General features: G+C 67.7%; 47 protein-coding genes (1 of these 47 cut by a window edge). 25 read left to right on the top strand and 22 right to left on the bottom strand.

Going from position 1 to position 57,671, the window contains the following annotated elements; translation table 11 throughout:
* The first annotated feature begins 1,123 nt into the window (after window positions 1–1,123).
* Window positions 1,124–2,515 (top strand): sigma-54 dependent transcriptional regulator, encoded by a 1,392-nt coding sequence (locus tag WT53_RS21375; protein WP_034204976.1) that lies wholly within the window; start codon window positions 1,124–1,126, stop codon window positions 2,513–2,515.
* Window positions 2,516–2,556: 41 nt separating this feature from the next.
* Here the strand turns inward: WT53_RS21375 and WT53_RS21370 are convergent, their stop codons facing one another.
* The 6 genes from WT53_RS21370 to WT53_RS21345 all read right to left on the bottom strand — a co-directional run bounded on the left by WT53_RS21370 (window position 2,557) and on the right by WT53_RS21345 (window position 9,470).
* Window positions 2,557–5,010 carry a glycoside hydrolase family 2 protein gene (locus tag WT53_RS21370; RefSeq protein WP_257127853.1) on the bottom strand — a complete coding sequence of 818 codons (2,454 nt, stop codon included), beginning with the start codon at window positions 5,008–5,010 and terminating at the stop codon, window positions 2,557–2,559.
* 29 nt (window positions 5,011–5,039) lie between these two features.
* Window positions 5,040–6,095: a DUF1839 family protein gene (locus WT53_RS21365; protein ID WP_059783702.1), complete on the bottom strand. Its 1,056-nt coding sequence runs from the start codon at window positions 6,093–6,095 to the stop codon at window positions 5,040–5,042.
* Entirely contained in the window at window positions 6,092–7,066 is a 975-nt protein-coding gene (locus WT53_RS21360) for an amino acid--[acyl-carrier-protein] ligase (RefSeq protein WP_034204974.1), read from the bottom strand. The genes WT53_RS21365 and WT53_RS21360 overlap by 4 nt, the downstream gene beginning before the upstream one ends.
* Entirely contained in the window at window positions 7,063–8,259 is a 1,197-nt protein-coding gene (locus WT53_RS21355; RefSeq protein WP_059783700.1) for an acyl-CoA dehydrogenase family protein, read from the bottom strand. The genes WT53_RS21360 and WT53_RS21355 overlap by 4 nt, the downstream gene beginning before the upstream one ends.
* A complete protein-coding gene (locus WT53_RS21350) occupies window positions 8,256–8,507 on the bottom strand; it encodes an acyl carrier protein (RefSeq protein ID WP_006490451.1) in 252 nt (83 codons plus the stop codon). The genes WT53_RS21355 and WT53_RS21350 overlap by 4 nt, the downstream gene beginning before the upstream one ends.
* 180 nt (window positions 8,508–8,687) lie before the next feature.
* Window positions 8,688–9,470, bottom strand: coding sequence for a Crp/Fnr family transcriptional regulator (locus WT53_RS21345; protein ID WP_034204972.1), 783 nt, complete (start codon window positions 9,468–9,470; stop codon window positions 8,688–8,690).
* A gap of 918 nt (window positions 9,471–10,388) precedes the next feature.
* On the opposite strand from WT53_RS21345, the gene WT53_RS21340 reads away from it, so the two are divergent.
* The 4 genes from WT53_RS21340 to polX all read left to right on the top strand — a co-directional run bounded on the left by WT53_RS21340 (window position 10,389) and on the right by polX (window position 15,288).
* On the top strand, window positions 10,389–11,171 hold the full coding sequence (locus WT53_RS21340) for a Crp/Fnr family transcriptional regulator (protein WP_034204971.1): 783 nt from the start codon (window positions 10,389–10,391) through the stop codon (window positions 11,169–11,171).
* Between the two features lie 32 nt (window positions 11,172–11,203).
* Complete coding sequence (locus WT53_RS21335) at window positions 11,204–12,589, top strand: undecaprenyl-phosphate glucose phosphotransferase (RefSeq protein WP_230624784.1); 1,386 nt, start codon at window positions 11,204–11,206, stop codon at window positions 12,587–12,589.
* Window positions 12,590–12,970: 381 nt separating this feature from the next.
* The gene (locus WT53_RS21330) at window positions 12,971–13,363 is read left to right on the top strand and encodes a TraR/DksA family transcriptional regulator (RefSeq protein WP_034204970.1); all 393 of its coding nucleotides are present in this window, start codon (window positions 12,971–12,973) and stop codon (window positions 13,361–13,363) included.
* 149 nt (window positions 13,364–13,512) lie between these two features.
* Complete coding sequence (gene polX, locus WT53_RS21325; RefSeq protein WP_034204969.1) at window positions 13,513–15,288, top strand: DNA polymerase/3'-5' exonuclease PolX; 1,776 nt, start codon at window positions 13,513–13,515, stop codon at window positions 15,286–15,288.
* A gap of 45 nt (window positions 15,289–15,333) precedes the next feature.
* Here polX and ald read toward each other — a convergent pair whose 3' ends face one another.
* Entirely contained in the window at window positions 15,334–16,449 is a 1,116-nt protein-coding gene (gene ald / locus WT53_RS21320) for an alanine dehydrogenase (RefSeq protein WP_034204968.1), read from the bottom strand.
* 334 nt (window positions 16,450–16,783) lie between these two features.
* Here ald and WT53_RS21315 point away from each other — a divergent pair, with 334 nt between their 5' ends.
* The 6 genes from WT53_RS21315 (at window position 16,784) to WT53_RS33605 (ending at window position 25,505) form a co-directional block, all read left to right on the top strand.
* Window positions 16,784–17,200: a DUF3995 domain-containing protein gene (locus WT53_RS21315; RefSeq protein WP_034206199.1), complete on the top strand. Its 417-nt coding sequence runs from the start codon at window positions 16,784–16,786 to the stop codon at window positions 17,198–17,200.
* 779 nt (window positions 17,201–17,979) lie between these two features.
* On the top strand, window positions 17,980–18,720 hold the full coding sequence (locus tag WT53_RS21305) for a gluconate 2-dehydrogenase subunit 3 family protein (RefSeq protein WP_034204967.1): 741 nt from the start codon (window positions 17,980–17,982) through the stop codon (window positions 18,718–18,720).
* Window positions 18,720–20,498: a GMC family oxidoreductase gene (locus WT53_RS21300; protein WP_034204966.1), complete on the top strand. Its 1,779-nt coding sequence runs from the start codon at window positions 18,720–18,722 to the stop codon at window positions 20,496–20,498. The genes WT53_RS21305 and WT53_RS21300 overlap by 1 nt, the downstream gene beginning before the upstream one ends.
* Entirely contained in the window at window positions 20,495–21,922 is a 1,428-nt protein-coding gene (locus WT53_RS21295; RefSeq protein ID WP_060261308.1) for a cytochrome c, read from the top strand. Before WT53_RS21300 ends, WT53_RS21295 begins: the two co-directional genes overlap by 4 nt.
* A 199-nt stretch (window positions 21,923–22,121) precedes the next feature.
* Entirely contained in the window at window positions 22,122–23,837 is a 1,716-nt protein-coding gene (locus WT53_RS21290; protein ID WP_034204964.1) for a cation:proton antiporter, read from the top strand.
* Between the two features lie 582 nt (window positions 23,838–24,419).
* Complete coding sequence (locus WT53_RS33605) at window positions 24,420–25,505, top strand: fimbrial protein (RefSeq protein ID WP_156447894.1); 1,086 nt, start codon at window positions 24,420–24,422, stop codon at window positions 25,503–25,505.
* 218 nt (window positions 25,506–25,723) lie between these two features.
* On the opposite strand, the gene WT53_RS21280 is transcribed toward WT53_RS33605, so the two are convergent.
* Both WT53_RS21280 and WT53_RS21275 read right to left on the bottom strand, forming a co-directional pair.
* Window positions 25,724–27,619 carry a penicillin-binding protein 2 gene (locus WT53_RS21280; protein ID WP_034204963.1) on the bottom strand — a complete coding sequence of 632 codons (1,896 nt, stop codon included), beginning with the start codon at window positions 27,617–27,619 and terminating at the stop codon, window positions 25,724–25,726.
* A gap of 419 nt (window positions 27,620–28,038) precedes the next feature.
* Window positions 28,039–28,386, bottom strand: coding sequence for a DUF3564 family protein (locus WT53_RS21275; RefSeq protein WP_034204962.1), 348 nt, complete (start codon window positions 28,384–28,386; stop codon window positions 28,039–28,041).
* Window positions 28,387–29,036: 650 nt separating this feature from the next.
* Here WT53_RS21275 and WT53_RS21270 point away from each other — a divergent pair.
* A complete protein-coding gene (locus WT53_RS21270) occupies window positions 29,037–30,248 on the top strand; it encodes an SDR family oxidoreductase (RefSeq protein ID WP_060261304.1) in 1,212 nt (403 codons plus the stop codon).
* A gap of 55 nt (window positions 30,249–30,303) precedes the next feature.
* Here WT53_RS21270 and hpaR read toward each other — a convergent pair whose 3' ends face one another.
* Window positions 30,304–30,744 carry a homoprotocatechuate degradation operon regulator HpaR gene (gene hpaR, locus WT53_RS21265; protein WP_059822541.1) on the bottom strand — a complete coding sequence of 147 codons (441 nt, stop codon included), beginning with the start codon at window positions 30,742–30,744 and terminating at the stop codon, window positions 30,304–30,306.
* A 152-nt stretch (window positions 30,745–30,896) separates the two neighbouring features.
* Between hpaR and WT53_RS21260 the strand changes: the two genes are divergently transcribed.
* The 7 genes from WT53_RS21260 (at window position 30,897) to hpaI (ending at window position 36,976) form a co-directional block, all read left to right on the top strand.
* Window positions 30,897–31,586, top strand: coding sequence for a fumarylacetoacetate hydrolase family protein (locus tag WT53_RS21260; protein ID WP_034204959.1), 690 nt, complete (start codon window positions 30,897–30,899; stop codon window positions 31,584–31,586).
* Entirely contained in the window at window positions 31,583–32,347 is a 765-nt protein-coding gene (locus WT53_RS21255; RefSeq protein WP_034204958.1) for a fumarylacetoacetate hydrolase family protein, read from the top strand. The genes WT53_RS21260 and WT53_RS21255 overlap by 4 nt, the downstream gene beginning before the upstream one ends.
* 22 nt (window positions 32,348–32,369) lie before the next feature.
* Window positions 32,370–33,833, top strand: a complete 1,464-nt coding sequence (hpaE, locus tag WT53_RS21250; protein ID WP_059783680.1) for a 5-carboxymethyl-2-hydroxymuconate semialdehyde dehydrogenase — start codon at window positions 32,370–32,372, stop codon at window positions 33,831–33,833.
* 214 nt (window positions 33,834–34,047) lie between these two features.
* Window positions 34,048–34,896, top strand: coding sequence for a 3,4-dihydroxyphenylacetate 2,3-dioxygenase (gene hpaD, locus WT53_RS21245; protein ID WP_034204956.1), 849 nt, complete (start codon window positions 34,048–34,050; stop codon window positions 34,894–34,896).
* Window positions 34,897–34,940: 44 nt separating this feature from the next.
* Window positions 34,941–35,333, top strand: coding sequence for a 5-carboxymethyl-2-hydroxymuconate Delta-isomerase (locus tag WT53_RS21240; protein ID WP_034204955.1), 393 nt, complete (start codon window positions 34,941–34,943; stop codon window positions 35,331–35,333).
* A 20-nt stretch (window positions 35,334–35,353) separates the two neighbouring features.
* Window positions 35,354–36,157 carry a 2-oxo-hept-4-ene-1,7-dioate hydratase gene (hpaH, locus tag WT53_RS21235; protein WP_034204954.1) on the top strand — a complete coding sequence of 268 codons (804 nt, stop codon included), beginning with the start codon at window positions 35,354–35,356 and terminating at the stop codon, window positions 36,155–36,157.
* A gap of 12 nt (window positions 36,158–36,169) precedes the next feature.
* The gene (gene hpaI / locus WT53_RS21230; RefSeq protein WP_059822537.1) at window positions 36,170–36,976 is read left to right on the top strand and encodes a 4-hydroxy-2-oxoheptanedioate aldolase; all 807 of its coding nucleotides are present in this window, start codon (window positions 36,170–36,172) and stop codon (window positions 36,974–36,976) included.
* A gap of 75 nt (window positions 36,977–37,051) precedes the next feature.
* Here the strand turns inward: hpaI and WT53_RS21225 are convergent, their stop codons facing one another.
* A complete protein-coding gene (locus WT53_RS21225) occupies window positions 37,052–37,843 on the bottom strand; it encodes a helix-turn-helix domain-containing protein (protein ID WP_060261300.1) in 792 nt (263 codons plus the stop codon).
* Window positions 37,844–37,938: 95 nt separating this feature from the next.
* Here WT53_RS21225 and WT53_RS21220 point away from each other — a divergent pair, with 95 nt between their 5' ends.
* From WT53_RS21220 to WT53_RS21210, 3 genes are all read left to right on the top strand, one after another.
* Window positions 37,939–38,190 carry a hypothetical protein gene (locus WT53_RS21220; protein ID WP_034204951.1) on the top strand — a complete coding sequence of 84 codons (252 nt, stop codon included), beginning with the start codon at window positions 37,939–37,941 and terminating at the stop codon, window positions 38,188–38,190.
* Between the two features lie 31 nt (window positions 38,191–38,221).
* Window positions 38,222–39,184, top strand: a complete 963-nt coding sequence (locus WT53_RS21215; protein ID WP_060261297.1) for a zinc-binding alcohol dehydrogenase family protein — start codon at window positions 38,222–38,224, stop codon at window positions 39,182–39,184.
* 379 nt (window positions 39,185–39,563) lie between these two features.
* A complete protein-coding gene (locus tag WT53_RS21210) occupies window positions 39,564–40,751 on the top strand; it encodes a DUF6402 family protein (protein WP_179949040.1) in 1,188 nt (395 codons plus the stop codon).
* 639 nt (window positions 40,752–41,390) lie between these two features.
* Here the strand turns inward: WT53_RS21210 and WT53_RS21200 are convergent.
* The 5 genes from WT53_RS21200 to WT53_RS21180 form a co-directional block, all read right to left on the bottom strand.
* Complete coding sequence (locus tag WT53_RS21200) at window positions 41,391–42,482, bottom strand: porin (protein ID WP_060261294.1); 1,092 nt, start codon at window positions 42,480–42,482, stop codon at window positions 41,391–41,393.
* Window positions 42,483–42,640: 158 nt separating this feature from the next.
* Complete coding sequence (locus WT53_RS21195; protein WP_034204948.1) at window positions 42,641–43,708, bottom strand: ABC transporter ATP-binding protein; 1,068 nt, start codon at window positions 43,706–43,708, stop codon at window positions 42,641–42,643.
* Window positions 43,701–45,473 (bottom strand): iron ABC transporter permease, encoded by a 1,773-nt coding sequence (locus WT53_RS21190; RefSeq protein ID WP_060261292.1) that lies wholly within the window; start codon window positions 45,471–45,473, stop codon window positions 43,701–43,703. The genes WT53_RS21195 and WT53_RS21190 overlap by 8 nt, the downstream gene beginning before the upstream one ends.
* 113 nt (window positions 45,474–45,586) lie before the next feature.
* Window positions 45,587–46,687 carry an ABC transporter substrate-binding protein gene (locus WT53_RS21185; protein ID WP_034204946.1) on the bottom strand — a complete coding sequence of 367 codons (1,101 nt, stop codon included), beginning with the start codon at window positions 46,685–46,687 and terminating at the stop codon, window positions 45,587–45,589.
* A 178-nt stretch (window positions 46,688–46,865) separates the two neighbouring features.
* Complete coding sequence (locus tag WT53_RS21180) at window positions 46,866–48,362, bottom strand: PLP-dependent aminotransferase family protein (protein WP_060261288.1); 1,497 nt, start codon at window positions 48,360–48,362, stop codon at window positions 46,866–46,868.
* A gap of 101 nt (window positions 48,363–48,463) precedes the next feature.
* On the opposite strand from WT53_RS21180, the gene WT53_RS21175 reads away from it, so the two are divergent.
* The 3 genes from WT53_RS21175 (at window position 48,464) to WT53_RS21165 (ending at window position 52,095) form a co-directional block, all read left to right on the top strand.
* Window positions 48,464–49,699 (top strand): multidrug effflux MFS transporter, encoded by a 1,236-nt coding sequence (locus WT53_RS21175; protein WP_060261285.1) that lies wholly within the window; start codon window positions 48,464–48,466, stop codon window positions 49,697–49,699.
* A 130-nt stretch (window positions 49,700–49,829) separates the two neighbouring features.
* Window positions 49,830–50,510: a response regulator gene (locus WT53_RS21170; protein ID WP_034204943.1), complete on the top strand. Its 681-nt coding sequence runs from the start codon at window positions 49,830–49,832 to the stop codon at window positions 50,508–50,510.
* Window positions 50,511–50,673: 163 nt separating this feature from the next.
* On the top strand, window positions 50,674–52,095 hold the full coding sequence (locus tag WT53_RS21165) for a sensor histidine kinase (protein WP_034204942.1): 1,422 nt from the start codon (window positions 50,674–50,676) through the stop codon (window positions 52,093–52,095).
* A gap of 81 nt (window positions 52,096–52,176) precedes the next feature.
* On the opposite strand, the gene WT53_RS21160 is transcribed toward WT53_RS21165, so the two are convergent.
* The 6 genes from WT53_RS21160 to WT53_RS21135 all read right to left on the bottom strand — a co-directional run.
* Window positions 52,177–53,043, bottom strand: a complete 867-nt coding sequence (locus tag WT53_RS21160) for an MOSC domain-containing protein (RefSeq protein WP_060261281.1) — start codon at window positions 53,041–53,043, stop codon at window positions 52,177–52,179.
* Between the two features lie 87 nt (window positions 53,044–53,130).
* Window positions 53,131–54,084, bottom strand: a complete 954-nt coding sequence (locus tag WT53_RS21155) for an ABC transporter substrate-binding protein (protein WP_034204940.1) — start codon at window positions 54,082–54,084, stop codon at window positions 53,131–53,133.
* A 33-nt stretch (window positions 54,085–54,117) separates the two neighbouring features.
* The gene (locus WT53_RS21150) at window positions 54,118–55,299 is read right to left on the bottom strand and encodes a c-type cytochrome (protein WP_060261277.1); all 1,182 of its coding nucleotides are present in this window, start codon (window positions 55,297–55,299) and stop codon (window positions 54,118–54,120) included.
* Between the two features lie 50 nt (window positions 55,300–55,349).
* Complete coding sequence (locus WT53_RS21145; protein ID WP_060261273.1) at window positions 55,350–56,165, bottom strand: ABC transporter ATP-binding protein; 816 nt, start codon at window positions 56,163–56,165, stop codon at window positions 55,350–55,352.
* The gene (locus WT53_RS21140) at window positions 56,159–57,262 is read right to left on the bottom strand and encodes an ABC transporter permease (protein ID WP_060261269.1); all 1,104 of its coding nucleotides are present in this window, start codon (window positions 57,260–57,262) and stop codon (window positions 56,159–56,161) included. Before WT53_RS21140 ends, WT53_RS21145 begins: the two co-directional genes overlap by 7 nt.
* Window positions 57,263–57,266: 4 nt before the next feature.
* Window positions 57,267–57,671, bottom strand: partial view of an ABC transporter substrate-binding protein gene (locus tag WT53_RS21135; RefSeq protein ID WP_060261265.1) — the end only. Its footprint extends 630 nt past the window's final position; 405 of the gene's 1,035 nt are visible here — the last part of the coding sequence; the start codon falls outside the window, past its right edge; it ends in the stop codon at window positions 57,267–57,269.

Here is a 57,671-nt window from a genome sequence, read left to right as displayed (position 1 = left end):
CGTCGCAATGTGCGGTAGCACACACCGTCGGGGCCGGTGCCTTTTCATAATTGGTTCATCGTGACGGCCTGCAATGAAGCGCGGCCGGCCGACATCGCACGCAAACCGCGCGCCGGGAGACGGGTCGAGACGGCGATCGTTGACGACGGACCGGGTGTGCGCGGGCGTGCCGGGCCCTGGCTCGCCGTCGATCGCATCGTGCGCGCCGGGCGAGGCGATCCTCCCGCATCCCGTCGCCATCCTGCACGCCCGCAAGCGGGCGTTGCCGCTCGGGCGCTTGCGCCGCCGGGGCGATCTGCCGGTGCGGGCCGCTTCGGGCCGAAACCTGCGGGTGGGCGGATCGCGCAAAGTCGGCCGTCATGCTGCACCGCACGACGCGCGGTCCGGCGCCCGGCATCCGGCCGGCCGGCGGGATTTCGCCGAAAAGCGCCTGCGCGACGCGATGCCGGTGATTACGACGTGTAACGGCCGGGTGGCCGGCGCGCCGGCGCGAGGCGATGCGGCTACCCGGGGGCGCGCGCGATTATGCGTTCCGCGGAGCACGGTACTTTGCTTTTTGGGAGATTTCGATGGAAATCGCGGGCAATCGACCGGATCAATCTTGCGGAAAAGTAGTATTTGCCACTGATTGACGGGAATGGTCATAGATAATCAAATCTCAGTGGTCAAAAGCGCGGAGCGCCGGGCCACTGGTAGCGTAACCGACTGATTCACGTTTATCTTTTGGTAACAAGGCCAACTGGCAACGGGGTGTAAATTCAGGTGCGGATGAAATGGGGCGGTCGAGCCGCGCGCGGTTTGGCAGCCCTCCGGCTCGGCATCGGGTGCGACCGTCGTGTACGACGCGACGCACATGCGGGTCGGCGTTTCCGTGTGCCGACGTGCCCCGCCTGACGGCGGGTCGCTTCAAAGCCGGAATGTCATGGCTCCTGCAGTCGCGCATTCCGTTCGAGTTCGATGACAACGAGGCCGGATGACAGCCGGCTCGATCTCCGGGGGTTCTCGCCGTGTGCAGTTTCGATCTTCGCCAAAGCTGCGGAAACGCAGCGCGGAAAGGCGGCCATGCGCCGCCGACCGCAGCGCACGCGAACGGTTCGCGGAGTGCGGAAAGTGATGGTTCGTTATGAATATGCCAATAACGCGCGATAAGAGCGCCGGCGTGGGGAGCGGTAACGGGCAGCGTCCGCTGATTTACTGGACGCAGTCGCCGTCCGTGATGCTGCGAAAGGAATTGTCGCGCCGCGACTGGAAAGTGTCGGTCGTCGCGCATGCGAACGAGCTGCGCGACACGTCCGGCGAAATTACCTGCGGCATTCTCGATTTGAGCGGCGGCCACGCCGATGCGATAGGCAGCATCGCGTCGACCTGCGCGTCGATGCGCGATGTCGTCTGGGTAGCGCTCGTGGACGCCGGCCAGACCGCCTCGCCGAACGTGCGCGCGCTGTTGCGCGACTACTGCTTCGACTACGTCACGCTGCCGGCGTCGCACCAGCGGATCGCCGATACGGTCGGCCACGCCTACGGCATGGAATGCCTGTTCGCGCGCGATCGCGAACAACTCGAATCGGAGGAAAAGGGCATCGTCGGCACCTGCAGCGCGATGCTGCGGCTGTTCGACACGGTGCGGCGTTTCGCGCGCACCGACGCACCGGTGTTCGTGTTCGGCGAAACGGGAACCGGCAAGGAACTCACGGCCGTCGCGATCCATCGTCATTCGGAGCGGCGCAACGGTCCGTTCGTCGCGGTCAACTGCGGCGCGATTCCGCCGCACCTGCTGCAATCGGAACTGTTCGGCTACGAGCGCGGCGCGTTTACCGGCGCGAACGCGCGCAAGATCGGCTACGTCGAGGCCGCGAACGGCGGCACGCTGCTGCTCGACGAAATCGGCGACCTGCCGCACGAAAGCCAGGCGAGCCTGCTGCGGTTTCTGCAGGAACGTGCGATTCATCGTCTTGGCGGCAGCGATCCGGTGCCGGTCGACGTCCGGATCGTGTCGGCGACGCACGTCGATCTGCGCGATGCGATGGAGGAAGGGCGCTTTCGCGCCGACCTGTTCCACCGTCTGTGCGTGATGCGCATCGATCAGCCGCCGCTGCGCGCGCGCGGCAAGGACATCGAACTACTCGCGCATCACATGCTCGAGCGCTTTCGCGGCGATGCGCGCCATCGCGTGCGCGGGTTCTCGACGGATGCGATCACCGCGCTCTACAAGCACGATTGGCCGGGCAACGTCCGCGAATTGATCAACCGCGTGCGCCGGGCGGTCGTGATGACGGAGGGGCGTCTGATCACCGCGCAGGATCTCGAGCTCGAATATTGTCTCGACGCGGCGTCGCCGTCGGTGGCCGACATCCGCAAGTCGATCGAGCGCGAAGCGATCGAAACCGCGTTGCTGCGCACGCGCGGGCGCGTCGCCGCTTCCGCGCGCGAACTCGGCGTGTCGCGCGCGACGCTGTATCGCTGGATGGAGGCGTACGGCATCGAGCGGCCGCGCAGCACGGGCTCGTCCGACTGACACGCGGCGGCCCGACGCTCGCGGCGGCCGCGAGCGTCGCGTCACCCGGCCTGGCTGGCCCGTACCGCGCGTGCGGCGTTCACGGCCCGGATTTCCACCGCGGGCGGCGCATGGTCGTCGGCCGCCGCGGGCTTCCCGTCGATTCGCAATGGAATGAGCGCGATGCGCGCCGGCGTGCCGGGCGCGAGATGGAACCAGTCGTCGCTCGGCATGAAACCCGGTGCGTCGATCTGCACGTGGCGCGCGACATGCCGCGTGTCGATGTCGACGTGCCAGGTCTCGCCGGTGCGCGATACGCACGCTTCGATCCCCGGCTCGCGACGCGCCAGCACGGCAGGATGCGTGCGGGACGGGAAATGGAACGCCTGCGACAGCAGCGTGCCGTCGTCGGCGCGCAGCGTCGCGACGACCGTATCGTGTTCGCAGGGGCCGAAGCGGTACGCGTAGGTCCAGTCGAAGAAGCGGCCGAGCAGCTCGGCCGAGCCGAGCCGCACCGTGTCGTGCGCGGCGATCCGCACCGGGCAGCCGGCCCGTGCGACCGGCGTACGGCCGTCGCGTAGCGCGACCAGATCGATCGCGGCCGACAGCGGCGCCGGGCGCTCGTTGACCACGTGCACGTCGAGCCCGTTCAGGCCTTCGTCCACGAGCAGCACCTGGATCGGCTGCAGCACCTGGCGCAGCGCATACCATGCCGATTTCGGGCGGTGCGCGGCGTCGATCACGCCCCATCCGGCGCCCGGCATCACGTCCTGGAACTGCCACACGAGCGCGCCGGCGCAACGCGAACCGGCGCGTCGCCATTCGGAGAACGTCTCGCGCATCACGTCCGCGATCACCGCACGCGACAGCTCGACGTAGCGCGCCGGATCCTCGCGTCGCAGCCGGTCGGGCGCGACGTCGTACAGCGTCTGCAGATAGTGGTCGCGGATGTCGTCGAAATCCCACGACGTGCCGGGGTCGCGCGGCACCGCCGCTTTCCAGCGCGGCTCGTGCACGCCGGGCCAGCCGAGTTCCGCGAGCGTCGCATCGCACGGCACGTTCGCGAACGCGAGGCATTCGCTCGCGAATCGCACGTCCGCGCGGCGCGCGTCGTCGAGCGGACGCAGGTACGCGCCGACGCCGTAGTAGTGCGACACACGTTCGCGCGGCGTGAACGGCAGCACGCCGCCGTCGGGCGAATCGGGCACGTACGGGACATCGGGGCGGTGCGCGGCCGCGTGGCCGGCCAGCCGGTCGGCCGTCAGCTCGACGAAGCGCTGCTTCGGCCCGAGTCCCGACATTGCCGCCTGTTGCGCGATCTCGCTGCCGCCGCACAGCACCGCGAGCGACGGCGACGCGCCGCGACGCGACAGGAACTGGCTCGCTTCGCGATCGACGTTGGCCGCGAACGCGGGATCGTCGAGCGCGTAATCGAAGTTGGCGAAACCGAAGTCCTGCCAGACCAGCAGCCCGAGCCGGTCGCACCATGCGTGGAACGCGTCGGCCTCGTAGGTCATCGTGCCGCCGACGCGGATCATGTTGAAGCCGGCGTCGCGTGCGAGCCCGAGCAGGCGGGCGTAGGTCGCGTCGTCCGCGTGCAGCGCGAGCGGTGCGGCGCTGCTCCAGCATGCGCCGCGCGCGAACACCGGCACGCCGTTGATGCGCAGCCCGAACCCCTTGCCGTCGGCGCCGGAATCGACCTCGATCGTACGGAAACCCGTCGAGCCGAGCGGCCGGCGCGCGGCGCCGATATGCAGCGCGATCTCGTAGAGCGCCGGTTCGCCGTGCGTATGCGGCCACCAGCGGCGCACGTTCGGTATCGCGACGCTTGCGCGCAGTTGGTCGATGTCGGCACGTTCGAGCGTCGCGTGATGGTCGCCGCACGACAGCCGCGCCGCGAACGCGGCGGGCAGCGGCGCGGCGAACGTCAGTTCCGCGTCGAGCCAGCCCGTGTCGCCTTCGATACGGGCATGCAGTTTGCAATCGGCCAGAACGGGGCCGCTGCTCGGATCGAGCACCTCGACGGGCCGCCACGGGCCGGTGGGCACATACGGCGGAAACCAGCCCGGCATGTGCCCGAACAGTGACGTGCGGATCGTGCGCAAGGCGGCCGGTTCGGCGAGCCGCGTGCGCCAGCGCGCACGGCGCGGCGCGCGCGCGTCGCGCAGATGCGGCGCGAGCGCGCGGAAACAGAGGGTCAGCCGGTGCGTGCCGTCGAGCGACACGGGCACGTCGTGCGAGACGAACATGCTGTCCGAGCGGTGGATCGGCGTGTCGTCGAGCCAGGCGTGGGCGAGCGTCGCGAGGCCGTGAAAGCGCAGGATGCGCGGCCCGCGCCCGCGTAGCTCGAGCCGGTACCAGTGGTCGCGCTCGTCGAGCGACGCGGCTTCGTCGAGCCGGCCGGCCAGCGCGAGCGCCTGCGCGACCGTGCCGGGCACCGGCGCCGCGATCCAGTCGCCGTGATCGGCCGGGAGGTCGCGCGGTTCGCGCACGGCGCCCGCGGCCGTCGCCAGCATCGACCATGCGGGCGGGGTGCGGGCGCGCGTCACCGCATGGCCGACACGGGTGCGGTGTCGGCGCGCACGGGCGTCACGTGCCGCAGCGGCGCGCCGATCTGCCGCGCGCACGCGACGAGGTCGGCATACGCGACCTCGATCGCTTCGAGCGTCGAATCGCCGTATTCTTCCTTGCCGCGTGCGCACGCGCGCGCGAGCCGGAATTCGAGCACCATCGCTTCCGACGCGATGCGATCGCATGCGGCGCGGATTTCGGCGAACGGCCCGGTGCAGCCGCTCGCTTGCAGCCAGCGCGCATAGTGGCCGAACAGTTCGAAATTCGCGCCGAGCTGCCGCACCGAATTGAACGAGTACGCATGGAAGCGCTCGAGCGGCGCGTCCGCGAGGATGCGCGCGTCGGTCTGCAACTGCCGGCGGAACGCCGCGATCGGATCGACGATCGGCACGCGCCGCAGGTGGCGCTGCAACGCGGCGAGCGAGGCTTCGCACAGCGCGCGTTCGTCGAGCGGTGCAAAGCGTCGCTTCGCGCATTCGACGTACGGCGGCAGCGTCATCGGCGAGCTGGCGCCGACGAGCCCGTTGTAGTCGAAATCCTCGGCGACGTAATAGCCGCTGTTGTGGAAGTAGCCGATCTGGTGCTGCGCACGGTCGATCGCGTCGATGCCGATCGTCGTCTTCGTATGCTGCGTGCGGTAGCTGCTGCCGCGCGTATCGGGCAGGAACCACGCGTCGACCTCGACGATCATCAGGTGGCCGCGCGCGACCTGCGTCTCGATGTGCTGATCGAGCGGTTCGTAGATCGAATGTTCCTGCACGACGATCCCGTAGAGCCGCTCCAGCTCGTCGTGCGGAAACTTGAAGAACGTGAACTGGTCGCCTTCGAAATCGAGCGCGATCGTAAACGGCAGCGCCGCGTACGGATTGAGCCCCCACCACCGGAGCACCTCGAGCCACATGTCGACATAGCAGTTGGTCTGCTTCCAGACCATCTCCTGACTGTGCAGCGGGTGCGGCCGGTAGTGGCGCGCGCGGTGGCGCACCCCCTCGAACGACGCGTCTTCGCCGTCGCGGGAAACGAACCTCATGGCGTGCCCCACAGCACGTCGCGAACCGCTTGCGGCCAGGCGTCGATGTCGAAGCCGTGGTGGCGGAACAGCGCGAGCGTGAGCCGTTCGAGGCCGAAGCCGACGCAGCCCGTGTGCGCGACGTCGCCCGTCGCGGTGCGGATGTCCCACAGCAGTCCGAAATGGTCCATGTGGTAGTTGAAGCTCAGGCACGCGGTCTGTCGGTCGTCGTGCTCGATCGGAATCAGCAGCTCGAACTTCAGGTTCTGCTCGCGCTGGCTGTTCGCGACGATCTTGCCGCCGCGCCCGAAGAACGGATCGTTCGCGAGATCGATCGCATTCGGCAGGCGCAGCGCTTCGATCATCCGCGTGCCGCGTTCCATCCACGTCTCGCGGAACGAGACGATCTGCTCGGGCGTGCCGATCCGCACGTATTCGCGCATCCGGAACAGTTGCATGCGGGTCGGGTCGAGCGACGGTTCGTGACGGAAGCAGTACGAGAACACGTCGACGATCCGGCCGTCGGCGGGCAGCGCCCCCGCGCGCGCGACGACGGGATACACGGGGTAGCACGCGGCCGGCGTCATCACGACGTAGGTCGGCTTCTGGTTTTCGGTCCAGTCGTCGCCGCGATCGAGGCATTGCAGCACGCGCTGGTGCTGGCGTTCGTCGCCGCAGAATGCGTGCACGCTGCCCGCCAGTTGCGGGAAGCTCTTCATGTATTCGCTGCGCTCGAACTCGGTGCGGCTCATCGCCGGCGGGAAGCGCAGCACTTCGGCCTGTTGGTCGGCGCCGAGGCGCGTGACGAACGCGTCGAGCGCTTCGACCACGCGCTCGAATCGCTCGCTGCGGCCGAACAGGCCCTGGATGCCGGTCGAAACCAGCAGGCCCGCGTCGATCAGCGCATCGCGCAGCGGATTGACGCCCGCACGGTCGAGCGGTGCGTCGGCGGGGACGGAGGCGGCGGAGGGCACGGCGAGGCGATCGTTCACGTATGTTTCTCCAGCGTCGCGGGACGCAGCGCGAGCAACAGGCTCGCGGTGTTGGCGGCAATGCGGTCGTTGCTGATCATCAGCGGCGCCGCGTGCAGGTCGCGAATGTGGCGGCCGATGCTGAACGGCGTGCCTTGCTTGTAGCCGGCCATCCCGCAGATCATCATCGCCTGGTGCGCGACTTCGAGCGCGGTCGCCGACACGTAGGTCTTCAGCGTATTGATTTCGGCGGCCCAGGCCATGCCGGCCGACCACGAGCGGGCCGACGCGCTCGCGTGGAGGCGCAGCACGTTGTCGACGCGAGCCTGCATCGCCTGCATCAGCGCGAGCGATTCGGCGATGCGTCGCGCGGCGGGCGACGGTGCGCCGTCGGTCTGGCGCGCCTGCGCGCGGAAGAACTGGTGCGCGCGATGGAATGCGTCGCCGGCCACGCCGATCCACACCGCGGCCCACAGGATGTGCGAGACCGGCACCATCGTCTCCTCGGCGATCTTCGCGAACGGCACCGGCAGGCATTGCACGGCGGCGCCTTGCGCGTCGAGCACGAAGCCGTTGCTGCACGTGCCGCGCATGCCGAGCGTGTCCCATTCGCCGCGGCGCGTGAGCGTATAGCCGTCGCGCAGCAGCGTGACGAGCACCTGCTCGGAAGCCGGCGCGTCCGCATCGCGTCGCGCGGTGGCGAGAATACCGTCCGCGTAGTCGCCGTACGAGATCGTCGGCGCGGATTTGTGCAACCGGAACCCGCTGGCGTCGATTTCGAGCGCGCACTGGCTCGCGCGCAGGTTGCCGCCGACGCCGTCCTCCGACGTGGCCGAGGCGAGCAGCCACTGGTGACGCACGAGCTGCTGCAGGAACAGCTTGTGCCAGCCCTGGTCGGCGGCGTGGTCGACGATGCAGGCGACCTGGATCTGGTGCATCGCGAACACCATCGCCGACGATGCGCACGCCTGGCCGAGGATCGAGCAGGCCGATGCGATGTCTTCCAGCGACGCGCCCGCGCCGCCGAGATGGGTCGGCACCATGGCGCCGAGCAGCCGGCGCGCGCGCATCGCCTCGATCGCCTCGACGGGGCAGCGCGCGTCGCGATCGACCGCATCGGCATGCTGGGCGGCGATCTGCGCGACGGCATGCGCGGCCTCGTCGAGCCGATGCGAATCGCTGTCGGACGCGAGTTCGGGAAGCAGCGCGCTCATGCGGAGTGCTCGGTGCGTTGCAGCGTGGCGATCGTGTCCGCGAGTGCGTCGATGCTGCGGAACAGGTTGCGGTTCAGCATCTCGTCGGGAATCTCGATGTTGAACTGCTTTTCGATCGCGAGCATCAGCTGGATCGTATCGAGCGAGGAGAGGCCCGCTTCGTAGAGGTCGTCCCCGTCGCCGATCGAATCGATCGCGGCTTCGAGGTGGGCGACGTGCTTCAGGATGGTTCTGATTTCGTTTTTCACGTGCTGCTCCGGCATGCGTGGTGTCGTCCGCCCGGGCAGACGCGCGACACGCGCTGACATCCCCCCGGCAGTCCGGCATCAGTAGACCATCGGCAGACACGGCGTTCTGTTCGCCACCCTACAAACAGCTGACCCGGCACGCCGGCGGCGCCGACGCGCCGTCCCGGCCCGGCGCGCCGGTCATGCGCGCGACGCGGCCGGCACGCCCGAGTCGGCCGACAGGATGCGCTTCATCTCGTCGCGCACGATCGCGCGGCAGCCGCACGACATTTTTTCGAGGCCGTCGAGGTCCGCGAGTTCGATCGAGCTGCGGTATTGCCGGATCAGGCCGAGCTTCTGGATTTCGCCGGCGGCGTCCGTGACGGTTTCGCGCCGCACGCCGAGCATTTGCGCGAGCATGCTGTGCGTCACCTGGATCTCGATGCTGCGCGTGCGGTCGAACGCGAGCAGGAACCATCTGCACAACTGATGTTTGAGCACGTGATGACGGCTGCAGAACGTGATCTGCGAGACCTGCGCCATCAGCAGCCGCACGCCGACGAACACGAGATGGCGGATCACCGGCGATGCATCGAACGCGGCCGCGAAGACGCGCCGGTCGAGCCGATAGACGAAACCGTCGCGGCACGCGACCGCGCGGCAGGGCATCCGGCCGCTGCCGCCGATCACGTCGTCGCAGACCACGCTTTCGCTGCCGATCTCCGCGACTTCCAGCGTCATGCCGCCGGACGACACGTACTGCAGCGAAATCGCGTTCGTGACCGGCAGGTAGACCGCGGCGAGCATTTCGCCGGGTTCGCATAGCACCTGCCCGGATTTCAGGTGAACGAGTTGCAGGTGGGGTGTCAGCGTGGCGAGCTCGTCGCGGTCGATGGCCGCGAGAAACCGGTTGGCGTCGAAGCTGTGGGAAAGCTCGATCACGCCGTTCGCATACGCGACGGCGTCGGCGGCCTGGTGAGTCACGGCGCATCCTCGCAGGTTGGCGGTCGCGCGTCGTCTCGGCGAACCCCGGAACGGGATTTCGCACGATCGTGCGGACTTTTGTTGATCAAAAACGGAATGACGATACTCGCGAAAAAGGCTAGCACGCAATTGAATTCGAACAATTCCGCATTCCGTCATTTCACAAAGTTTGACGATTGCAATTGAGCCAGAACGTTATGTCGATTTAATGATTCATTTTCCGGAATTAATCATCCGGAAATGGAATCGTGAGCTTGCTTGTCATTCTATGTCGACCGGGAATCAATCGGTCGACACGGCGAATCGTACAGCGAAAGTGGCCGGAAGGCATTGAACATTATTTGACAAATTAATGGGGTCCGCATGATTTGTCATTTGAATCAATGGCTTGTGGAGATCTGTGCGGTAGCGGACAGAGCCGTGAATTAGTGTATCGATTCAAATTTGAGACAGTTTGAAACGAGCGTGTGCGGTACGGCGATGACGCGAAATGCTGCGCTGCACATCACGAAAACAATTGAAAATCGGCTGTAAGTATTTGAACGATAAGCGTCGCGGCCGCTGCGCGGCCGTTCTGGCCGGAGCCGCGGGAATTGATCAGTCGAATGCTCGCTGTGTCCGTCGCGCGGGAGAGTGTCCGGAAATGAGACGTTTTTTGGGATTTGGGGGCGGTTATTCGGCGGCTCTAAATCGGATGTGATTCATATATTAAGGACGGGCGGCTATTGGCACGTAAATCGCTTATTCGGGCTGGCGTGTCGAAACGGGACAGTCGACTCAATTCGGCGATGACAAGCCGATGATCAGTCGGATTCAGGGTTGTGGGCCGCAACCGCTGTCAATGTCCGGGCGCGCATCGAGATAACGAGTTCCGTGCCTGCCGCTGCAAGCGGCGCGGACGATAAAAGGGAAACAGACATGCTTCATCTTCACTCGAGCTATTCGGCGAACGCCATCCTTGCTGCCCTCCCGGAGGACAGCATCCGCGCCATCGCACCGCATCTCGAACTGGTCAGGATCAAGGCCGGGATGCTCGACCGGGTCGGCGAGCCGATGCGCCACCTGCACTTTCCGACGACGGCGATGATGTCGGTGCAGCATCTGATGGAAGACGGTGCGATGGTCGAAGTGGCGGTGGTCGGCCGCGAGGGCGTGGTCGGGCTGGGGACGCTGGTCGGCGGTCTCGCCGCGTCGAGCCGGGTCGAGGTGCGTATCGGCGGCATGGCCTATCGCGTGCCGAGTTGCGTGATGCGCGCCGAATTCGAGCGATCGGCGCAGACTTACCGGCTGCTGCTCAACACTTGCCAGGCGACGATGGCGCAGATCTCGCGCAGTGCGCTGTGCAACCGGCACCACTCGGTCAGCGAGCAACTCAGCCGCTGGCTGCTGCTCGCGCACGACCGGATCGACGGCGACGAGCTGGCCGTCACGCAGCAGACGATCGCGAACATGCTCGGCGTGCGGCGCGAGGGGGTGACGGAAGCGGCCGGGAACCTGCAGGAAGCCGGGCTGATCCGGCAACGCCGCGGCCGCATCACGGTGCTCGACCGGCACGGCCTCGAACATCAGGCGTGCGAGTGCTACGACCTGATTCGTGCCGACTACCGCCGATTGCTCGGCACGCGCGCAAATGCGAGGCCGGCGGCGGTTCGCCCGCGCATGCCGGACGCGCATTTCGGATTCCCCGCGCACGGTGCGTGACGATGCAGTCGATGTCCGGTGGAACGAATGCAATGCGACGAACTGCGATCGCAGTGGCCGACGGCGCGCTCGTGCTGGCCGGGACGCTCGTCGCGCAGGCGGCGTCGGGTCTCGGATGGCATGAATTGTCCGATGCGCAACGCGGTTCGATCGCGCTGCTGTGCGTGCTGACGGTGGCGTTGCTGCCGCGCTACCTGCGCACGGTGCCCGGCGGCGTGGCGGTGCAGGGCGGCGCGCACGTGCTGACGCACACGCTGGTGGCGGTGGTGTGCGCGAGCGTGCTGACGGTGGCGGGCACGATGTGGATCATGAATCGCGGCGGCACGGTGACGACCCGCTGGATCGTGCGCACGGTGCTGGCCGGCGACGCGGCGGTGCTGCTCGGCCGAGCGGCGCTGCTGGCGCTCGCGCTGACGCGCGGCGACCCGCTTGCGCGGCAGCGCCGCGTCGCCGTCGTCGGCGCAACGGCATACGGGCGCGTGGCGATCGAGCGGATGCAGCTCGCGCCGAACGGCCCGTTCGTGGCCGCATGCGTATTCGACGACGATGCACAGGCCGGCGCGGGCGGCATCGGCGGCGTGCCGGTGATCGACGACTGGAACACGTTGCGCGACCTGATTCGCGGCGGCGACATCGACGAGGTCTGGCTCACGCTGCCGATGTCGCACGAGTGGCGGATCCACCGCATCGTGCGCGAGTTGCGCGACGAGTTCGTCGAGTTGCGGCTGTTGCCCGACGTGCGGCAGATGGCGATCGTCGATCGCTCCGCGACCGACGTGTTGGGCATGCCGGCGATCAATCTCGCGACCACGCCGCGCTCCGCGCCGGAGTTGTGGGCGAAGTTCGCGTTCGACCGGCTGTTCGCGTTCGGCGTGCTGATTCCGTTGCTGCCGCTGCTGGCGCTGCTGGCGATCGCGGTCAAGCTGTCGTCGCCGGGGCCCGTGCTGTTCAGGCAGCGCCGCAAGGGCGTCGACGGCCGCGAGTTCGACATCCTGAAGTTCCGGACGATGCGCGTGCATCGCGCCCAGCCCGGCGTCGTGAGGCAGGCGTCGCGCAACGATGCACGCATCACGCGCGTCGGTGCGTTCCTGCGGCGCACGTCGCTCGACGAGCTGCCGCAGTTCTTCAACGTGCTGTTCGGACAGATGTCGGTGGTCGGCCCGCGTCCGCACGCGATCGAGCACGACGACCTGTATCGGCAACTGATCGACTGCTACATGTACCGCTACCGCGTGCGGCCCGGTATCACCGGATGGGCGCAGGTGAACGGCTATCGCGGCGAGACGCGCAAGATCGAGGCGATGGAGGCGCGCGTGAAGTTCGATCTGTTCTACATGCAGAACTGGAGCTTCTGGTTCGACATCAAGATCATCCTGATGACGGTGGTGCGCGGCTTCGTCGGGCGCAACGCATTCTAAGGAGGCCGAATCATTGGCGCGGCGCCGCGTGCGCGATCGTATCGACTGCGTGATGCCGGTTCGCGAGCATGGAAGGACGCACCGTGGCCGCACGGGAAATTGCTGCGCTGCGGTTGCGCCGGCGGACTTCGCGGCGTGGGCCGCGAAGCCGGGATTGCGCGTCGGTCCCCAGTTTCCGCACCGCTGCCGCTGCATGACGGGTAGCCGATTTCGGTCAACACACGCGTGTTCAATGGGTTTATCCTGCGTCGAATGCGTCCGGCGTTTCGCACGTCCGGCCGCCCATCCGGATGCGGCGGCGCAGTCGTGCCTGCGTGCCGCGCACCGGCGCGATACCGCGCGCCGCTTTTTCGCGCGGAACCCGGAACAGGAGAGACGGCCATGTCGCTCGACCCACAACAAAGGCAGACGCTGAAGCAGCGGCTGAACGAGAGCGAGCAGGCGCTGCGTGCGGAGATCCGCACGAGCGAAGACCAGCGCGCGTCGGAATCCTATGCGGATCTGGCCGGCGCGGCGCCGGACGAGGGCGACGAGGCGAACGCGGACCTGTTCGTCGACGTCGATCATGCATTGATCGGCATGAAGCTGACCGAGCTGCGCGCGATCGGCCGCGCCCAGCAGCGGATGCGCGACGGCAGTTACGGCGAATGCATCGACTGCGATGGCTCGGTCGGTTACGAGCGCCTGCTGGCGCGTCCGACCGCCGAGCGCTGCGCGCATTGCCAAGCGCTGTACGAGCGACGCTACGCGACGACGCCGCGCGCGTCGCTCTGACGTCGCGGCTTGAACCGCGCTGCACGCGACGCGCGGCCGGCGTAGGATGACCAACAGGCGCCCGGCGGCGTCGACATGCGGCGCCGGGCGGGCACGCCGTCGCGCATGCGCGCGGCGCTACATCCACGTGGAAGGGAGCCACGCCGATCATGCCGATTCACAATGCCGAGTGCGCGGCCGTATTCGCCGAGATCGCCGACATGCTCGAGATCCAAGGCGCCAACCCGTTTCGCGTGCGTGCGTACCGCAACGCCGCGCGTACGGTCGCCGACTACGGCCGCGATATCCCGACGATGATCGCGAACGGCGACGATCTCGGGAAGATTCCGTCGATCGGGGCCGATCTCGCGGCGAAGCTGCGCGAGATCGCCGCGACCGGCACCTGCGAACTGCAGCAGACCTTGCGTCATGCGTTGCCGGGCGCGATCGTCGAGCTGCTCGATGTGCCCGGGCTCGGCGCGAAACGCGTGAAGGCGCTGCATGACGCGCTGCACGTCGATTCGCTGGAACAGTTGCGCGCCGAAGCGAAGAGCGGGCATGTGCGCGAGCTGCCGGGCTTCGGCGCGAAAACCGAAGCGCATCTGCTCGAAGCGATCGACGATCGTCTGCAGCGCGAGCCGCAACGCTTTCTGCTGCCCGACGCCGCGCAAGCGCTGAAGCCGTTGCTCGAACGCCTGCGTGCGGTGGCCGGCGTCGGCAAGGCCGTGCCGGCCGGCAGCTTCCGCCGCCGTCGCGAGACGGTCGGCGATCTCGACATCCTCGTCACCGCACGCGAGCCGGCCGCGGTCGCCGAAGCGTTCGTCGGCCACGGCGACGTGGCGCGCGTGCTCGCGCACGGCAAGACCCGGTCGAGCGTGACGCTTGCCAGCGGGTTGCAGGTCGACCTGCGCGTCGTCGATGCCGATGCGTTCGGCGCGGCGCTCGTCTACTTCACCGGATCGAAAGCGCACAACATCGCGCTGCGCAGGATCGCGCAGGCCGGCGGCCTGAAGATCAACGAATACGGCGTGTTTCGCGGCGACGAGCGGATTGCCGGCGCGACGGAGGCATCGGTCTATGCGGCGATCGGGCTGCACGAGGTGCCGCCCGAATTGCGCGAGGATCGCGGCGAGATCGATGCGTCGCGTGCCGGCACGCTGCCGGCGCTGGTCGAGCGCAAGCATCTCCATGGCGACCTGCACGCGCATACCGATGCATCGGCCGGCCGCGACAGCCTGCGCGCGATGGCCGACGCCGCGCGTGCACGCGGGCTCGCGTACCTGGCCGTCACCGACCGTGCTCCGCCCGATGGCGCCCGGGACGGCTTCGACTGGCTCGCGCGCCAGATCGACGAGATCGATCGCGTCAACGCGACGTTCGACGATTTCGTGTTGCTCAAGGGCGTGGAAGCCGGCATTCGCGAGGACGGCAGCCTCGACGTACCCGACGCGATGCTCGGCCGGCTCGATCTCGTGGTGGGCGCGGTGCGCGACGGTTTCGACCTGCCGCGCGGCGCGCAAACCGATCGCATGCTGCGCGCGATGGACCATCCGCATTTCACGATTCTCGCGCACCCGACCGGCCGCGTGCTCGGCGAACGCGACGCCTGCGCACTCGATGTGCCGCGCGTGCTCGCGGGGGCCGCCGCGCGCGGCTGCTTCGTCGAACTCGATGCGCAGCCGCGGCGATTCGATCTGCCGGACGTCTGGTGCCGCGAGGCCGCGAAGGCCGGCGTGCCGGTCGCGATCGGTTCGGATGCATGCAGCGCGGACGAACTCGACAACCTCGCGTTCGGCATCGATCAGGCGCGGCGCGGCTGGCTGACGCGGCGGGACGTGCTGAACACGTGCACGCTCGCGCAACTGCGGCCGCTGCTGGCGCGCACGATGGGCGGTGCGGGCAGCGCGGGCAGCGGCGCGAAGCGCGGCCGGTCGAAGGGCGCGTGAACGCAACGCGGCCGGCCGCGTTGCATGCAACTCATGCCGGCATGGTCAAGCGAGCACGCCGGTCGCCGGCACGTAGGGCAGGCCGAGCGCGAGTGCGACCGCTTCGTACGTGATGTGCCCGTCGCACACGTTCAGGCCCGCGCGCAGATGCGGATCGTCGAGCATCGCCTGCTTCCAGCCCTTGTCGGCGAGCGCGAGCGCATGGCCGAGCGTTGCATTGTTCAGCGCGAAGGTCGACGTGCGCGCGACCGCGCCGGGCATGTTCGCGACGCAGTAGTGGACCACGCCGTCGACGACGAAGGTCGGCGCCGCGTGCGTGGTCGCATGCGAGGTCTCGAAGCATCCGCCCTGATCGATCGCGACGTCGACGACGACCGCTCCCTTGCGCATCGTCGCGATCATGTCGCGCGTGACGAGCCGCGGCGCCGACGCGCCCGGCACCAGCACGGCGCCGATCACGACGTCGGCCTCGCGCACGGCTTCGTCGACCGTTTGCGCATTCGAGCAGACGGTCGCGATCCGGTTGGCGAACACGAGATCGAGCTGGCGCAACCGGTTCACGTTGTTGTCGAGCACGGTGACGCGCGCGCCCAGGCCCACCGCCATCTGCAGTGCGCCGGTGCCCACGACGCCCGCGCCGAGCACGACGACGTGCGCGGCCGGCACGCCGGGCACGCCGGCCATCAGCAGCCCGCGGCCGCCGCGCGGGCTTTCGAGGTGGGTCGCCGCGACCTGGATCGACATGCGGCCGGCGACTTCGCTCATCGGTGCGAGCAACGGCAGGCCGCCGCCCGGGCCGGTCACGGTTTCGTACGCGATGCAGACCGCGCCGGATTTCACGAGCGCGGCGGCCTGATCGGGATCGGGCGCGAGATGCAGGTACGTATAGAGGATCTGGCCGGGCCGCAGCATCGCGCATTCGGCCGGCTGAGGCTCCTTGACCTTGATGATCATGTCGGCGCGCGCGAAGATGTCGTCCGCGCCGTCGCTGAGCGATGCGCCCGCTGCCGTGTAGTCGTCGTCGAGCAGGCCGATCGCCGTGCCCGCGCCGCGTTGCACGAGCACGCGATGGCCGTGCCGCACGAGTTCGCGCGCGCCGGCCGGCGTGAGGCCGACGCGGTACTCGTGGTTCTTGATCTCTTTCGGCACACCGATCAGCATGAGTCGCCTCCATGGCCTTCGTTATCGTCGTCGTGCGGGCAGCCGCTTGCGGGGCGGCGTACCGACCGCAGTACTGGAATAACAGGGTAGTTGTGCACGGAGGGAAGTCAAGCGGCCGGCCCGCGCGACGACGCATGCGCACTGCAACGCAGCATGCGCGGCTACCGGCTGCGGCCGTTGCGACCGGACGTCGCAATGCGCGCGTGGCCGGGTTTCGGTATCGTCATGCGTGCCGCGTGCCGCGTGCCGCGTGCCGCGTGCCGCGTGCCGCGTGCCGCGTGCGGGAATGCTTTCGGCAAAACAACGAGACAACGAGACGAGGACCTTGACCGACATGACCAGTGCGTATTTCAGCGTGCCGACGCTTTGCGCCATCGCGCTCGTGCACGTCTACTGGGCGTTCGGCGGGCGGATGGGCAAGCGTGCGGCCATTCCGGAGCACGACGGCGTACCGCTGTTGCGGCCGACCGTCGTCGGCACGCTCGCCGTCGCGGCGGCACTGCTGTGCGGCGCAGGCGTGGTCGCCGCGCGTGCCGGCTGGCTGGGGCGCAATGCGTATCCCGGCACGATCGCGTTCGCGGTCGTTGCGCTCGCATTGATCTTCGCGGTGCGGGCCGTCGGCGATTTCCGTTACGTCGGCTTCTTCAAGCGGATTCGCGGGTCGCGTTTCGCGCGGATGGACACGCTGTATTACTCGCCGCTGTGCGCGGCGCTGGCGTTGTCGATCGCGTCGATGTTCTGGCCGTGGTGAGGGGAGCGCCGCGCGCGATTCGACCCGCGTGCGTATCGGTCGGCGTAAGGTATTCGGCCGGCACGGCATCGTGGCTATGCATAAGAGGCGGAAGCTACCGGAGCGCGGTGCAACTCGACATCGCCATCCGAGCGGGCGTCGCCGGGAAGCGACACGCCGCCCCCGTGGCTCTCACGTCGCTCACGTCCGTCACATCCCCCGCGTCCCCGGCGTCCCCGGCGTACCCGGCGTACCCGGCGTACCCGGCGTACCCGGCGTCCCCGGCGCCTCGCGTCCAGCTCGTTTGCGCGACCGGCGAACGCATCCGTCATCTAACCATCCTTGCACATTCGGTCTTGCGAACTTCCCATTGTTGCTAATTTCGATGCACTGAATTGCATCGAACCCTCTAGTAATGGAACCGGTTCCATATATAATTCGCCGCACTCGTCGCCCGGCCGGAAAAGAGGGTCGTGCACGTTGCGCTTGCTGTCCGATGACGCGACGTCTAAGTTGAACAAAGGTCGTGAGCGATGACGGATAGATACCGGCCGATGCCGGTATTTGTCCGACGATAGGCCCGCGAAGAGGTCCAGCCGCGCAGTGCCGCCAGTCCCGGGCGACGTGCGGCTGCAATGACGGCACCGCCGCGGACTGCGCCGCCGGACGCCTGCATCGAGGTTGTGCGCAACACCCGAAAGAACACGGCGACCGGCCGCCTGCGGCACGGCTGCCTGCCGGGCACGCGGCATGCGGAATGCGCGCGTCCGAACCCGATCCCCAACGATCAACATCCGACCATGTCCACGCCACCTGACAAACCCAATTCGCGTCGCCGTTTCCTGCGCACCTCGGTCGCGCTCGTGCCGATCGCGTCGGTCGCCGGCTGCGACCTGCGCTCGTCGTCGTCGTCCGCGACGACGGCCGGCAACGCGTCCACCGCGTCGGCCGGCGCCGAACGCGCGCCGTACAAGCCGACCTTTTTCGATGCGAAGGAATGGGCGTTCGTCCAGGCCGCCGTCGACCGGCTGATTCCCGCCGACGCCGAAGGCCCCGGCGCACTCGAAGCGGGCGTGCCCGAATTCATCGATCGCCAGATGGAGACGCCGTATGCGCACGGCGCGACGTGGTACATGCAGGGGCCGTTCCAGCAGGGCGTGCCCGAGCTCGGCTACCAGTTGAAGCTGGTGCCGCGCGACATCTACCGGCTCGGCATCGCGGCCGTCAACCGCTATTGCGAGAAGACGCACGGCAAGGCGTTCGCGGATCTCGACGCACCGACGCGCGACACGGTGCTCGGCGCGCTGGAGAAGGGCAGCGCGCAGATCGACGACGTCCCGCCCGGCGTGTTCCTCGGCCAGTTGCTGCAGAACACGCGCGAAGGCTACTTCTGCGATCCGGTGCATGGCGGCAATCGCGACATGGCCGCGTGGAAGATGATCGGTTTCCCGGGCGCGCGCGCGGACTTCATGGATTTCGTCAACCAGAGCGGCAAGCCCTATCCGTACGGCCCCGTCTCGATCAACGGGGAGCGCAGCTGATGGCCGCAGATAAGAAGCCGCACGTCGATGCGGTGATCGTCGGCTTCGGCTGGACCGGCGCGATTCTCGCGAAGGAACTGACCGAAGCGGGCCTGAACGTCGTCGCGCTCGAGCGCGGCGAATATCGCGACACCTATCCGGACGGCGCGTACCCGAACACGATCGACGAGCTGACCTACAACATCCGCAAGAAGCTGTTTCTCGACCTGTCGAAGACGACCGTGTCGATCCGCCATGGCCTGCAGGACACCGCGCTGCCGTACCGGCAGCTCGCCGCGTTCCTGCCGGGCGAAGGCGTCGGCGGCGCGGGGCTGCACTGGTCGGGCGTGCACTTCCGGATCGCGCCGGAAGAGCTGCGCCTGCGCAGCCACTACGAAGAGCGCTACGGCAAGAAGTTCATCCCCGAAGGGATGACGATCCAGGATACGGGCGTCACGTACGACGAGCTCGAGCCGCATTTCGATTTCGCCGAGAAGGTGTTCGGCACGTCGGGGCAGGCGTACAAGGTCGGCGGCAAGGTGGTCGGCGACGGCAACGTGTTCGAGGCGAACCGCAGCGACAACTTCCCGCTGCCCGCGCAGCTCAATACGTATTCGGCGCAGCGCTTCTTCGATGCGGCGCACTCGCTCGGCCTGCATCCGTACCGGCTGCCGTCGGCGAACACGTCGGGGCCGTACACGAACCCGTACGGCGTGCAGATGGGCCCGTGCAACTTCTGCGGCTACTGCAGCGGCTACGCATGCTACATGTACTCGAAGGCGTCGCCGAACCTGAACATCCTGCCGGCGCTGAAGCAGGCGCCGAACTTCGAGCTGCGCTCGAAGTGCCACGTGCTGCGCGTCGACCTCGACGACACGAAGAAGCGCGCGACCGGCGTGACCTACGTCGATCCGGCCGGGCGTGAAGTGCACCAGCCGGCCGATCTCGTGATCGTGGCCGCGTTCCAGTATCACAACGTGCACCTGCTGCTGCTGTCGGGCATCGGCAAGCCGTACGACCCGGTGTCGGGCGAAGGCGTCGTGGGCCGCAATTTCGCGTACCAGAACCTGTCGACGATCAAGGCGTTCTTCGACAAGGACACCTACACGAATCCGTTCATCGGCGCGGGCGGCAACGGCGTCGCGGTGGACGACTTCAACGCGGACAATTTCGACCACGGCCCGCTCGGTTTCGTCGGCGGCTCGCCGCTGTGGGTGAACCAGGCCGGCGTGAAGCCGATCAGCGGCATCGCGACGCCGCCCGGCACGCCGCAGTGGGGCTCGGCGTGGAAGAAGGCGGTGAAGGACAACTACGCGCACACGATCTCGATGGATGCGCACGGCACCAACATGTCGTACCGCGACGTGTACCTCGATCTCGATCCGACCTATCGCGATTCGTACGGGCAGCCGCTGTTGCGGATGACGTTCGACTGGAAGGACAACGACATCAGGATGGCGCAGTACGTGACCGGCCAGATGAAGAAGATCGCGGAGGCGATGGGGCCGAAGGCGATCGGCGTGTCGACGCGCGAGTTCGGCAAGCACTTCGACTCGCGCCAGTACCAGACGACCCACCTCGTCGGCGGCGCGATCATGGGCACCGACCCGAAGACGAGCGTGCTGAACCGCTATCTGCAGTGCTGGGACGTGCACAACGTGTTCGTGATGGGCGCGTCCGCGCTGCCGCAGGGCATCGGCTACAACCCGACCGGGATCGTCGCGGCGCTGGCCTACTGGTCGGCACGCGCGATCCGCGAGCAGTACCTGAAAAATCCCGCTCCGCTGGTGACCGCATGAAGAGGACGATGAACCACCACAACGCCGCGCGTTCGGTTTCCCCGCTGCGGCGCGCGCTGGCGATCGGCACGGCATGGGCGGCATTCGGTCTGTCGGGCGGTGCAGCGTTCGCACAGCCGGCGTCCGCGCCGGCCGCGGCTTCGGGCCCGGCGGCCCCACCGGCGGCGCTGTCCGCCGACGCGGCCCTCGTCAAGCGCGGCGAATATCTTGCCCGCGCCGGCGACTGCATCGCCTGCCACACCGCGAGCGGCGGCAAGCCGTTCGCGGGCGGGCTGAAGTTCGACACGCCGATCGGCGGCATCTACTCGACGAACATCACGCCGGACCCGAAGACGGGCCTAGGCGGCTGGACCTACGAGGACTTCACCCGCGCGGTGCGCGAAGGCGTGCGCAAGAACGGCGACACGATGTATCCGGCCATGCCGTTCCCGTCGTATTCGCGGCTGACCGACGACGACATGAAGGCGCTGTACGCGTACTTCATGCACGGCGTCGCGCCCGTCGAGCACGAGAACCGCGCGGTCGACATCGTGTGGCCGCTGTCGATGCGCTGGCCGCTCGGCATCTGGCGCAAGATGTTCGCGCCGTCGCCGAAGCCGTTCGACGCGGCGCCGTACACCGACCCGGTGGTCGCGCGCGGCGCGTATCTGGTGCAGGGGCTCGGCCACTGCGGCGCGTGTCATACGCCGCGCGCGCCGACGATGCAGGAGCGCGGGCTGACCGACGCGGACGGCCCCGACTTCCTGGCCGGCGGCGCGGCGATCGACGGCTGGGTGCCGACGAGCCTGCGCGGCGAGCCGCGCACGGGCCTCGGCACGTGGAACGAAGCCGAGATCGTGCAGTTCCTGAAGACCGGCCGCACGCTGCGCACGGCCGCGTTCGGCGGGATGACGGACGTGGTCGGCCACAGCATGCAGCACATGACCGACGACGACCTGAACGCGATCGCGCGCTACCTGAAAACCTTGCCGCCGCGCGTGCAGGGCGAGCAGCCGCACGTGTACGACGCGGCCGCCGCGAAGGCGCTGCAGACCGGCGATGCGAGCAAGCCGGGCGCGGCCGTCTATCGCGACAACTGCATGGCCTGCCATCGCAGCGACGGCCACGGCTATACGCGCGTGTTCCCGGCGCTCGCCGGCAACCCGGTCGTGCAGGGCGACGATCCGACCTCGCTGATCCACGTCGTGCTGGAAGGCAGCGCGCTGCAGGGGACGCGCACCGCGCCGTCGACCTTCACGATGCCGCCGTTCGGCTGGCGCCTGTCGGACCAGGAAGTCGCGGACGTGTCGAACTTCGTGCGCACGAGCTGGGGCAACACGGGCGCGCCGGTGACCGCCGCGCAGGTCGCGAAGGTGCGCAAGAGCGTGCCGTCGACGCGGCCCGAGCCGCCGCCGGGCGCGCGGTTCCCGCAAGCGTCGCGCTGACGGGCGCCAGCCCGCCGGCGGCCCGGCCCGCGCAACCTGCGGCCGGGCTTGCGACGCGTTTCGCCTGCGCAGGGGTTGCACCCCGCCAATACGCGCCGCCGCGTTGAAATTTTCGCGGCGGCGCGCCATTTTTCCGCCTCATCCCGTATCCTTTCACTCTTGAATCTTACTAAATCGTTACAAGAGCTTGGGAGGGGGGATGCCTCATGACGTCAGCCTGATTGCGTTGCTCGCGGCCGGTTTCGGTCTCGCGATGATCTTCGGTTATCTCGCGTCGCTGCTGAAAATGCCGCCGCTCGTCGGCTATCTGCTCGCCGGGATCGTGATCGGCCCCGGCACGCCCGGTTTCGTCGGCGACTTGTCGCTCGCGCAGCAGCTCGCCGAAGTCGGCGTGATGCTGCTGATGTTCGGCGTCGGTCTGCATTTTTCGCTCGGCGATCTCCTCGCGGTGCGCAAGATCGCGCTGCCGGGCGCCATCGTGCAGATCACCGTCGCGACGCTGCTCGGCGGCGGGCTCGCGCTTACTTGGGGCTGGAGTCTCGGTGCGGCGCTCGTGTTCGGGCTCGCGCTGTCGGTCGCGAGTACCGTCGTGCTGTTGCGCGCGCTCGAAGGGCGCGGGCTCGTCGAGACGGTCAACGGGCGCATCGCGGTGGGCTGGCTGGTCGTCGAGGATCTCGTGATGGTGCTCGTGCTGGTGTTGCTGCCGCCGGTGGCGGGGCTGCTCGGCGGCACGCCGCCCGGCGACGCGCATGCGGCGGGCGGCAGCGTGTGGGGCACGCTCGGCGTCACGATGCTGAAAGTCGCGGCGTTCATCGCGCTGATGCTGGTGGTCGGCAAGCGCGTGTTCCCGCGCATTCTTTGGCTCGTCGCGCGCACCGGGTCGCGTGAGCTGTTCACGCTGTGCATGATCGCGGCCGCGGTCGGCATCGCGTTCGGCGCGGCGAAGCTGTTCGACGTGTCGTTCGCGCTCGGCGCGTTCTTCGCCGGGATGATGATGCGCGAGTCGGAATTCAGCCGGCGCGCGGCCGATGAGACGCTGCCGCTGCGCGACGCGTTCTCGGTGCTGTTCTTCATCTCGGTCGGCATGCTGTTCGACCCGAAGGTGCTGCTCGACGAGCCGCTGCACGTGATCGAGGTCGCGGCCATCGTGCTGATCGGCAAGACGCTCGCGGCCGTCGCGTTGGTGATCGCATTCCGCTATCCGCTGAACACGGCACTGACCGTGGGCGCCGGCCTCGCACAGATCGGCGAATTCTCGTTCATCCTCGCAGGTCTCGGCCGCGCGCTCGGGCTGTTGTCGGCCGAGGGGCAGAGCCTGATTCTCGCGGTCGCGCTGATCTCGATCGCGATGAACACGCTGCTGTTCGCGCTGATCGATCCGGCGCTCGCGTGGATCCGCAAGCATTCGGCGTTCGCGCGCAAGCTCGAGGCGCGCGACGATCCGCTCGCCGCACTGCCGATGTCGACGCCGCAGACGCATCTGACCGGGCAGGTCGTGATCGTCGGCTACGGTAAGGTCGGCACGCGGATCGCGCATGCACTGGACGAGCGCGGCATCGCGTATGTCGTCGTCGAGCAGAATCGCGAGCTCGTCGAGAAGCTGCGCGCGGACGGCATCGCGGCCGTGTCGGGCGACGCGATCGAGCCGATCGTGCTCGTGCAGGCGCATATCGCCCGCGCCGGGATGCTGGTCGTGACGCTGCCCGACGTGTTCGACGTGCGGCAGATCGTCGAGATATCGCGCACGCTCAATCCGACGCTGGAGGTCGTGCTGTGCACGAACAGCGGCGACGAGGCCGCGCTGCTGTCGAGCGAGGGCGTCGGCACCGTGTTCATGGGCGAGTCGGAACTCGCGCGCGCGATGACGGCGCATGTGCTCGGCAGGATGACGAGGCCGGCGGCAGCGCCGCACTGACGTTGCGCGGCGTGGGGCCGCGCTCGGCGCGCGGGGCGGCGGCTTCGATGCCGGCCGCCCCGTCGTTCAACGGGACGTATCGTGCGTCGGTGCGTGCGCGGGCACGTGATAGCCGGTAAGCAAGCCATCGTCCGAAATGACGCCGCGGCCCCGGTGATCGCAGCGCGGCGACGTCGGCGCTCGGTCGCCGGCAGCGCGAGAATCGTCCATGTCGTGCGATTCCCCGGTCCAGAGACCCATCGAGCCGAATCGTCAGCCGTTTTGTGGCATTTCTCGCACCGTGTCTCGGAAAGCCCGAGTACAAAAAGAATAATTAGTACAAGTCCGATTGGTTTGAAATCGAGTTTGAAGATTGTCCACTGTCCTCTCGTTTTCTGCTCTCGCACAATTTCGGATGCCGTTTTTCATGCTGCGCACAGGCGGTCGACGCGCAACGGCGCGGATACACCCGGATGCATCTGGAGCGGATGTATCCGGCTGCGGCGCGCAAGGCGACGCACGTCATTGAAACGATGGGCATGCCCGAACGCGTCGTGGCTCGAAAAACGCTGCCGACACATCGACAACGAACGAAACGAGATAATGATTCAAATCAGCAGAAATCTTTTGAAAACGGCTTACCGGGCGGCGTCCGTGGTATTGAGCGGGCTGTTGATGACCGTGGCGTTGCCAGTGCAGGGGCAAACGGTCATGAAGTGTCAGTCGGTGCCCCCGAGCGAGGGCCCGGGGATACACCATTATGTTGACATCAATTTCCCCGCATCGATCCGCGTCGCGCCCGGCACACCGAACGGAGCGGTCATTGCGACGGTGACGGCAGAGTTCCCTTACGCCTGTCCAGCTAATCCGAACTCTCCGCCGGGCTATGATTACTGGTTCATATTCCCCGGACAGTCGTGGCTGACGACGAACTATCCGAATGTGGGTAAATTGACCACGCTTCAAAATTATCGGGAGTTCGAAACCTTCGGTTTTCGTGTGACGAACCTCGATACGGGGCGGGTAATGGCGGTTCATCATAGCCTGCAGGAATGGGCGCCGTCCCATACGAATGCTGAGCCGCTTTCCAAGGTGTTGAGATTGAAAATCGAAATGATCAAGCTCAACGACAATATCTATAATTTCGCAAAAATTCGGAATCCCAATGCGGCGGTGGGTATCGAGGTGAGAAACAGAGGCAAGGCGGCGCGAGCGATAACAGTGGATTTCAAGTTCTTCAAGTCCGGGGGAAGTTTGGTTGTCACCCCGAATAGTTGTACGGTCACCACGCCGAATGTCAATGTGACGTTGCCGCCCGTATCCGCAGGCAAGCTGAATCATGCGGGCGCCACGGCCGGCGACACGGGTTTCAATATCGGGCTGTCCTGCCAATCCGGCTCGAATGTGTATGTGACGCTGACCGATTTGACCGACCCGTCGAATACCTCGACCAACCTGTCGCTGGTTCCCGGTTCGACTGCGTCGGACGTCAAGCTGCGCATCCTGAGAAATGGCAATCCGGTCGGGTTCGGCCCCGATTCGGCCGACCCGGGCAATCCGAATCAATGGCTGGTTGGACCGTCGAGCTCGACCTCCAGCATTCCGCTGTCCGCGCAATATGTGTCGACCGGGCGCGTCACGCCGGGGACGGTCAAAGGCGCGGCGACGTTCACGTTGAGCTATCAATAATCACGTCGGGTCACGTCGGGGCGGTGCGCGACAGCGAAGACGCACGGGCGCGTTTAACGCATGAGGCGACGCGCTACCGCACGAGGCGACGCGCGTGCTGCGTGGCCGCGACCGAACGGTGGCGACCTTCGGTTCGTTCTCGAATCAATAGAGCGCAGCGAGCATCGGTTTCTGCCTCATGATGCGATTGCAGACCGGCAATGCTGACGGCGACCGGCTCAGCTTGCGGGCACCTTCGTCGGTACGGTCGTGTCCGACTGCGCGGCCGTTTCCACCGGCACGGCGGCTTTCCGAGCGGAAGCTGTCTTCGGTTGAGCAACCGCCGTTGATGCCGCGACCTTCTTCGGTGGCGTGATCGCCTTGTCCGGCTGGGGCTTCTCCGCTTCGACCGGCGCATCGGGCGGCACGCCGAGCAACTGCAGCGAGCCGCTCGTGACTGACGCGAACACCGGGCCGGCGACCGTGCCGCCGTAGTAGCCCTTGCCGCGCGGCTCGTCGATCATCACCGCGACGATCAGGCGCGGATCGCTCATCGGCGCCATCCCGGCGAACAGCGCGCGGTACTTGCCCTTCGCATAGGTCGCGCCGACCTGCTTGCGCGCGGTACCTGTCTTGCCGCCGATCCGGTAGCCGTCGACGCGCGCGCGGCGCCCCGTGCCGCCTTCACCCACCGCCATCTCGAGCATCGAGCGGATGGCGGCGGCCGTTTGCGGCGAGGTCACGCGATGGCCGCGATGCGCGTCGATCGTCTGCTGGTCGGTGCCGTTCTTCAGCAGCGACACCGGGTGCAGCGTGCCGTCGCCCGCATACGCGGTGTAAGTCTGCGCGATCTGCAGCAGCGACATCGACAGCCCGTAGCCGTACGCCATCGTCGCCTGCTCGATCGGCCGCCAGCGCTTGTAGCCGCGCAGCCGGCCCGACGCGACGCCCGGGAACGTCAGTTCCGGCGCGCGGCCGATCCCGTACTCTTGGTATTTGTTCCAGATCGTTTCGGCGGGCAGGTTCAGCGCCAGCTTCGCTAGCGCGACGTTGCTGGACTTCTGCAGCGCCTGCGCGACGGTGAGCGACCCGTGGTTCGACGTGTCGTGGATCACGGCCGGCCCGATCTTGTAGGTGCCCGGCGACGTGTTGATGATCGTGTTCGGCGTGACCTTGCGCTCGTCGATCGACAGCGCGACGACGAGCGGCTTGATCGTCGAGCCGGGCTCGAACGTGTCGATCACCGCGCGGTTGCGCAATTGCTGGCCGGTGAGGCGCGCGCGGTCGTTCGGGTCGAAGGTCGGGTAGTTCGCCAGCGCGAGGATCTCGCCGTTTTGCGCGTCGAGCACGACGACGCTGCCGGCCACCGCGTTGTTCTCGATCACGGCCGCCTTGAGTTGGCTGAACGCGAGCTGCTGGATGCGGCGGTCGATCGTCAGCTCGATCGTCGCGCCGTGCTGTGCGGGGACGAGCGGGCGCGTGTCCGACACGATGCGGCCGAGCCGGTCGCGGATCACCTCGCGCTGGCCCGATGTGCCCTGCAGGCGCGCGTTCGCCGCGAGCTCGACACCTTCCTGGCCCGAGTCCTCGACGTTCGTGAACCCGACCACGTGCGCGGCCGATTCGCCTTCCGGGTAGAAGCGCTTCGAATCGGCGATCTGCGTGATGCCGTCGATCGCGAGCTTGTCGAGCCGGCTGGCGGTGTCCGCGTCGACCTGCCGCTTGAGCAGCACGAACGTCTTGTCGTTGCCGAGACGCCGCTTCACCTCGACGAGCGGCATGTCGAGCAGCTTCGCGATCTGCGGGTAATCGGTGTCGGCGACCTGTTTCGGGTTCGCCCAGATTTCATAGGTCGCCAGGCTGACCGCGAGCATCGCGCCGTTGCGGTCGACGATGGGCCCGCGCATCGCGTCGAGCTCGATCGTGCGCTGATAGCGCTTCTGGCCCTGGCCGACGTAAAAATCCTGGTTCGCGACCTGCACCCAGAAAGCGCGCGCAATCAGCGCCGCGAACGCGAGAAACACGACGACCACGATCAGCCGCGAGCGCCACATCGGCAGGCGCGACGCGAGCATTGGATTCTTGGTCGCCGCCGCGTACGGATCGGCAGGATGGGTCTTCTTTTTCACGCTCATGCAATGGCCGGGTTGGGCCGCCGGACGGCGGCTGGTCAGTCTGAATAATGCGATTGTAATAAATGAGTAAACATCGTGTGGGGAAAGTGTGTTCCGGCCCGCAAAAAGGCGAGTGGCGCGCTGCTTGAGAAAGCGAGAGGAAGAGGAGGAGGAGGGGGACGCCGACGCAGGATTGCGCGCCGGGTGCGGGTGATGGAACACGGACGATCCACCGCATGCCGATCCGGGTGCACGATCTCGGGCGAGCCTCGATGGCGACCGTTCCGGCGCGCGATCAATTGCCCGCGCGTCGGTTATTTCTTTAATCCCGAAAATGAAAAGCGCCTCCAGCCGAGGCGCCATTCATGCTGAATATCGAAATAAATATCACTGTTACCGGAATAAACCCGAAAACCGCAGACGATTGATGTCAATAATACCTATCGGGCAACGGAAATAAATTCCCGGTATTCCGGCGGGGTCGTGCAGGTATCGACGGCCTGCAGACGCCACGCGCCGTCGGGATGCTCGCCGGCGAGCACCGCGGGGCCCTGTTCGCGCCGCGTCGCATCGAACGACAGCCCCTTCAGCTGACAGACGGCGTGGCTGCCGTCGGCTGCGCAGAGCGCCATCGCGCCTTCCACGTCGCGGACCTTGCCCCAAGTCGGAAGGTCGATGCCCTGATGTGCCTCGCGCGACCACAGCCCTTCGTCGGTATCGACCCACAATACCGCGAACGATTGCCGGGTTGCCGATTCGCTGCCATTAATCCGAATGGTGAGGCGCATTGCATCGTCTCCTGAAAAAAATGACGCATTCGACGGTTTGGACTTGAACAGTCTAGATAGACTGGTGTGAAACGCAAGTGATAATCCGCAATAAATCCGCATCGAGTCTATTTCGATTTCGGATGAAACGACGTCTGACGATTCATGGTCGTTCCCGAGGCGTCAGCGCAGGCGGGCGATACCGGCGACGACGGTGTCCGGGCGGGGACGCGCGGCGGTCCGGACATGGGATGACAGGGGCGCCGGCCGCGTCGATCCGTCGCGCGCCGGCCGCCGTCGAAACCGGTGGCGAGCGATACGATCCGGCACCGGTCGAATGCGGCCGGACCGAACCGGTCGTCGTTTCGACGCGGTGCCGGCACGACACACTCCGACAATCGCGTACAAATCGGCACACTTTCACGAAACTTTCGGAACAGACTTGCGTGCGGTCCGGCCCCACACTGGGCGCTTCCCGATCCTGTGCGACGGACGCCCGTCCGCGCCGGCTGCCGCCGCCTCGTGCCAGAGCGCGATCGACGCGATCGCTGGCCGCAAGCCCGATCGGGAGCCGCCGGGGCGCGCGTCAGCCCCGGCGCGGCCAGTGAGCCGTGCTGCGCCCGCAATCGCGGGCGCCGCGCCGCCTGGCCGATTCTTCGAAGGAGACTATCGTGCTGATCTGGAAAACCGCGTTGTCGCTGAACTGGCGGACGAGCCTCGTGTCGCCGGCCAGCGCACCGGTCGCGGCGGCGAACGTCGGACGGCTGGTGCTGACCGGCGCGACCGGCTTCATCGGCAGTACCGTGCTGACGGCGCTCGTCAATGCAGGGCTGCTCGAACGCATCGTCTGCGTCGTGCGCGCGCAGGATCGCGGCCACGCGGTCGCGCGGCTGCGTGAAGCCGCGCTGCGCGCGGGGCTCGCGCCGTACTGGGCGTCGCGCCTGACCGATGCGAACGTGATCGTCGGCGCGCTCGCCGACGTGTGGCACGGCGCCGATGCGCCGCGCCTGGCTGGCGCGACGCACGTGATTCACTGCGCGGGCCATGCGTCGCCGGCCGACGGCGCGCACCTGCGGGCCGACATCGCCGATGCGGTGTGCTTCGCCGAACGCTTTGCGCGCTCGCCGCACCTGCAGCGTTTCGTCTACGTCGGCACGGCCTACGCGCACGCCGGCCGTGGCGGGATCGTGCGGGAAGAGGCGGAACGCGACGCGGCGAACGATGCCGCGCCGGGCGACGAAGGCCTGCCGGGCGCGGTGCTCGCGGCCGGCTACCTGCACGCGAAGGCGGAGACGGAACAGCGCCTGCGTGCGCTCGGGCTGCCGCTCGTCGTCGTGCGGCCGTCGCACGTGGTCGGCCACACGGTGCTCGGTACGCGGCCCGCGCCGAATTCGTTCTGGATGTTCCGGCTCGCGCATGCGGCGCGCCGCTTCACCGCGCGGCCGATGACGCGCATCGACATCGTGTCGGTGGACGACGTGGCGCGCGCGACGATGCTGCTGGCCGTCAAGCCGACGCTCGCGCACGACGTCTATCACGTGTCGGCCGGCGACGAGGCGCCGCAGGTCGCGCAGATCGTGCGTGCGATGGACGAGGCGGCGGGGATGACCGGGGCGCCGCGCTACGCGGCATGCGCGCCGGCCGACCTGCCGCTCGTCGTGCGCGACGTGCTCGGGCGCCGCGATCCGGCACTCGAGCGCGTTATCGGCCGGGCGTTGCAGCGTTGCGGGGAATTCGCGACGGTCGATCGCGTGTTCGACAATCGTCGCGTGCGCGACGAGATCGATTTCGAGCCGTTGCCGTTCATCGACTACGTCGAGGAATGCATGCGCACGTCGCGCGGGGTGGCCGTGACCGAGCTGATGCGCGGCGCGATCCACTGACCGCCCGCGTCGCATCGGCGCCCGTTGCCGCACGTGGCGGGCGCGGGCGCCGTCTTTACGCGTGGCTGCCGAGCTCGATGAGCCGGTCGAGCGCGCGGTAGATATCGTCGAGGCCGTCCTCGCCGAATCGCGATTCGAGCTGGCGATATTGCTCGTCGATGCGCGGACCGATTTCCGTCACCAGTTTCCTGCTTTGCGGCGTCAGGCTGACCAGCAGCCGGCGCTGGTCCTCCTGCGCGCGCATGCGCGTGATCAGACCGTCGCGCTCCATCCGTTCCAGCACGCCGGTCAGGCTCGGGCTCAGGATGCAGCAGCGTTTCGCGATCTGCCCGGCTTCGAGCGCCTGCGCCGGTTCGCCGTCGAGCACGCGAATGATCCGCCATTGCTGTTCGGTCAGCGAGAATTCCTTGAGAATGGGGCGAAACAGGCCCATCAGCGTTTCGCGGGCCTCGAGCAGCAGCATGGCCAGGTTGCGATGGTCGAGCGTACGGTTCATCAGCGTGAGCAGAGGACGGGGACGCATCAATCTTAACAGCCGAAGCTGATGAATTTCGCGTATCAGGGTAATCGAGGTTGCCAGCACCCGATTGTTTACTTAAGATATTAAGTATTGACGATGCGCCGCGACGCGCGGCAGGGGAATGACGCATGGAGCTGTCTTGCACGACCGCCGCGGCGCCGCCGTTGCCGGTCGCCATCGGTACCGTCTACGGCGCGCTGCTCAACGAGCGCGCGGCGCTCGCCGCGCTCGGCGATGCGGTGAACGCCCCGCCTTACGGCCGCCCGCCGCAGGCGCCGATCCTGTACATCAAATCCGCCAACACGCATGTGGCCGACGGTGCCGCCGTCGTCGTGCCGGCCGGCGTCGACGCGCTCGAGATCGGTGCGTCGGTGGCCGTCGTGTTCGCCCGGCGCGCGACGCGCGTGGCGGCCGCGCAGGCGCTCGACTACGTGCACGGTTTCACGCTCGCGAGCGACGTGTCGGTGCCGCATCCCGATTACTACCGTCCGGCCGTGCGTTTCAAGTGCCGTGACGGCTTTTGCCCGCTCGGCCCGGCGATCGTGCCGGCCGCCGCGCTTGCCGACGTCGACGAGATCGGCCTGACGGTGCGGATCGACGGCGAGGTGGCCGCGTCCGCATCGACCGCGACGCTGATTCGCCCGGTGCGCGAGCTGATCGCCGACGTGACGGCCTTCATGTCGTTCGACGCGGGCGACGTGCTGCTGCTCGGCGTCGCGGGCGGCGCACCGCGCGCCCGCGCGGGCAGCACGATCGAGATCGCCGCGGCCGGCATCGGCGCGTTGCGGCATACGCTGATTGCGGAGGAAGCACGATGAAGACGGCGCGCGTGATCTACAACGGCGCACTGCATGCAGCCGAACCGGCCGGCGACGGCGCGATCCGCCTCGATACGGGGCGCGTGCTGGCGGAGGACGCGGTGGCATGGCTGCCGCCCGTCGCGCCGCGCACGACGTTCGCGCTCGGCCTGAACTACGCCGACCATGCGAAGGAACTCGCCTTCAATGCGCCGAGCGAACCGCTGATCTTCCTGAAGGGGCCGAACACGTTCGTCGGCCACCGGTCGCGCACGGTGCGCCCGGCGGACGCCACGCACATGCACTACGAGTGCGAGCTGGCCGTCGTGATCGGCCGGCCCGCGCGCCGCGTGAGCCGCGCGCAGGCCATCGACTACGTGGCCGGCTATACGGTCGCGAACGACTACGCGATCCGCGACTATCTCGAGAACTACTACCGTCCGAACCTGCGCGTGAAGAACCGCGACACCTGCACGCCGCTCGGGCCGTGGTTCGTCAGCCGCGACGAGATCGGCGACGCGGGCGACCTGACGCTGCGCACGACGGTGAACGGCCGGCAGACGCAGCGCGGCAGCACCCGCGACATGGTCTTCGACGTGCCGGCGCTGATCGAGCACATCAGCAGCTTCATGACGCTCGCGCCGGGCGACCTGATCCTGACCGGCACGCCCGAGGGGCTGGCGGACACGCAGCCGGGCGACGAGGTCGTGACCGAAATCGAAGGGATCGGCCGGCTCGTGAACACGATCGTCGCCGAGGCAGACTACTATCGCGCCGGCTGAGCCCGTCGCCCAAGGAGAGCACATGACCATCAAGCACTGGATCGACGGCCGCGAAGTGGAGAGCCGCGAGACCTTCACGACGCTGAACCCGGCGACGGGCGACGTCATCACCGACGTCGCGTCGGGCGGCGAGGCCGAGGTCGACGCGGCCGTGCGCGCGGCGAAGGAAGCGTTCCCGAAATGGGCGAACACGCCGGCGAAGGAGCGCGCGAAGCTGATGCGCAAGCTCGGCGAGCTGATCGAGCGGAACGTGCCGATGCTCGCGGCGCTGGAGACGCAGGACACCGGCCTGCCGATCGCGCAGACGAGCAAGCAGCTGATTCCGCGCGCGTCCGAGAATTTCAACTTCTTCGCGGAAGTATGCGTGCAGATGAACGGCCGCACCTATCCGGTCGACGATCAGATGCTGAACTACACGCTGTACCAGCCGGTCGGCGTGTGCGCGCTGGTGTCGCCGTGGAACGTGCCGTTCATGACGGCCACGTGGAAGACGGCGCCGTGTCTCGCGCTCGGCAACACGGCCGTGCTGAAGATGTCGGAGCTGTCGCCGCTGACGGCCGACCAGCTCGGCCGGCTCGCGCTCGAAGCCGGCATCCCGCCCGGCGTGCTGAACGTCGTGCAGGGTTACGGCGCGACGGCCGGCGATGCGCTCGTGCGGCATCCGGACGTGCGCGCGGTGTCGTTCACGGGCGGCACGGTCACGGGCAAGCGGATCATGGAGCGCGCGGGCCTGAAGAAGTACTCGATGGAACTCGGCGGCAAGTCGCCGGTGCTGATCTTCGACGACGCCGATTTCGACCGCGCGCTCGACGCGTCGTTGTTCACGATCTTCTCGATCAACGGCGAACGCTGTACGGCCGGCTCGCGGATCTTCGTGCAGCGCACGATCTACGACCGCTTCGTGCAGGAATTCGCGCGCCGCGCGAACAACCTGGTGGTCGGCGATCCGGCCGATCCGGGCACGCATCTCGGCGCGATGATCACGCGCCAGCACTGGGAGAAGGTGACGGGCTACATCCGCATCGGCGAGCAGGAGGGCGCGCGCGTGGTGGCGGGCGGCGCGGACAAGCCGGCCGGGTTGCCCGATCGTTTGCGCAACGGCAACTTCGTGCGGCCGACCGTATTCGCCGACGTCGACAACCGGATGCGCATCGCGCAGGAAGAGATCTTCGGGCCGGTCGCGTGCATCATCCCGTTCGAGAACGAGGAAGAAGGGCTGCGGCTCGCGAACGACACGGCGTACGGCCTCGCGTCGTACATCTGGACGCAGGACGTCGGCAAGGTGCATCGGCTCGCCCGGGGCATCGAGGCCGGGATGGTGTTCGTGAACAGCCAGAACGTGCGCGACCTGCGCCAGCCGTTCGGCGGCGTGAAGGAATCGGGCACCGGGCGCGAAGGCGGCGAGTACAGCTTCGAGGTGTTCGCGGAGATCAAGAACGTGTGCATCTCGATGGGTTCGCATCACATTCCTCGCTGGGGCGTGTAACGGGAGCGGGTCGTGTTGCCGCAAGAACGAACGATTCCTTGGCCGGCACGCCGGCCAAGCATGGGGCCAGAGTAAGCGCTAAAGCGCTAACTCCGGTCGACCGCGAAGCATGGGACCGGAGTAACCGCTAAAGCGCTAACTCCGGTCGACCGCGATGCATGGGACCGGAGTAACCGCTAAAGCGCTAACTCCGGTCGACAGGGAGACTTGAACGATGGGCAAATTGTCCCTCGCCGCGAAGATCACGCACGTGCCGTCGATGTATCTGTCGGAATTGCCCGGCCGGCATCACGGCTGCCGTGATGCGGCGATCCGCGGCCATCAGCTGATCGGCGAGCGCTGCCGCGCGCTCGGCGTCGACACGATCGTCGTGTCGGACGTGCACTGGCTCGTCAACGCCGGCTATCACGTGAACTGCAATGCACGGTTCGCCGGCACCTATACGAGCAACGAGCTGCCGCATTTCATCCGCGACATGCAGTACGCGTATCCGGGCAACCCGGCGCTCGGCCGGCTGATCGCGGAAACCGCCACCGCGCGCGGCGTCGCGACGCGTGCGCACGAGATCGACAGCCTCGAGCTCGAATACGGCACGCTCGTGCCGATGCGCTACATGAACGGCGACCAGCACTTCAAGGTCGTGTCGATCGCCGGCTGGTGCATGTGGCACACGCTCGACGAAAGCCGGCGCTTCGGCGAGGCGCTGCTCGAAGCGATCGAGAAGAGCGATTCGAACGTCGCGTTCCTCGCGAGCGGCTCGCTGTCGCACCGCTTCAACGACAACGGCAGCCCCGAGGAATCGATCCACGAGATCAGCCGCGAATTCTTCCGGCAGGTCGACCTGCGCGTGGTCGAGCTGTGGAAGCAGGGCGATTTCAAGACCTTCTGCGCGATGCTGCCGGAGTACAACGTGCATTGCCACGGCGAAGGCGGCATGCACGACACGGCGATGCTGCTCGGGCTGCTCGGCTGGGATCGTTACGACCGGCCCGTCGAGATCGTCACCGACTATTTCGCGAGCTCGGGCACCGGGCAGATCAACGCGATCTTCCCGCTGCCCTGAGCGTCGCCGCCCGCCCCGCATTCGAATCCGACCGGAGACCTGCCATGCCACACATCGTCGTCGAATACACCGCGAACATCCGCGACGACGCACGCATTCCCGTGCTGCTGCACACGATCAACGCGACGCTGATCGCCCAGGGCGGCGTGTTCCCGACCGGCGGCATCCGTTCGCGCGCGATCGAGCTGCGCGACTACTGCGTCGCCGACGGCACGGAGGACGACGCGTTCGTCCACGTGACGCTGAAGATCGGTTCGGGCCGCACCGACGCGCAGAAAAAGGCCGCGTGCGACGCGCTGTTCGACGCGATCAAGGTGCATTTCGCCGAGTTGTACGCAACACGCTACCTTGCGCTGTCGATGGAACTGACCGAGTTCAGCGAAAGCGGCTCGTACAAGCACAACAACATTCACGCCCGCTACAAGCGGGCCGGCTGAACGCCATTTCCGATCCGACCATGCTCGAACCCGCCATCATCGACCAGCTCGCGCACCGTCTGCACGACGCCGAACGCGCGCGCACGCAGATCCGCCAGATCTCGCTCGACCATCCCGACATCACGATCGACGACGCGTATGCGATCCAGCGCGCATGGGTCGCCCTCAAGCTCGCTGAAGGCCGCACGCTGAAGGGGCACAAGATCGGCCTCACGTCGAAGGCGATGCAGAACACGTCGCAGATCGACGAACCCGACTACGGCGCGCTGCTCGACGACATGTTCTTCGAAGACGGCGGCACGATCCCGACTAGCCGCTTCATCGTGCCGCGCGTCGAGGTCGAGCTCGCATTCGTGCTCGGCAAGCGGCTCGCCGGCCCGAACTGCACGATCTTCGACGTGTACGACGCGGTCGATTACGTCGTGCCGGCGCTCGAGATCATCGACGCGCGCAGCCAGTCGATCGACCCCGACACGAAACGGCCGCGCAAGGTGTTCGACACCATCGCCGACAACGCGGCGAACGCGGGCGTCGTGATCGGCGGCCGGCCGGTGCGCCCGCAGGACGTCGATTTGCGCTGGGTGGCGGCGATCATGTCGCGCAACGGCGTGGTCGAGGAAACCGGTGTCGCGGCCGGCGTGCTGAACCATCCGGCGAACGGCGTCGCGTGGCTCGCGAACCGGCTGTCGCGCTTCGACGTCGCGCTGGAGCCGGGGCAGATCGTGCTCGGCGGGTCGTTCACGCGGCCGTGCGCGGCGCGTTCGGGCGATACGTTCAGCGTCGATTACGGCCCGCTCGGGACGATCCAGTGTTACTTCGAATGAGGTGAGCGAACGATGCAGATTTCGTCGAATGTCTTCAAGGCCGCGCTCGCGCGCGGCGATGCGCAGATCGGGTTGTGGCTCGGCCTCGCGAATCCGTACAGCGCCGAAGTGGTCGCGGGCGCCGGTTTCGACTGGTTGCTGATCGATGGCGAGCATGCGCCGAACACGGTGCCGACGATCCTCGCGCAACTGCAGGCGATCGCGCCGTATCCGTCGCATCCGGTCGTGCGCGTGCCGTGGAACGATCCGGTGATCGTCAAGCAGGTGCTCGATCTCGGCGCGCAGACGCTGCTCGTGCCGATGGTGCAGAGCGCGGACGAAGCGCGTGCGGCGGTAGCCGCGACGCGTTACCCGCCGCACGGCATTCGCGGCGTCGGCAGCGCGCTGGCGCGTGCGTCGCGGTGGAATCGCGTCGGCGAGTACCTGCATCGCGCGAACGACGAGATGGCCGTGCTCGTGCAGGTCGAGACGCGCGCGGGGCTCGACGCGATCGATGCGATCGCGCGGGTCGACGGCGTGGACGGCGTATTCATCGGGCCGGCCGATCTGGCCGCCGATCTCGGTCATCTCGGCGATCCCGGGCACCCGGACGTGCAGGCCGCGATCGACGGTGCGATCCGCGCGATCCAGGCGGCCGGCAAGGCGCCGGGCATCCTGAGCGCGGATGAAGCGGCCGCGCGGCGCTATCTGGAAGCGGGGGCGCTGTTCGTCGCGGTCGGCGTCGATACGACGCTGCTGGCGCGGAGCGCGGAACGGCTCGCCGCGCAGTTCAAAAGGGCCGGCGGCGACGCCGCGAAGCAGGGCGACGGCACGTATTGACGCGGCGGCAGGCGGTGGTCGTGTGCCGCCCGCGGGCTTTGCGCCACGCGGTTTCGTGCACGCGCATGGCCGCGCCTATCCTTTCGTGCCCCGTCCCGCCTCCATATATCGTCCCGGCGTCGTTCCCAGCGCGCGTCGGAACATGTCGATGAACGCGCTCACGTTGTCGTACCCGAGATCGAGCGCGATCGTCGTCACCGGCGCGCCATCCGCAATGCGCTCCAGCGCCCGCAGCAGTCGCGCCTGCTGACGCCACTGCGCGAACGTCAGCCCCGTCTCGGCGACGAAGCGGCGACTCATCGTCCGTGCGCCGATGCCGGCCCATTCGGCCCACTCCTCCAGCCGCCGGTCGTTCGCGAGATCCGCGGCCAGCGCATCGGTGATCTTCACGAGCCGCGGATCCCGCGGCCGGACCAGGCCCAGCGCCTCGGCTTCCGATGCCGCGATTTCATCGAGGATCACGTCGGCGATCCGAGCTTGTGCGGCATCCAGCTCGGCATCGCCCCAGCTTGCCGCGCGCTGCACGGCTTCGCGCAGCAGCGGCGTCGTGCGGATCGCGCGCGGCGTGGCCGGCAGCGCCGCGCAGCGCGCTTCGGCGACGAATGCCGACCAGCCGGCAATCGGCCCGAACGAGCGCAGCGAATGCCGGTAATGCGGCGGAATCCAGATCGCATGGATCGCCGGCACGACCCATTCCTGATCGTCGAGCCCGATCGTCACCAGACCGCTCAGCGCGCCGACGAGCTGGCCGCGCGCATGCGAATGCGACGCGGTGATGCGCGGGTCGCGTTGCGACAGGATGGCGGCGACCACGAACGGGCCGTCGTCGGACGTGACGAAGCGGGCGGGCAGGAGCGGATCGGACATGGCCGGATATCGGTATCGAATGGCCGTTATACCGGAGATCGGCCGGTTTTGCACGCCTACACTGCGTCCATCGATGACAACCGGAGCAAGACGCGATGCGAGCCGAACAGATGCTTCCCGACCATGCCGACCGGGTCGATGCCGGCGGAACGACGATTCGCAAGGGGACCGTTGGTGCGTTTCTGGTCAACGCACGGGTGTTGACCGATCCCAACGCCGCGCCGGCGGAGCGGGCGCGTGCGGAGGCCGATGCGATCGACGCGTTGCCTGCGCTGCGAGCGCTCGGCCTGTTCGACGTGCTGGAAGTACGCGATCCCGCGCTGCGCGCATGGCTCGATGCCCGGTAAAGACCCATCTTCCAGAATTGAAGGAACCACCATGAAAGCAGCAGTCGTGACGGGCGCCGGCGTGCGTCCCGTCCATATGGAATTCGACGCGCCGCCCGCGATGCCGGGCCACCGCCTGATCGACGTGACGGCGTCGGCGTTGAGCCGGCTCGCGCAGGGGCGCGCGGCCGGCACGCATTACTCGTCGGATCGCCGCTATCCGTTCGTCGTCGGTGTCGACGGCGTGGGGCGTCTCGACGACGGTCGGCGCGTCTACTTCTTCGGTGCCCCGGCGCCGTTCGGCGCGATGGCCGAACGCACGATCGTGCCCGATACGCAGTGCGTGCCGCTGCCGGACGCGCTCGACGACGTCACGGCTGCGGCGATCGCGATTCCGGGGATGTCGTCGTGGGCGGCGCTGACCGAACGCGCGCGGCTCGTCGCGGGCGAGACGGTGCTCGTCAATGGCGCGACCGGCACGTCGGGGCGGCTCGCAGTGCGGATCGCGAAGCATCTCGGCGCGGCGAAGGTGATCGCGACCGGCCGCAACGCGGCCGCGTTGCAGGCGTTGCTGAATGCCGGCGCGGACGCCGTCGTGTCGCTGCAGCAGGACGACGCGCATCTGGTGCGGGCGCTCGAACCGCATTTCCGCGCGGGCGTGGATGTCGTGCTCGATTATCTGTGGGGAGCCAGCGCGCAGACGCTGCTGGTTGCCGGCGCGAACGCGATCCCCGATGGCCGCCGGCTGCGCTTCGTGCAGATCGGCTCGATCGGCGGCGCGGACGTGCTGCTGCCCGGCGCCGTGCTGCGGGCGACCGCGATCGAACTGATGGGCAGCGGTTTGGGCAGCGTGTCGCTGCCGCGCTTGCTGGCGTCGGTGCGCGGCGTGTTCGAAGCGGTCGGGCCGGCGGGCCTCACGATCGACACGCGGGAGGTGCCGCTGTCGGACGTCGGCGAACACTGGGGCGATACGAGCAGCGTCGTGCGTCCGGTGTTCACGATGCGTGGCGATTGAACGGCGACGGGCGTGCAACGGCCATCGTCTGTCAAGGGGAAGGGCCAGAAGACGGAGCGCCGGTGCGATGGAGGAGTCGGGCCGGCAAGCGCAGCAGTTCGGGGATGGGCTGACGAATGACACGGTCACCGTTCACAGTTGGCAACGATACTTGGGTGTCTTGTCCCACACCGCGAGACTGTCTAGCGCTTGTATCAAGACATGTGTTTTCCGCCAGAAACGAACGAATAGATGTGGAATCCATGTCAGGCGATGCGGAATGCTCCGCGTTCGCGACTCCGTCGGATTCGAGATTTTCGATGAATGGTACATGCGGAACATTGTGAGGCGTTGAGTGGGTCTGTAAGGTCCGTGATTCCACGACGCAAGGGACTGCACGATGCGCGATAACGATAGGATTCCGTACTTAAGAATCAACAAGCTGATTTGGAAATGGAAGCTTTGCGACGGAAACGATGGGGGCATCCCGGCGTGTGATCTCGGCCTATCACTAGCAATGGCGCCACCGGTGAGCGAGTCCTCAGTAGAGCGATCTACGCCCGTTGCGCGAGTCGACAAGCGCGACTCGCTCGACAAGATGGTGGACGACATCGAAAGGGTTGCGGCTGCGTTTTCTCGCTTCAAGAAATGGCTGGATACGCCTATTCCGCCCGAGCAACCGAAGCAGATGGGGACGGAAAGGGTGGTGCCGCCTTTCGATATTCAGCAAATTCCCGATGCCATGCGCAAAGAGCATATGCCAGTCTCGGCGAAACTGATGGAGCGGTGGTTTGCCGGAGAGTTCAACTACTCGGCCACATCAAAAGATCAGCGGAACGAGATCAATCAGTACGGCGAGCTCTATCCGGAGTCGATGATTGATCGAACCACCATAAAACTGGATTGGGTTCTCAAGCATGCGCGTGCAAAGAGCCAATACGACAATCTCATGAATGTCGGCATATACAGCCCGCGTGCATATGAAACCCTCAAGGATATTCTTGGCCGCTATCGCAGGCGCGGGGATGTATCGCCTTGGACGGTCAGCGACTACGATATCCGCAAGCTACACAAGGAATTCCAGTTCCAGCGAGCGGCTGTAGAAAGTTCCTTTGAGCAGAAGGCTTTGCAGGCCATTCGGAGGCTTCCGGATGCCGGTGTTCCTGACGACCTGACCGGTGCGTTGGGCGCATTCAATCTTTATGCTGCGGCAGCGCGCGTTATCTTCGACGCCGAACGTAAGAAGGCGACGGTCACCAACATCGTTGTATACGTCAGGGATAGTTACTCCTTTGAGGGGGCAGCAGATTCGCGATCCCAGTACTTGGGCCACTGGAGCAAAAACGGTCTGGTTATCGTGCCAAGCTACACTGCAGCGAATCTTGCAGATCAGCCGTGGTTCGATTTTCCCATCGTGTCCGGCAGTACGATCGCAAACCTCTATGAGCCAGCGAAAGTTTACTATCCAGTTCGGAATCGCTCGTTCCGAGACTGGCAAACCAGACACCATCGAGGTGGCGATTTCATCATATTTTCCGACTATAGGCCGATCATGCTGGACAAACCCATAACGGTGTACTTCGAATGAACGGATTGGCGAGTGCCACGCAAGGGGCGGGCATGGTTGCGCTTGCAGCAATCGCGCTGTTCGGAATCGCGGTGTGTTTGTTGATCGTTGTCTTATACAGCCTTGCACACCGGGAGGGGCGCGCCGCCCGAATGAAATCGGGATTGAAAGCGCTCGGTTTTGGTGTGGCAGTTGTCAGTTTTTTGGGCTGCGCCGGTTCTTACTATCAGGATGCGCACATACGTGCACGAGCGACGCAGTTTGATACCGAGATCTCCAGGAACGATGGGGGCGCTACACGGCGCAATACAGCTATCTGGCTCGGGACCGCGTTCTTTTGCGACTCTATCGGACATCCGACATGCGACTGCTCGCCGAGCGGACTTACGAGTACCCGGATTCCGTCCGACTGGTATGGACTAAGGATTCCTTGATATTTGATGCCGCCGTTGATGGCGACGGAGAGATCAAGCTACCGCCTACGCTGTTCGATCGATTCAAGGCTATGTTGCCGTAGTCGACGTGCTTCGTGCGTATGCAATTCCGTGTTGTGCGCGTGAACAGGCGCAGGATGATGCGTAACGGCGCACGAGGATCGGCGTCACATCGAACGGAGGCGGGCGGCTATACGTGCCGCCGCCCGCCGTCACGTCGCAACGATCAGAACCGCTGCTGAATCCCCGCCGTGACGCCCACCTGCGTGGTCCCATACCCCGCGAAATCGCGCGACACGCCGACCTTCTGGTCGTGTTTCGCGAGCGCGAACGCGCCGGCCGCGTACAGCACCGTCCGCTTCGACAGCGCGTAGTTCGCACGCATCGACACCAGCGTCGGATCGGCGTCGCTGCCGCCCTTGATGTTCTGGTGATAAACGGCCGCGATCAGCGAGAACGCCGGCGTGAACTGATACGACCCGCCGAGCCAGACCATGTCGCTCAACTGGTTCGCCGCCGTGGTGCGGAACGTGCGCTTGTAGTTGCGGTAGCCGGCCATCGTCTTCAGGTTGCCGAAGTCGTAGCTCAGGCCGGCATGGATTCCCTGGATATAGTCGACCGTATCGGCCGGCGTGACGCTGTCGGCCGCGCCGTTCTGCCGGTCGAACGTGACGACCGCCGCGAACGGTCCCTTCTCGTAGCCGACCGCGAAATCGTATTTCGAGCTGGTTTTCATGCTGCCCGGCACGTTGCCGAAGCCGTACAGCGCGCCGAACTTGAAGCCGCCGAATTCGCCGTCGTAGCGCACCGCGTTCGACGAGCGCGTGAACATGCCGTCCTTGCGGCCGCCCGTCGCCATCGACGACGACGCCCACGAGTAGTTCTGCGCGTAGCCCATCGGGTCGAACGGCAGCATGTAGTCGTAGGTGACGGTGTAGTTGCGGCCGAGCGTCAGTTCGCCCCATTTGCTCTTCAGGCCGACCGTCGCGCGGCGCGCGAAGATCGAGTCCGGGCCGTCGTCGAACGCGCCGTTCGCGAGATCGATCCCGCTTTCGAGGCGGAACACGGCCTTCAGCCCGCCGCCGAGATCCTCGACGCCGCGCAAGCCCCAGCGCGACGTGTTCTTGTTCCCCGACTTGAGCTTGACCGAATTGCCGCCTTCCGGCGCCGCGTGGTTGGTGAATTCGATGCCGGCGTCCATGATCCCGTACATCGTGACCGACGACTGCGCGTGCGCGGCCGGCACGGCGATACAGGCCACTGCAGCCGAACCGGTAAGGACTACTGTGCGAATGGAACGTTCTGCGCGTGAATTCATTTTGACGGTGTCTCCTTGGTTTGTTCTGGGTGGGGTGAAACGGAAAACGGGTACTCGGCGCGCCGTCGGCGAATGCCATGCAGCGTCCGCCGATGCGAGGCCGCAACGGATGCGTGCGTGACTGCATGCGCGGCGGCACGCGGGCCGCCGCAAACGGATCAACCCGCTTTCGCGAACGCCCAGCAGTCGTTGGTCGGGAATTCGATCCAGTGCTTGCCGGCCGCGCGCGGCACATGGCCGAACGCGCGCAGGCGCATGTCGCCGCAATGGAACAGGTATTCCCAGCGGTCGCCGAGATACATCGACGTGACGAGGTCGGCCTGCAGCCGGTTCGCCCCCGGGCCGTCGGCGACCTGCACGCGTTCGAGGCGAATCACGGCCTGCGCGTCCTGACCCGGCGCGAGCGTGTCGCGGGCGACCGCGCGCAGCTCCCAGCCGTCGCCGGCGAGCGTCACGCATTCGCCGTCGATCGCGGCGACGCGCGCGTCGATCCGGTTGTTGCTGCCCATGAATTCGGCGGTATACAGCGAGCGCGGCGCGCCGTACAGCTCGGCGGGCGTGCCTTCCTGCTCGATGCGGCCGTTGCGCAGCAGCAGGATGCGGTCGGACATCGCCATCGCTTCGGTCTGGTCGTGCGTCACGCACAGGGCCGACAACCCGAGCGACACGATCAGCTCGCGCAGCCACGCACGCGCTTCCTCGCGCAGCTTCGCGTCGAGGTTCGACAGCGGCTCGTCGAGCAGGATCACCGGCGGGTTGTAGACGAGCGCGCGAGCGATCGCGACACGCTGCTGCTGGCCGCCGGACAATTGATGCGGAAAGCGTTCCGCGAGATGACCGAGGCCGAGCTGGTCGAGCGCGGTCTGCACGCGGCGCTTCTGTTCGGCCGGCGCCACGCGCCGCAGCTTGAGACCGTACCCGACGTTGTCGGCGACGGTGCGGTGCGGCCACAGCGCGTACGACTGGAACACGAGCCCGAGCGAGCGTTGCTCGACCGGCAGGTCGACGCGTTGCGCGCCGTCGAAGAACACGCGATCGTCGAGCTGGATGCGGCCGTCGGACGGCTGTTCGAGGCCGGCCACCGCGCGCAGCAACGTGGTCTTGCCGCTGCCCGACGCGCCGAGCAGGCACACGACTTCGCCGGCCTTCAGTTCGAACGACACGCCCTTGAGGATCGGGTTGGCGCCGTAGCTGAGGTGCAGATCGTCGACGATGAGCTTATCCATGAAGTTTCACTCCGAAGCGCAGGGCCACGCCGAGACCGGCGCCGACCATCGCGATGTTGATGACAGAGAGCGCGGCGACCTGGTCGACGGCGCCGGTCGCCCACAGCGATACGAGCAGCGCGCCGATCACTTCGGTGCCGGGCGACAGCAGGTAGACGGCGGTCGAGTATTCGCGCTCGAAGATCATGAAGATCAGCAGCCACGCGGCGAGCAGGCCGAAGCGCACGAGCGGCAGCGTCACGTCGAGCGACACGCGGCTGCGCGTCGCACCGACGCTGCGGCCGGCTTCCTCGAGCTCGGGGCCGACCTGCAGCAGCGCGCTCTGGATGAGCCGCATCCCGTACGCGAGCCACACGACCGTGTACGCGATCCAGATGCTCCACATCGAGTTCTTCAGCTCGCGCAGGCCGGGCACGAACAGGAAGATCCACAGGAACGCGAGACCGGCGAGCAGGCCCGGCACCGCGCGCGGCAGCAGCACGAGATAGTCGAGCAGCCTGGTCGCCCAGTCGGGGCGGCGGTGGCCGGCGAACGCGACGAGCGAGTAGAAGCCGATCGCGAGCGCGCCGCCGATCACGCCGATGCCGAGCGTGTTGACGATGGCGCGCACCAGGTTGTCCTGTTCGAACAGCTCGATGAAATTCGACAGCGTCAGCACTTCGACGAGCGCGACGCCTTCGCCCCAGTTGGTCACGAACGCACGCAGCACGATGCCCGAGATCGGCACGATCACGGTCAGCATCAGCCACAGCGCGACGATCGCGAGCGCGACCCAGCGCCACACGCCGAGCGGCAGCACCGTCGCGCGGCCGGCCTTGCCCTTCACGGTGACGAAGCGGTTCGCGGTCTTCAGCAGGCGGCGCTGTAGCAGCACGAGCGGGAACGTGATCGCGACGATGCACACGGCGACCGCGGCCATCAGGTGATACGACGGCACGCCGAGCTTGTTGGTCAGCTTGTACAGGTAGGTCGCGAGCACGAGGTGGCCTTCCGGGTCGCCGAGCACGAGCGGCAGCCCGAACACCTCGAAGCCGAGGAAGAACACCAGCACGCCGGCGAACAGCAGCGCGGGCATCGTCATCGGCAGGCTCACGTCGAGCGCGACGCGGAACGGCCGGGCGCCCGTCACGCGCGCGGCTTCCTCGACGTCCGAGCCGAGGTTGCGCAGCGCGGCCGACGAATACAGGTACACGTGGGGCACGTGCGTGAGGCCGACGATCACCGTGATCGCGAAGATCGAATAGACGTTCCAGGGCACGTTATGCACCCCGAACCATTCCTTGAACCACACCGAGTAGAAGCCGACCGGGCCGGCCGCGACCACGTAGCCGAACGCGAGCACCATCGGCGACACGAACACCGGCGTGAGCAGCAGCGGTTCGAGCCAGCGGCGGCCGGGCAGGTCGGTGCGCACCATCAGGAACGCGAGGACGCCGCCGAGCGGGATCGAGATGAACAGCATCCCGCCGGCGATGACGAACGAGTTCTTCACGGCCGACCAGAAGTCGGGATCGCTGAAGACGAAACGGAAGCCCTCGACGCCGAGCGTTTTGTTCGCGTCGAAGAACGGCGCGGACAGCAAGCTCTGGAACAGGATGAAGCCGAGCGGCAGCGCGACCGCGACGGTCAGTACCGCGACGACGATCCAGCGCAGCATGCCGGCGAGCGGCTGCAGGCTGCTGACCGGCAGCGCGGGAATCATGTCGCGCGGGCCGGTGGCGGGCGGCACGGCCGGTGCCGTGCCGCGTGTGCTGGTTGAAAGCATGAGTTCGCCCCTGCGGCCATCCGGATGGCCGCCTCTAGGAAGTCGGTAAGGGGAAGGGGCCGCCCGCGCGACGTGCGGCGGGCGGCCTGGATCGGCCGAAGCCGATCAGCCGATCAGCTCTTGATCGCCTGCTGCCATTGCTTCAGGAACGCGAGGCGCTTCGACTGATCGAGATAGACGAGCAGGCCGGTGCCGATCTGGATCGGCTTCAGCGAATCGCCGAGCTCCTTCGTGAGGCTCGCGGCCGACGTTTCGCCGGTCACGTCCGTGCGGATCGCGTACAGGTTCGCCTGGTTGGCGATCATGGTCTGGCCGCGCTTCGACAGCAGGTAGTCCACCCACAGCCTGGCGGCGTTCGGGCTTTTCGCCTTCTTCGAGATCGTCGCGAGCCGGCTCACGATCTGCGTGTAGTCCTTCGGAAACACGTAGCCGATCGACTTGTCCTTCTTCGCCTTCGCGTACGCGTACGAACCGATGATGTTGTAGCCGATCAGGTTCTCGCCCGACGAAATGCGCTCCATCATCGCGCCGGTGCTCGACTGCAGCTTCGGGCCGGTCGCGCCGATCGCCTTCACGAGTTCCCATGTGACCTTCTCGTTCAGGTGCGCGTCCTGCGTCAGTGCGTTGAAGCCGACGCCGGATTTCTCGACGTCGTACGTCGTGAGCTTGCCCTTGAACTTGTCCGGTTGCGACGCGAGCAGCTTGATCAGCTCGGCGCGCGTCTTCGGCACCTCGTTCTCGGGAATCAGGCGCTTGTTGTAGACGATCGCGAGCGGCTCGAACGTCGTGCCGTACGCCTGCTTCTGGTACTGGGCCCATTGCGGCACGTTCGGGCTTTCCGGCGAATCGTAGGACGCCATCAGGCCGTCGTTGACGAGCTTGACCTGCAGGTCCATCGCCGAGCTCCACAGCACGTCGGCGCTGGTGCTGCTCGCCGCGTTCTCGCTGATGTAGCGGTTGTACAGCTCGGTGCTGTTCATGTCGTTGTACTCGACCTTCACGCCGTACAGGCTTTCGAAGTCCTTGATCAGCGGGCGCACGAGGCCCGTGTCGGTCGTCGAGTAGACGATCAGTTTGCCTTCCTTCTTCGCGGCGTCGATCACGCCCTGGTAGTTCCCCGGGTAGCCGGCCGGAACCTGCGCGACGGCGCTGCCGGCGGCGGTGCCCAGAACGACCGCGAGCGCGGCGGCGAGGTGCTTCGGTGCAAACGGCATGTCTTCCTCCAGTTACGCTTATGTGTTGTTCGAGTGCAGCGGATGGTAATTGCGGGGCACTTTCAGCCCGCTTTCATTTCCGTTCACAATCGCGCCGTTCATGTCATGGATTTCCCGAGGTCGAAGCGGCGGCCGCGGGTTCGCGGCGCGCGGCAACGCTTGAAAGGGCGCGGACGGGCTATGCGGACGCGGCCAGCAGTTGTCCGAGGAGGCGGCCGCCATGCCGTGCGTGCGCGGCCGTCAGCGCGGCATATCCGACGACGACGCCCGCTTCGCACCGGGCGCTTCGACAGAAGCCGCGAATCGGCTGCAACGCGACGCCGGCCGCGCGGGCTTGCGCGACGCAGGCTGCTTCGTCCATGCCGGGCGGCAGCCACAGCACGAAATGAAAGCCGGCGTGCTCGCCGGACACCGTGTACCGGCCGCCGGCATGCTTCGCCAGCTGGTCGAGCACGATGTCGCGCCGCTGGCGGTACGCGTGGCGGGCGGCGCGCAGGTGCTTCGCGAAATCGCCGTGCGCGATGAAGCGGGCCAGCGCGAGTTGCGGCGCCGCGCCGACCGAGCGGGCGGTCGCATGCCAGACGGCGGACAGCGCCGGCCGCAGTTCCGCCGGCACGACCATGAACCCGATGCGCAACCCGGAAAACAGCGTCTTGTTGAACGACCCGCAGTAGATCACACGATCGCACGCGTCGAGCGCTTTCAGCGCGGGGAGCGGGGCGGTCTGGTAGCTGAATTCGCCGTCGTAGTCGTCCTCGACGATCCACGCGCGGTTGCGCTGCGCCCAGTCGAGCAGTTCGAGCCGGCGCGAAACCGACATCGTGACGCCGAGCGGCGCCTGATGGGCCGGTGTCACGTACGCGGCGCGCGCATCGGGATGGCGATCCAGCGATGCGGTGTCGATGCCTTCCCGATCGACCGGCACGTCGATCACGGTCGCGCCCGCGATCGTGAAGATCTGCCACGCCGACGCATAGCCGGGATCCTCCATCAGCACCGTCGTGCCGGGCGCGAGCAGCGTGCGTGCGACGAGGTCGATCGAATGGCGGATGCCGGTCGTGATGACGATGTCGCCGGCCTCGCACGGGATGCCGCGGTATTCCCGCAGGTACGCGGCGATTTCGGCGCGCAGGCTTTCGACGCCCTGTGCCGGCGTCGCGCCGAGATCGTCCGCGGTCGCGGCAAGCAGGCTGGTGCCGAGCGCCTTCTTCCATTGCTGCATCGGCAACAGGCCGGGATCGGCGAGCCGCGCGACGAACGGGACGCCGGGACGCACGCCTTGCTCGGGCTCGGCCGGGGCGGCCGGCGTGGCGGGCGTGGCGGGCGCGGCGGGCGCGGCGGCACGGCGCGGGCGGTCGTCGCGCGAGCGCGCGGCCGCGCGCAGATAGCTGTCCGGCACGACCGCGCACACGCGCGTGCCGGATCCCCGCGTGCGGGCGATGTAGCCCTCGGCGCACAGGATGTCGTACGCCGCTTCGACGGTGCCGCGCGCGACATCCCAGCGCGCGGCCAGCGTCCGGCTCGACGGCAGCGGGCCGTCGCCGGGCAGCAGGCACTTCAGGATCGCGTCGCGAATCGTGTCGGCGATGCATGCCTGCTTCGACTGCGGGCTGCCGCCCGACAGCCCGGGCGGGCGTGGCAGGTCCAGCGGAGTCGCGGCTTTGCCTCGCGGCATAGTGGTCCAGTCGATGGTCGATTTAATGGTCCTTCAGCTTATATCACTTTCGCCTTAGATTGCTGTCGACCCTACCCATCCGACCGAAACGGACTTACCGCATGCAGACGCGTTCATTACCCCGATGGGGCTGGCTGTTCCTGTTGATGCTCGTCGTGTGCCTGCCGCGCGTCACGATCGACGCGTACCTGCCGTCGCTGCCCGCGATGGCGGACGCGCTGCACGGCACCGACGCGCAGTTGCAGCTCACGCTGACCCTCTACATGGCCGGCTATGCGTCGTCGATGCTGGTGTCGGGGCCGCTGTCCGACCGCTACGGCCGCCGCCCGGTGCTGCTCGGCGGCCTGTGCGTGTACGTCGTCGCGAGCGTCGCCTGCGCATGGGCGACCAGCATCCCGATGCTGATCGTCGCGCGCGTGTTCCAGGCGCTGGGCGGCTGCAGCGGCACCGTGATCGGCCGCGTGATCGTGCGCGAGCGTTTTCCGGCCGCGACGCAGGCCACGATGCTCGGCCATCTTTCGGCCGGCATGGCGCTGTCGCCGGTGGTCGCGCCGCTGGCCGGCAGCGCGATTGCCGAATGGCTGGGCTGGCGCGGCGTGTTCGGCTGGCTGGCGGCAGGCGGGCTGGTCGCGACCGCGATGGTGCTGCGCTATCTGCCCGAGACCCGCGCGCGCGAGGCGCGGCCACCAGCGTGTGCGGGGTTGCTGAGGACCTACGCCGGCCTGCTGCGCGAGCGGCGGTTCCTGCGCTATTCGCTCGCCATCGGCTTTGCTTACTGCACGTACTATCCGTTCATCGCGGAATCGTCGACGCTGTTCCAGCGGCAGATCGGCGTGTCGGGGCCGGTCTACGCGGCGATCTTCGGCGTGACCGTGCTCGGCTACCTGATCGGCTCGAGTGCATTCGCGCGGACCGGCGCGCGCTGGACAGCCGATTCGGTCGTCGCGGCGGCGGCGGCCGTCAACGTGGTCGGCGCGGCCGGGCTGTGGATCGGCGGCGCGTTTGCCCCGACTTCGGTAACGGCCCTCGTCGCGCCGATGTTCGTCGTGATGATCGCGGTCGGGATCGCGATTCCGGCCTGCCAGTTCGCGGTGATGCAGCCGTACACGAAGATCGCCGGCACGGCGTCGGGGCTGTTCTTCTTTATCCAGATGGCGATCACGGCCGCGTGCGGCGGCGTGCTGGCGTGGCTGTCGGACGGCACCGCGCATCCGATGATCGTCGTCACGGGCGGCGCGAGCGTCGCGTTCGTCGCGGTGGTGGCCGGTTTGCGCGAGCGAGGCGTGGCCGGCGATGCGCGCATCGCGGCGCGCAGCCGGCCCGCCGCCGAGCGCTGAGCGCTGAGCGGGACCGCCGGCACTGCAGCGGCGGGTTCGCGGCGCCCGCGCAACCCGTGTTTGCGCGAGGCGTGGAGACGGAAAGGATCATGTAATGTAGCGGGCTGTCGCTGACCTTACCGGAATCCCCATGCGTGTGCTGCTCGTCGAAGACAACCCGAACCTGGCCCAGTCGCTGAACGACGCGCTGAGCGCCGCGCGCTTCGCGGTCGATCACATGGCCGACGGCGAGGCGGCGGACCACGTGCTGCGCACGCAGGATTACGCGCTGGTGATCCTCGATCTCGGGCTGCCGAAGCTCGACGGGCTGGAGGTGCTGCGGCGGCTGCGCGCGCGCCGCAATCCGGTGCCGGTGCTGATCCTCACCGCGCACGGGTCGGTCGAGGATCGTGTGAGGGGGCTCGATCTCGGCGCCGACGATTATCTCGCGAAGCCGTTCGAGCTGACCGAGCTGGAAGCGCGCGCCCGCGCGCTGATCCGGCGCAGCCTCGGTCACGAGCATTCGCGCGTCGAATGCGGGCCGCTTTCGTACGACAGTATCGACCGCAGCTTTCATCTCGCGGGCGAGCCGCTGTCGCTCACGCCGCGCGAGCGCTCGGTGCTCGAGGTGCTGATCCTGCGCAACGGTCGCGCGATCAACAAGGACACGCTGTCGGAGAAGATCTTCGGGCTCGACGAATCGGTCAACGCGGACGCGATCGAGATCTACGTGTACCGGCTGAGGAAAAAGCTCGAGAACAGCGGCGTGGCGATCGTCACGCTGCGCGGGCTCGGCTATCTGCTCGAAGCGAAGGCGGAGAGGGCCGAATGAACCGTGCACATGCTCCCGTGCGTTGCATCACACGTCCGCTGCGCGCCGAGGGGGAGCATCCCGTTCGCGGCCGGCCTTGCACGGCCGGCCGGCTGCTCGGGCGCGCGGCGATGCTCCGCGAATTCTCGGCCACGCCCGTTGGCGCGGCCCGGCGGGCGGCACGATGACCCGCCCGAACCTGCGCGCGCAGGTCGCGCTGTGGCTGCTGCTGCCGCTGCTCGGCCTGCTCGCGCTCGACTCGTGGCTCACGTACCAGCGCGCGATGAGCGCCGCGCACGTCGCGTTCGACCGGACGCTGTCGTCGTCGCTGAAGTCGATCCGCGAAGGCGTGCGGCTCAACGACGGCGAGATCGAGGTCGACCTGCCGTATCTCGCGCTCGAGATGCTCGAATCGAGCGACGGCGGCAAGATCTACTACCTGATCCGCGAGGACAACGGCCGCACGATCACCGGCTATCCGGACCTGCCGCTGCCGCAGGGGCGCGACGCGGGCGACGGCGCGCCGTTCGTCACGCGCTACTACGACGTCGTGTATCGCGGCGAACAGTTGCGGATGGCCGCGCTGCGCATCCCGGTGCACGACGTGCCGACCGCGCAGTCGCGCATCGTGTGGGTGATGGTCGGCGAGACGATCGAGGCGCGTCAGGCGCTCGCGCGCGAGATCCTGATCGGGTCGCTGCTGCAGGAAGGGCTGCTCGTCGTGCTGGCGCTCGGGATCGTGTGGCTCGGCGTCGGGCGCGGGCTGCGGCCGCTGAACCGGCTGTCGGCCACGGTCGCCGCGCGCAGCGAAGACGACACGACGCCGCTCGACACGGGCGCGATACCGAGCGAACTCGCGCCGCTCGTCGACTCGATCAACCAGTACATCGGCCGCACGCAGCGGATGCAGGTGGCGCGGCGCCGCTTCTTCGCCGATGCGGCCCATCAACTGAAGACGCCGCTCGCGGCGGTGCAGGCGGGCGTCGAGCTCGCGTTGCGGCCCGACGAACAGCCGCGCGCGAACGTGCACCTGCGCCGCGTGAACGCCGCGGTGCGGCAGGCCGCGAAGATCGTCCAGCAATTGCTGTCGCTGTCGCGGCTCGATTCGGACAGCGGCCATGCGGTCGCGCACAAGCCGGTCCCGCTGCACCGGCTCGCACGCAGCGTGACGCTCGACTGGTCGCCCGTCGCACGCGCGCGCGACATCGATCTCGGCTTCGAGCACGAGGCCGATGTCGACGTGCACGGGCAGGCCGACCTGCTCGGCGAGATGATCGGCAACCTGATCGACAACGCGATCCGTTATGCGGGCGACCATGCGGTGATCACGGTGCGCGTCTCGCGCGACGGCGACGACGCGCGGCTCGACGTGATCGACAACGGGCCGGGTATTCCGGCCGACGAACGGGACGCGGTGTTCGAGCGTTTCCATCGCGGCAGCAAGACGCAGACGGTCGAAGGGACGGGGCTCGGGCTGTCGATCGTGCGGGAGATCGCGCGCGTGCATCAGGGCAGCGTGACGCTCGCCGATGCGGGCGGCGGCGGGCTCGTCGTGACGATCCGGCTGCCGGCGGCGCTGAGCGATGCGATGCCGCGCGCCGCGTGACGGCGCGCGACGATACGGCACGTGAAGGGAACGGGCCGGCGCGAGCCCGTTATTGGCCGGAACAGGCCCTGGCTATCCGGCTCAGTCGCCGAAGCCGATCTCCGCTTCGACCGGCTGGCCGATTTCGAGCCACGCGCCCGCGCCCTCGACGACGATCCCGTTGATGCCGAACGTCAGCGCACCGCCGTAGTTCGGGTTCGCGCGATAGGTCTGCATCGTGTCGGTCGGCTCGTGCGGCCACGCCGGATCGGGCGCGCCGGTGGCCTGGTCGATCGTCGGCATCGGGCAGCGCGTGCACAGCTTCACGAGCCGCAGCCGCACCGGCGTGTCGCCGCCGGTGTCGAGGTGCTCGACGAAATCCTCTTCGTACGCATCGAGATCCGACACGACGATGTTCGGCCGGAAGCGATTCATCGGGATCGCCGGCGCGCCTTTGGCGGCAAGCCGCGCGTTCAGGTCGTCGAGCGACGACTGGCCGATCACGAGCAGCGGGTAAGCGTCCGCGAACTGCGTGTGCGTATCGATCTCGCCGGTCCACCTGCGGTCGCAATCGCGTCGGGCGTCGGCGGCGAAGCGCGCGAGCTTCGTCGGCACGCCGAGGAATTCGGTGAGCCATGCGGCCGTTTCGGCGCCCGTATCGATCGCGTCGACGGTGTCGCGCCACACGGTCGCAGCCATCTTCGGCGTGGCGGGCGTCGCGTCGCCGTCGAGCGGCGTGCGCAGTGCCGGCATGCCCGGCGCGTTCAGCACGAGCGCATCGTCGTCGAACGTCGGGCGGATCAGCGCGAGGCGCGGGTGCGTGCGCTGCGTGAGCATGTGCCCGCGCGGATCGGTGATCAGCCAGTGGCGATCGTACGCGAGGCCCGTTTCGAACAGTTGCGCGCGCGTCAGCGCGACGCCGGCGCAGGATTTGATCGGGTAGACGAAGAGTGCGGTGATGGCTGGCATGACGCTGGCTGAAGGCGGGGTGATCGAATCGCGATTGTGCCAGATCGTGCCGAAGCCGTTTGACGGCTGCGCGCCGCCGCGTGCCCGTCAGGCGAGCGGGAAGCCTGCATCGAAGGTCGTGCGCACGTCGAGCGGCTGGCGCAGCAGCCCGGCCTTCAGGTAGAAGTCGGCCGTGCGCTGCTGTTCGGCGATCACCGCGGCGTCGATCGGCAGCCAGCGCGTACCGCGGCGCTCGAACTGCAGCTTCGCGGCGGCCGGCGGGATGCCGATGATGCGCGCGAGCGCCGCCGAATACGCATCGGCGTGCCGGTACGACCACGCCTGCGCGCGCACGACGCGCCGCAGGAAATCGTGCAGCACGTCGCGTTTCGACGCGATCGCCGCGTCGGTCGCCGCGACGTAGCTGAGGCCCGACCACAGCCCGCGGCCGTTGACCAGCACGCGCGCGCGGCCGCTCGTTTCGGCGAGCGCGGTATAGGGTTCCCAGGTCGCCCACGCGTCGATCGAACCGGTTGCGAGCGCAAGCATCGTGTCGGCCGGCGGCAGGAAGCGGAACGACACGGCATCCGGCGGCAGGCCGGCCGCATCGAGCGCCTTCAGCGTGACGAAATGGCCGATCGAGCCGCGCGTGGTGCCGATCCGCTTGCCCTTCAGGTCGGCCGCGCCCTTGAGTGCGGCGTCGGGGCGCACGAGCACGGCCGTGCCGTACGGATCGGAGCGGTTCGCGCCGATCACCTTGATGCGGGCGCCCGATGCGAGCGCGAAGATCACCGGCGCGTCGCCGATCGGCCCGCAATCGACGGCGGCCGCGTTCAGCGCTTCGGCGAGCGGCGCAGCTGCGGGGAATTCGGTCCATGCGATGTCGTACGCAAGGCCGTTCAATTCGCCGGCCGCTTCGAGCAGCGCGCGCAGCCCGCCTTTCTGGTCGCCGGCGCGCAGCAGCGGGCGGCCGCCCGATTGCGCGCGCAGGGTGGCCGGCGCGGCGGCGATCGTGGCAAGGGCGCTCGCCTGGGCGAGGAAGTGGCGTCGAGTCGGATTCATCGTGAATGTGTGTCGAAGGAAGGATTCGTGAGTTCAATGCGCAAGCCCGGCCTGTACGTCGCGCACGGGTTCCGCGTCGACGCGCAGCAGCAGCGCGGTCAGTGCGTCACCGCCCGTGGCGCGCGCGGCCGGGCGGGCCGCCGCATCCGAGCGGCACAGCAGGTCGGCATCCGACCAGCCGGCGCTGCCGGGCAATGCACGCGCCCGCAGCCAGCCGCGTCGATCGGCAAGCAGCTGTGTGCCGCCAAGCGCATCGGGCGGGACGCCGGCAATCGTCGCGAACGCGCGCCACGCATCGGTCGTCGTCGCGACGCAGTTCGCACGCGAGTCGGCCGACGACGGCACGGACGCGCCGGGTTCGGCGACGAGCAAGGTCTGCCAGCGCGCGTCTTCCGGCGGTGGCGTCGCACCCGGCGCGAGCGCGACGACACGCACGCGCTGGCCGTCGCGCCAGCGTTCGAGTGGCTGCGGTGCCGCGTCGCCGCACCGCACGTCGAGTGCCGGCAGCGGAACGGGCACCGGCCACGCGCCTTCCGCCCGCGCGCCGCTACCGGCGGCCAGCGCTTTCAGGTAGTCGAGCACGGCCCACGTGTCTTGCGTGCCGAGCGTGGCCGCGAAGCCGGGCATCGTCGACGCGCCGTGCGCGTCCTGCGTGCCGTGGCGTACGCGCCAGAACAGTTCGCCGTCGAGCCGACGCGCGAGCAGTGTGCCGGCGAAGGTCGGCGGCCAGTGCGCGAGCGTGGCCGCGAGCGGCCCTTCGCCACGCCCGTCCGCGCCGTGGCAGGCCGCGCAATGTTGCGTATACAGGTGGGCGCCGCGCATCACGTTCGCGACCGAAAACGGCGCGGGATCGCGCTGGAAACTCGTCGGCACGGCAGGCGCGAGCCACAGCGAAGCGGACGGCCACGGCGCGAACCATGCGACGGCCAGCGCGGCGACGGCCGTCGCGACACGCCGCTTGCGCGCAGCCAGCGCGAGGCAGGCGAGCACGACGGCCAGCGCCGTCACGCCGCCGGCGACCGCGAGCTGCCGCGTGAGCCCCGCGTCGATGCGCAGCGTTTCGAGCGCGATGCGGTGTGCCCACGGCCACGCCGCCTGGCCATCGACGTCGCCGGTCAGGCCGATCGCGTGCAGCACGCGCGCCAACGCGATTTGCGCGCGATACAGCAATTGCAGGAACGCAATGGCCCAGTCGGCGAACGGCGGCGCGTTCATCGCGCGCGTCCGTGGCGTGCCGCACCCAAACGTCGAACGGCGCCCGGCATCTACCAGCTCGCATCGAGCCCGAGATGCCGCAGCGCGTCGTGGCGCAATGCGGCGAGGCGCGGGTCGCCGCGATGGCGCGGGTAGGGCAGGTCGACGCGCAGTTCGGCGACGATCCGTGCCGGGCGCGGCCCGAACACGATCACGCGCTGCGCGAGGAACAGCGCTTCTTCCACATCGTGCGTGACGAGCAGCGCGGAGAAGCCGTCGCGTTGCCACAGGGCGGTCAGCTCGGCCTGCATCGTGAGCCGCGTCAGCGAATCGAGCTTGCCGAGCGGTTCGTCGAGAATCAGCAGGCGCGGATCGTTGACGAGCGCGCGCGCGAGCGCGACGCGCTGCGCCATCCCGCCCGACAACTGATGCGGAAACACGTTCGCGAAGTCCTGCAGCCCGACGCGCGCGAGCGCATCGTCGACGCGATGCTGCGCAGTGTGCGCCACGCCGCGCGCTTCGAGGCCGAGCGCGACGTTCGCGCGCACGCGCCGCCACGGGTACAGCGTCGGGTCCTGGAACACGACGATGCGCGACGGATCGGGGCGCGCGATCGGCACGCCGTCCTGTGCGATTGTGCCTTGCCGCGCGGCGTCGAGCCCGGCGACGAGGCGCAGCAGCGTCGATTTCCCGCAGCCGCTCGGGCCGAGCAGCGCGACGAATTCGCCGGCCGCGACCGACAGCGACACGTCGTCGAGCACCGGCAGCGCGCCGCCGGGGCCGTCGAACGCATGGCTCACGCGGCGGATGTCGATGCGCGCGCCGCGCGGCGTCGTGACGGCGGGCGCGGCGGCTGCGGACGATTCGAGTACGGCGGCGCTTACCATTTGACGGTCCCTTTCTGCCACGCGAGCACACGGTCGCGCACCGCGAACAGCAGCGCGATCAACCCGGAAAACAGCAACGCCATCACGAGCAGCGCCGCATACATGTTCACGTACGACGCCCAGCCCTGCGCCCAGCTCAGGTACCAGCCGAGCCCGGACTTGACGCCCATCATCTCGGCGACGACCAGCACCGTGAACGACGCGCTCAGCCCCATGAAAATGCCGACGAACACGTGCGGCAGCGCGGCCGGAATCGCGACGCGCAGCACGAGGAAGCGCGCGTTCGCGCCGAGCGTGCGCGCGACGTCGTAGTACTGCCGGTTGACGCTCGCGACGCCCGACCACGTCAGCACGGCGACCGGGAAGCCGGTCGACAGCGCGATCAGGAACGCGGCGGCCGAATAGCTCGACGGGAAGAAGTAGAACGTGAGCGGCAGCAGCGCGGTGGCCGGCACGGGGCCGAGCACGCGCAGCACCGGATGCACCCAGTAGCCGATCCGGCGCGACCAGCCGATCGACACGCCCACCGCGAAACCCGCCGTGACGCCGTACGCGAAGCCGAGCGCGAGCAGCTTCAGCGTGTTGCCGGCGCTGCCGGCGAGGCGCGGCCAGTCGTCGACGTAAACCTCGATCAGCGCCTGCGGCGGCGCGAAGAACGGCGTCGGCAGCCAGCCGGTTTTCGCGGTGACGATTTCCCACGCGGCGAGCACGAGCGGCAGCGCGACGAGCCACGGGCCGGCCGGTCGCACCCGCGCGAGCCGCATGCGGGGCGCGGCCACGAGATGGCCGAGCGTCGCGGCGGCGAGCAGCAGCGCGGCGATCGTCCACGCGGCGGTACCGAACGTGTCGGTGTACGCCCAGTCGCTGAAGCCGACGATCCGGTTCGGCCACAGTTGCGTGAGCGCGCCGAGCGCGGCCCACGCGAGCGCGGCGGCGATCCCGGTCGGCCAGGTGCGCGCGTGCCGGGCGTCGGCGGCCAGCGCGGCGTCGCAGGTCGTGCAGGCCGCGCGCGCGGTAGCGTCGGCATTGGCATTGGCGGCGCCGCCGGTCGGTGCCGAGGCGATGCGTGCGGCGGAAGCGTGTTCGATCGTCGACATCGCGTTACCCCAGTACGTTGGCATAGACCTGCTGCGCGAAGCGCTGCGGGTCCGTGCTCTTCTTCAGCACGCTGATGCGGCGGAAATCGTCCGCATAGAACGCGATTTCCTGCTGCAGGTCGACGTTGGTCGGGTGATGCGTGTAGGTGAGCGTCGCGTACAGCTTGCGCAGATCCTCGGGGCTGATCTTCGGCGAATACTTCGCGAACACCTTCGCGGCTTCGTTCGGGTTGTCGTGCGTGTACTCGGTGGCCTGCACGATCGAGCGCGCGAGCGCGGCGGCCGACGGCCGGTCGTTGCGCACGAGGTCGCCGCGCGCGCCGATCACGCAGCACACCTTGCGCGCGTATTCGCCGGACAGGTTGGTCGCGAGTTCGGTATACGCGCCGTTGCTGCGCTTTTCGAGCAG

The organism is Burkholderia sp. MSMB2157WGS, from assembly GCF_001532755.1.
Classification (GTDB): Bacteria; Pseudomonadota; Gammaproteobacteria; order Burkholderiales; family Burkholderiaceae; genus Burkholderia.
The sequence above is the reverse complement of the archived record's forward strand: the minus strand, read 5'-3'. Positions and strand labels throughout refer to the sequence as shown.

What these genes read in the sequence shown, in the direction of transcription:
- WT53_RS21240 (WP_034204955.1), top strand. Translation starts at nt 34,941, where the DNA reads ATGCCACACATCGTCGTCGAATACACCGCGAACATCCGCGACGACGCA.
- WT53_RS21225 (WP_060261300.1), bottom strand. Translation starts at nt 37,843, where the DNA reads ATGTCCGATCCGCTCCTGCCCGCCCGCTTCGTCACGTCCGACGACGGC.
- WT53_RS21145 (WP_060261273.1), bottom strand. Translation starts at nt 56,165, where the DNA reads ATGGTAAGCGCCGCCGTACTCGAATCGTCCGCAGCCGCCGCGCCCGCC.
- WT53_RS21330 (WP_034204970.1), top strand. Translation starts at nt 12,971, where the DNA reads ATGTCGCTCGACCCACAACAAAGGCAGACGCTGAAGCAGCGGCTGAAC.
- WT53_RS21160 (WP_060261281.1), bottom strand. Translation starts at nt 53,043, where the DNA reads ATGCCAGCCATCACCGCACTCTTCGTCTACCCGATCAAATCCTGCGCC.
- WT53_RS21275 (WP_034204962.1), bottom strand. Translation starts at nt 28,386, where the DNA reads ATGCGCCTCACCATTCGGATTAATGGCAGCGAATCGGCAACCCGGCAA.
- WT53_RS21140 (WP_060261269.1), bottom strand. Translation starts at nt 57,262, where the DNA reads ATGTCGACGATCGAACACGCTTCCGCCGCACGCATCGCCTCGGCACCG.
- WT53_RS21365 (WP_059783702.1), bottom strand. Translation starts at nt 6,095, where the DNA reads ATGAGGTTCGTTTCCCGCGACGGCGAAGACGCGTCGTTCGAGGGGGTG.
- WT53_RS21175 (WP_060261285.1), top strand. Translation starts at nt 48,464, where the DNA reads ATGCAGACGCGTTCATTACCCCGATGGGGCTGGCTGTTCCTGTTGATG.
- WT53_RS21255 (WP_034204958.1), top strand. Translation starts at nt 31,583, where the DNA reads ATGAAGACGGCGCGCGTGATCTACAACGGCGCACTGCATGCAGCCGAA.
- polX (WP_034204969.1), top strand. Translation starts at nt 13,513, where the DNA reads ATGCCGATTCACAATGCCGAGTGCGCGGCCGTATTCGCCGAGATCGCC.
- WT53_RS21290 (WP_034204964.1), top strand. Translation starts at nt 22,122, where the DNA reads ATGCCTCATGACGTCAGCCTGATTGCGTTGCTCGCGGCCGGTTTCGGT.
- WT53_RS21370 (WP_257127853.1), bottom strand. Translation starts at nt 5,010, where the DNA reads ATGCTGGCGACGGCCGCGGGCGCCGTGCGCGAACCGCGCGACCTCCCG.
- WT53_RS21280 (WP_034204963.1), bottom strand. Translation starts at nt 27,619, where the DNA reads ATGAGCGTGAAAAAGAAGACCCATCCTGCCGATCCGTACGCGGCGGCG.
- WT53_RS21220 (WP_034204951.1), top strand. Translation starts at nt 37,939, where the DNA reads ATGCGAGCCGAACAGATGCTTCCCGACCATGCCGACCGGGTCGATGCC.
- WT53_RS33605 (WP_156447894.1), top strand. Translation starts at nt 24,420, where the DNA reads ATGATTCAAATCAGCAGAAATCTTTTGAAAACGGCTTACCGGGCGGCG.
- WT53_RS21375 (WP_034204976.1), top strand. Translation starts at nt 1,124, where the DNA reads ATGAATATGCCAATAACGCGCGATAAGAGCGCCGGCGTGGGGAGCGGT.
- WT53_RS21155 (WP_034204940.1), bottom strand. Translation starts at nt 54,084, where the DNA reads ATGAATCCGACTCGACGCCACTTCCTCGCCCAGGCGAGCGCCCTTGCC.
- hpaI (WP_059822537.1), top strand. Translation starts at nt 36,170, where the DNA reads ATGCAGATTTCGTCGAATGTCTTCAAGGCCGCGCTCGCGCGCGGCGAT.
- WT53_RS21150 (WP_060261277.1), bottom strand. Translation starts at nt 55,299, where the DNA reads ATGAACGCGCCGCCGTTCGCCGACTGGGCCATTGCGTTCCTGCAATTG.
- WT53_RS21355 (WP_059783700.1), bottom strand. Translation starts at nt 8,259, where the DNA reads ATGAGCGCGCTGCTTCCCGAACTCGCGTCCGACAGCGATTCGCATCGG.
- WT53_RS21180 (WP_060261288.1), bottom strand. Translation starts at nt 48,362, where the DNA reads ATGCCGCGAGGCAAAGCCGCGACTCCGCTGGACCTGCCACGCCCGCCC.
- WT53_RS21305 (WP_034204967.1), top strand. Translation starts at nt 17,980, where the DNA reads ATGTCCACGCCACCTGACAAACCCAATTCGCGTCGCCGTTTCCTGCGC.
- WT53_RS21190 (WP_060261292.1), bottom strand. Translation starts at nt 45,473, where the DNA reads ATGCTTTCAACCAGCACACGCGGCACGGCACCGGCCGTGCCGCCCGCC.
- WT53_RS21295 (WP_060261308.1), top strand. Translation starts at nt 20,495, where the DNA reads ATGAAGAGGACGATGAACCACCACAACGCCGCGCGTTCGGTTTCCCCG.
- WT53_RS21185 (WP_034204946.1), bottom strand. Translation starts at nt 46,687, where the DNA reads ATGCCGTTTGCACCGAAGCACCTCGCCGCCGCGCTCGCGGTCGTTCTG.
- WT53_RS21300 (WP_034204966.1), top strand. Translation starts at nt 18,720, where the DNA reads ATGGCCGCAGATAAGAAGCCGCACGTCGATGCGGTGATCGTCGGCTTC.
- WT53_RS21340 (WP_034204971.1), top strand. Translation starts at nt 10,389, where the DNA reads ATGCTTCATCTTCACTCGAGCTATTCGGCGAACGCCATCCTTGCTGCC.
- WT53_RS21215 (WP_060261297.1), top strand. Translation starts at nt 38,222, where the DNA reads ATGAAAGCAGCAGTCGTGACGGGCGCCGGCGTGCGTCCCGTCCATATG.
- WT53_RS21170 (WP_034204943.1), top strand. Translation starts at nt 49,830, where the DNA reads ATGCGTGTGCTGCTCGTCGAAGACAACCCGAACCTGGCCCAGTCGCTG.
- hpaD (WP_034204956.1), top strand. Translation starts at nt 34,048, where the DNA reads ATGGGCAAATTGTCCCTCGCCGCGAAGATCACGCACGTGCCGTCGATG.
- ald (WP_034204968.1), bottom strand. Translation starts at nt 16,449, where the DNA reads ATGCTGATCGGTGTGCCGAAAGAGATCAAGAACCACGAGTACCGCGTC.
- WT53_RS21165 (WP_034204942.1), top strand. Translation starts at nt 50,674, where the DNA reads ATGACCCGCCCGAACCTGCGCGCGCAGGTCGCGCTGTGGCTGCTGCTG.
- WT53_RS21210 (WP_179949040.1), top strand. Translation starts at nt 39,564, where the DNA reads ATGCGCGATAACGATAGGATTCCGTACTTAAGAATCAACAAGCTGATT.
- WT53_RS21260 (WP_034204959.1), top strand. Translation starts at nt 30,897, where the DNA reads ATGGAGCTGTCTTGCACGACCGCCGCGGCGCCGCCGTTGCCGGTCGCC.
- hpaR (WP_059822541.1), bottom strand. Translation starts at nt 30,744, where the DNA reads ATGAACCGTACGCTCGACCATCGCAACCTGGCCATGCTGCTGCTCGAG.
- WT53_RS21200 (WP_060261294.1), bottom strand. Translation starts at nt 42,482, where the DNA reads ATGAATTCACGCGCAGAACGTTCCATTCGCACAGTAGTCCTTACCGGT.
- WT53_RS21315 (WP_034206199.1), top strand. Translation starts at nt 16,784, where the DNA reads ATGACCAGTGCGTATTTCAGCGTGCCGACGCTTTGCGCCATCGCGCTC.
- hpaH (WP_034204954.1), top strand. Translation starts at nt 35,354, where the DNA reads ATGCTCGAACCCGCCATCATCGACCAGCTCGCGCACCGTCTGCACGAC.
- WT53_RS21195 (WP_034204948.1), bottom strand. Translation starts at nt 43,708, where the DNA reads ATGGATAAGCTCATCGTCGACGATCTGCACCTCAGCTACGGCGCCAAC.
- hpaE (WP_059783680.1), top strand. Translation starts at nt 32,370, where the DNA reads ATGACCATCAAGCACTGGATCGACGGCCGCGAAGTGGAGAGCCGCGAG.
- WT53_RS21335 (WP_230624784.1), top strand. Translation starts at nt 11,204, where the DNA reads ATGCGACGAACTGCGATCGCAGTGGCCGACGGCGCGCTCGTGCTGGCC.